At 34.3% G+C, this 57,671-nt stretch carries 47 protein-coding genes and 2 tRNA genes (1 of these 49 running past the window's edge); 27 read left to right on the top strand and 22 right to left on the bottom strand.

Features of this window, described 5'->3' with window-relative positions:
* Both fbaA and accD read left to right on the top strand, forming a co-directional pair.
* A protein-coding gene (gene fbaA / locus AB674_RS00250; protein WP_047772794.1) for a class II fructose-bisphosphate aldolase crosses the window boundary here: on the top strand, nucleotides 1–453 show its end. 615 nt of this gene lie to the left of the window's left edge; only the last 453 of its 1,068 coding nucleotides appear in the window; its start codon lies off the left edge, out of view; its stop codon occupies nucleotides 451–453.
* A gap of 76 nt (nucleotides 454–529) precedes the next feature.
* Nucleotides 530–1,384: an acetyl-CoA carboxylase, carboxyltransferase subunit beta gene (accD, locus tag AB674_RS00245; RefSeq protein WP_047772793.1), complete on the top strand. Its 855-nt coding sequence runs from the start codon at nucleotides 530–532 to the stop codon at nucleotides 1,382–1,384.
* Nucleotides 1,385–1,705: 321 nt separating this feature from the next.
* Here the strand turns inward: accD and AB674_RS00235 are convergent, their stop codons facing one another.
* Nucleotides 1,706–2,752, bottom strand: coding sequence for an NAD(P)-dependent alcohol dehydrogenase (locus AB674_RS00235; RefSeq protein WP_047772790.1), 1,047 nt, complete (start codon nucleotides 2,750–2,752; stop codon nucleotides 1,706–1,708).
* Between the two features lie 95 nt (nucleotides 2,753–2,847).
* Complete coding sequence (locus tag AB674_RS00230) at nucleotides 2,848–4,095, bottom strand: ABC transporter permease (RefSeq protein ID WP_047772788.1); 1,248 nt, start codon at nucleotides 4,093–4,095, stop codon at nucleotides 2,848–2,850.
* 165 nt (nucleotides 4,096–4,260) lie between these two features.
* Between AB674_RS00230 and purH the strand changes: the two genes are divergently transcribed.
* From purH to rodA, 6 genes are all read left to right on the top strand, one after another.
* Nucleotides 4,261–5,787, top strand: coding sequence for a bifunctional phosphoribosylaminoimidazolecarboxamide formyltransferase/IMP cyclohydrolase (gene purH / locus AB674_RS00225; RefSeq protein ID WP_047772786.1), 1,527 nt, complete (start codon nucleotides 4,261–4,263; stop codon nucleotides 5,785–5,787).
* 55 nt (nucleotides 5,788–5,842) lie between these two features.
* Complete coding sequence (locus AB674_RS00220) at nucleotides 5,843–6,871, top strand: rod shape-determining protein (protein WP_047772784.1); 1,029 nt, start codon at nucleotides 5,843–5,845, stop codon at nucleotides 6,869–6,871.
* A gap of 111 nt (nucleotides 6,872–6,982) precedes the next feature.
* Entirely contained in the window at nucleotides 6,983–7,807 is an 825-nt protein-coding gene (mreC, locus tag AB674_RS00215) for a rod shape-determining protein MreC (protein WP_047772781.1), read from the top strand.
* Nucleotides 7,800–8,306 carry a hypothetical protein gene (locus AB674_RS00210; RefSeq protein ID WP_047772779.1) on the top strand — a complete coding sequence of 169 codons (507 nt, stop codon included), beginning with the start codon at nucleotides 7,800–7,802 and terminating at the stop codon, nucleotides 8,304–8,306. The genes mreC and AB674_RS00210 overlap by 8 nt, the downstream gene beginning before the upstream one ends.
* The gene (gene mrdA / locus AB674_RS00205; RefSeq protein WP_047772777.1) at nucleotides 8,303–10,270 is read left to right on the top strand and encodes a penicillin-binding protein 2; all 1,968 of its coding nucleotides are present in this window, start codon (nucleotides 8,303–8,305) and stop codon (nucleotides 10,268–10,270) included. Before AB674_RS00210 ends, mrdA begins: the two co-directional genes overlap by 4 nt.
* A 15-nt stretch (nucleotides 10,271–10,285) precedes the next feature.
* The gene (gene rodA / locus AB674_RS00200; protein ID WP_047772775.1) at nucleotides 10,286–11,521 is read left to right on the top strand and encodes a rod shape-determining protein RodA; all 1,236 of its coding nucleotides are present in this window, start codon (nucleotides 10,286–10,288) and stop codon (nucleotides 11,519–11,521) included.
* A 467-nt stretch (nucleotides 11,522–11,988) separates the two neighbouring features.
* Here rodA and AB674_RS00195 read toward each other — a convergent pair whose 3' ends face one another.
* From AB674_RS00195 to xrtF, 6 genes are all read right to left on the bottom strand, one after another.
* Nucleotides 11,989–12,669, bottom strand: a complete 681-nt coding sequence (locus tag AB674_RS00195; RefSeq protein ID WP_047772773.1) for a DedA family protein — start codon at nucleotides 12,667–12,669, stop codon at nucleotides 11,989–11,991.
* Between the two features lie 128 nt (nucleotides 12,670–12,797).
* Complete coding sequence (locus tag AB674_RS00190) at nucleotides 12,798–13,142, bottom strand: heavy-metal-associated domain-containing protein (RefSeq protein ID WP_047772771.1); 345 nt, start codon at nucleotides 13,140–13,142, stop codon at nucleotides 12,798–12,800.
* A gap of 56 nt (nucleotides 13,143–13,198) precedes the next feature.
* Entirely contained in the window at nucleotides 13,199–15,205 is a 2,007-nt protein-coding gene (locus tag AB674_RS00185) for a TonB-dependent receptor plug domain-containing protein (RefSeq protein WP_047772769.1), read from the bottom strand.
* 113 nt (nucleotides 15,206–15,318) lie between these two features.
* Nucleotides 15,319–15,717: an HYC_CC_PP family protein gene (locus tag AB674_RS00180; RefSeq protein ID WP_047772767.1), complete on the bottom strand. Its 399-nt coding sequence runs from the start codon at nucleotides 15,715–15,717 to the stop codon at nucleotides 15,319–15,321.
* A 45-nt stretch (nucleotides 15,718–15,762) separates the two neighbouring features.
* On the bottom strand, nucleotides 15,763–16,209 hold the full coding sequence (locus tag AB674_RS00175; RefSeq protein WP_047772765.1) for an exosortase F system-associated membrane protein: 447 nt from the start codon (nucleotides 16,207–16,209) through the stop codon (nucleotides 15,763–15,765).
* Nucleotides 16,199–16,735, bottom strand: coding sequence for an exosortase family protein XrtF (gene xrtF, locus AB674_RS00170; protein ID WP_047772764.1), 537 nt, complete (start codon nucleotides 16,733–16,735; stop codon nucleotides 16,199–16,201). The genes AB674_RS00175 and xrtF overlap by 11 nt, the downstream gene beginning before the upstream one ends.
* A 71-nt stretch (nucleotides 16,736–16,806) precedes the next feature.
* Between xrtF and AB674_RS00165 the strand changes: the two genes are divergently transcribed.
* From AB674_RS00165 to rpe, 10 genes are all read left to right on the top strand, one after another.
* Entirely contained in the window at nucleotides 16,807–17,262 is a 456-nt protein-coding gene (locus AB674_RS00165) for a GAF domain-containing protein (RefSeq protein WP_047772762.1), read from the top strand.
* 166 nt (nucleotides 17,263–17,428) lie between these two features.
* Nucleotides 17,429–17,695, top strand: coding sequence for a 30S ribosomal protein S15 (rpsO, locus tag AB674_RS00160; RefSeq protein WP_047772760.1), 267 nt, complete (start codon nucleotides 17,429–17,431; stop codon nucleotides 17,693–17,695).
* Nucleotides 17,696–17,873: 178 nt separating this feature from the next.
* Nucleotides 17,874–20,009 (top strand): polyribonucleotide nucleotidyltransferase, encoded by a 2,136-nt coding sequence (locus AB674_RS00155; protein WP_047772758.1) that lies wholly within the window; start codon nucleotides 17,874–17,876, stop codon nucleotides 20,007–20,009.
* Nucleotides 20,010–21,188: 1,179 nt separating this feature from the next.
* The gene (locus AB674_RS00150; RefSeq protein WP_047773250.1) at nucleotides 21,189–21,959 is read left to right on the top strand and encodes a hypothetical protein; all 771 of its coding nucleotides are present in this window, start codon (nucleotides 21,189–21,191) and stop codon (nucleotides 21,957–21,959) included.
* Between the two features lie 4 nt (nucleotides 21,960–21,963).
* Nucleotides 21,964–24,744, top strand: a complete 2,781-nt coding sequence (locus AB674_RS00145) for a TonB-dependent receptor domain-containing protein (RefSeq protein ID WP_047773249.1) — start codon at nucleotides 21,964–21,966, stop codon at nucleotides 24,742–24,744.
* Between the two features lie 10 nt (nucleotides 24,745–24,754).
* Complete coding sequence (locus AB674_RS00140; RefSeq protein ID WP_047772756.1) at nucleotides 24,755–25,975, top strand: DUF4249 domain-containing protein; 1,221 nt, start codon at nucleotides 24,755–24,757, stop codon at nucleotides 25,973–25,975.
* 85 nt (nucleotides 25,976–26,060) lie between these two features.
* Nucleotides 26,061–27,296, top strand: coding sequence for a DUF4249 domain-containing protein (locus AB674_RS00135; protein WP_047772754.1), 1,236 nt, complete (start codon nucleotides 26,061–26,063; stop codon nucleotides 27,294–27,296).
* 20 nt (nucleotides 27,297–27,316) lie between these two features.
* Nucleotides 27,317–29,047, top strand: coding sequence for a hypothetical protein (locus tag AB674_RS00130; RefSeq protein WP_131701502.1), 1,731 nt, complete (start codon nucleotides 27,317–27,319; stop codon nucleotides 29,045–29,047).
* Between the two features lie 282 nt (nucleotides 29,048–29,329).
* Entirely contained in the window at nucleotides 29,330–30,193 is an 864-nt protein-coding gene (locus AB674_RS00125) for an RNA polymerase sigma factor RpoD/SigA (RefSeq protein WP_007804760.1), read from the top strand.
* Nucleotides 30,194–30,388: 195 nt separating this feature from the next.
* On the top strand, nucleotides 30,389–31,051 hold the full coding sequence (gene rpe, locus AB674_RS00120; RefSeq protein ID WP_047773246.1) for a ribulose-phosphate 3-epimerase: 663 nt from the start codon (nucleotides 30,389–30,391) through the stop codon (nucleotides 31,049–31,051).
* On the opposite strand, the gene AB674_RS00115 is transcribed toward rpe, so the two are convergent.
* Together AB674_RS00115 and AB674_RS00110 are read right to left on the bottom strand one after the other, a co-directional pair.
* On the bottom strand, nucleotides 31,028–31,807 hold the full coding sequence (locus AB674_RS00115; RefSeq protein WP_047772750.1) for a DNA/RNA non-specific endonuclease: 780 nt from the start codon (nucleotides 31,805–31,807) through the stop codon (nucleotides 31,028–31,030). The two genes, rpe and AB674_RS00115, sit on opposite strands and share 24 nt — an antisense overlap.
* Before the next feature lie 85 nt (nucleotides 31,808–31,892).
* Nucleotides 31,893–34,076: a carboxy terminal-processing peptidase gene (locus AB674_RS00110; RefSeq protein ID WP_047772749.1), complete on the bottom strand. Its 2,184-nt coding sequence runs from the start codon at nucleotides 34,074–34,076 to the stop codon at nucleotides 31,893–31,895.
* A 203-nt stretch (nucleotides 34,077–34,279) separates the two neighbouring features.
* Between AB674_RS00110 and surE the strand changes: the two genes are divergently transcribed.
* The 5 genes from surE (at nucleotide 34,280) to AB674_RS00085 (ending at nucleotide 39,096) form a co-directional block, all read left to right on the top strand.
* On the top strand, nucleotides 34,280–35,059 hold the full coding sequence (surE, locus tag AB674_RS00105) for a 5'/3'-nucleotidase SurE (protein ID WP_047772748.1): 780 nt from the start codon (nucleotides 34,280–34,282) through the stop codon (nucleotides 35,057–35,059).
* Complete coding sequence (locus AB674_RS00100; RefSeq protein ID WP_047772747.1) at nucleotides 35,052–35,324, top strand: hypothetical protein; 273 nt, start codon at nucleotides 35,052–35,054, stop codon at nucleotides 35,322–35,324. Before surE ends, AB674_RS00100 begins: the two co-directional genes overlap by 8 nt.
* A 68-nt stretch (nucleotides 35,325–35,392) precedes the next feature.
* On the top strand, nucleotides 35,393–36,511 hold the full coding sequence (lpxB, locus tag AB674_RS00095) for a lipid-A-disaccharide synthase (RefSeq protein WP_047772746.1): 1,119 nt from the start codon (nucleotides 35,393–35,395) through the stop codon (nucleotides 36,509–36,511).
* Between the two features lie 10 nt (nucleotides 36,512–36,521).
* Nucleotides 36,522–37,007: a C40 family peptidase gene (locus tag AB674_RS00090; RefSeq protein WP_047772745.1), complete on the top strand. Its 486-nt coding sequence runs from the start codon at nucleotides 36,522–36,524 to the stop codon at nucleotides 37,005–37,007.
* Nucleotides 37,008–37,059: 52 nt separating this feature from the next.
* Complete coding sequence (locus tag AB674_RS00085; RefSeq protein ID WP_047772744.1) at nucleotides 37,060–39,096, top strand: ComEC/Rec2 family competence protein; 2,037 nt, start codon at nucleotides 37,060–37,062, stop codon at nucleotides 39,094–39,096.
* A gap of 13 nt (nucleotides 39,097–39,109) precedes the next feature.
* Here the strand turns inward: AB674_RS00085 and AB674_RS00080 are convergent, their stop codons facing one another.
* The 6 genes from AB674_RS00080 to AB674_RS00055 form a co-directional block, all read right to left on the bottom strand.
* Complete coding sequence (locus tag AB674_RS00080; RefSeq protein WP_047772742.1) at nucleotides 39,110–39,559, bottom strand: hypothetical protein; 450 nt, start codon at nucleotides 39,557–39,559, stop codon at nucleotides 39,110–39,112.
* 272 nt (nucleotides 39,560–39,831) lie between these two features.
* Nucleotides 39,832–40,284: a hypothetical protein gene (locus AB674_RS00075; RefSeq protein WP_047772740.1), complete on the bottom strand. Its 453-nt coding sequence runs from the start codon at nucleotides 40,282–40,284 to the stop codon at nucleotides 39,832–39,834.
* Nucleotides 40,285–40,496: 212 nt separating this feature from the next.
* Nucleotides 40,497–40,964 carry a thioredoxin family protein gene (locus AB674_RS00070; RefSeq protein ID WP_047772739.1) on the bottom strand — a complete coding sequence of 156 codons (468 nt, stop codon included), beginning with the start codon at nucleotides 40,962–40,964 and terminating at the stop codon, nucleotides 40,497–40,499.
* A 50-nt stretch (nucleotides 40,965–41,014) separates the two neighbouring features.
* The gene (locus AB674_RS00065; protein ID WP_047773244.1) at nucleotides 41,015–42,499 is read right to left on the bottom strand and encodes a peptide MFS transporter; all 1,485 of its coding nucleotides are present in this window, start codon (nucleotides 42,497–42,499) and stop codon (nucleotides 41,015–41,017) included.
* A gap of 1 nt (nucleotide 42,500) precedes the next feature.
* Nucleotides 42,501–44,177: a peptide MFS transporter gene (locus AB674_RS00060; RefSeq protein ID WP_047772737.1), complete on the bottom strand. Its 1,677-nt coding sequence runs from the start codon at nucleotides 44,175–44,177 to the stop codon at nucleotides 42,501–42,503.
* A gap of 37 nt (nucleotides 44,178–44,214) precedes the next feature.
* A complete protein-coding gene (locus AB674_RS00055; protein ID WP_047772735.1) occupies nucleotides 44,215–46,386 on the bottom strand; it encodes a S9 family peptidase in 2,172 nt (723 codons plus the stop codon).
* A 185-nt stretch (nucleotides 46,387–46,571) separates the two neighbouring features.
* Here AB674_RS00055 and AB674_RS00050 point away from each other — a divergent pair, with 185 nt between their 5' ends.
* Together AB674_RS00050 and AB674_RS00045 are read left to right on the top strand one after the other, a co-directional pair.
* Nucleotides 46,572–47,885: a hydroxymethylglutaryl-CoA reductase, degradative gene (locus tag AB674_RS00050; RefSeq protein ID WP_047772733.1), complete on the top strand. Its 1,314-nt coding sequence runs from the start codon at nucleotides 46,572–46,574 to the stop codon at nucleotides 47,883–47,885.
* A gap of 92 nt (nucleotides 47,886–47,977) precedes the next feature.
* A complete protein-coding gene (locus AB674_RS00045) occupies nucleotides 47,978–48,892 on the top strand; it encodes a GYDIA family GHMP kinase (protein WP_047772731.1) in 915 nt (304 codons plus the stop codon).
* Nucleotides 48,893–49,254: 362 nt separating this feature from the next.
* On the opposite strand, the gene AB674_RS00040 is transcribed toward AB674_RS00045, so the two are convergent.
* The 6 genes from AB674_RS00040 to AB674_RS00015 all read right to left on the bottom strand — a co-directional run bounded on the left by AB674_RS00040 (nucleotide 49,255) and on the right by AB674_RS00015 (nucleotide 55,490).
* A complete protein-coding gene (locus AB674_RS00040; RefSeq protein ID WP_047772730.1) occupies nucleotides 49,255–51,354 on the bottom strand; it encodes a peptidylprolyl isomerase in 2,100 nt (699 codons plus the stop codon).
* Between the two features lie 108 nt (nucleotides 51,355–51,462).
* The gene (locus AB674_RS00035; RefSeq protein WP_047772728.1) at nucleotides 51,463–52,722 is read right to left on the bottom strand and encodes a hemolysin family protein; all 1,260 of its coding nucleotides are present in this window, start codon (nucleotides 52,720–52,722) and stop codon (nucleotides 51,463–51,465) included.
* A 3-nt stretch (nucleotides 52,723–52,725) separates the two neighbouring features.
* A complete protein-coding gene (locus AB674_RS00030; protein WP_047772726.1) occupies nucleotides 52,726–52,920 on the bottom strand; it encodes a hypothetical protein in 195 nt (64 codons plus the stop codon).
* A gap of 8 nt (nucleotides 52,921–52,928) precedes the next feature.
* Nucleotides 52,929–53,480, bottom strand: coding sequence for an LPS export ABC transporter periplasmic protein LptC (lptC, locus tag AB674_RS00025; protein ID WP_047772725.1), 552 nt, complete (start codon nucleotides 53,478–53,480; stop codon nucleotides 52,929–52,931).
* Nucleotides 53,481–53,530: 50 nt separating this feature from the next.
* Nucleotides 53,531–54,763: a membrane protein gene (locus tag AB674_RS00020; protein ID WP_047772723.1), complete on the bottom strand. Its 1,233-nt coding sequence runs from the start codon at nucleotides 54,761–54,763 to the stop codon at nucleotides 53,531–53,533.
* Nucleotides 54,756–55,490, bottom strand: coding sequence for a type III pantothenate kinase (locus AB674_RS00015; RefSeq protein ID WP_047773242.1), 735 nt, complete (start codon nucleotides 55,488–55,490; stop codon nucleotides 54,756–54,758). The genes AB674_RS00020 and AB674_RS00015 overlap by 8 nt, the downstream gene beginning before the upstream one ends.
* A gap of 99 nt (nucleotides 55,491–55,589) precedes the next feature.
* On the opposite strand from AB674_RS00015, the gene AB674_RS00010 reads away from it, so the two are divergent.
* Together AB674_RS00010 and AB674_RS00005 are read left to right on the top strand one after the other, a co-directional pair.
* Nucleotides 55,590–55,665 (top strand) — tRNA-Phe (locus AB674_RS00010).
* 1,657 nt (nucleotides 55,666–57,322) lie between these two features.
* Nucleotides 57,323–57,398: transfer RNA gene (locus tag AB674_RS00005), tRNA-Phe, on the top strand.
* Nucleotides 57,399–57,671 lie beyond the last annotated feature (273 nt).

Raw genomic sequence — 57,671 nt, 5'->3', positions numbered from 1 at the left:
TTATCTAAAGTAAGTCCTAAATTTACAATTGCAGCTGCTTTTGGTAACGTTCACGGTGTTTACAAACCAGGAAACGTAAAATTAACTCCAAAAATCTTAAAAAATTCTCAGGATTTCGTTCAAAACAAATTCAACACTGGTCACAACCCGGTAGATTTCGTTTTCCACGGAGGTTCAGGTTCTACACTTGAAGAAATCAGAGAAGCTATTGGATACGGAGTAATCAAAATGAACATCGATACAGATTTACAATTTGCTTATACAGAAGGAATCCGTGATTATATGGTTAAAAACATTGACTATTTAAAAACACAAATCGGTAACCCTGATGGTGCTGATGTTCCGAATAAAAAATACTATGACCCAAGAAAATGGGTACGTGAAAGCGAAGTGACATTCAACACAAGACTTGAACAAGCTTTTGCAGACTTGAATAACGTGAATACATTATAATAAAAAAGTTCCAAGTTTCAGGTTTCAAGTTTCACAACTTTGAACTTTAAACCTGAAACAACAAAAAACAACAGATATGGCTTGGTTTAAAAGACAGGAAAAAGGGATTACAACCGCTACAGAAGACAAGATGGACGTTCCGAAAGGATTGTGGTACAAATCTCCTACCGGAAAAATTATTGATGCTGACGAATTAGCAAGAAACTTATTTGTTAGCCCTGAAGATGATTTCCACGTTAGAATTGGAAGCGCAACCTACTTTGAGATTTTATTCGACAACAATGAATTTGTTGAATTAGACAAAAACATGACTTCTAAAGATCCTTTGCATTTTGTGGATACAAAAAAATATGCAGACCGATTAAAAGATGTAATGGAGAAAACTCACCTTAAAGACGCTGTGCGTACCGGAGTGGGAAAATCTAAAGGAAAAGACCTTGTAATCTGCTGTATGGATTTTGCCTTTATTGGTGGATCTATGGGAGCTGTTGTAGGAGAAAAAATTGCAAGAGGAATTAATCACGCAATCCAAAACAAATTACCTTTCGTGATGATTTCAAAATCAGGAGGTGCCCGTATGATGGAAGCAGCTTATTCGTTAATGCAATTAGCCAAAACATCTGTAAAATTAGCACAACTTGCTGAAGCTGGATTACCGTACATTTCTTTATGTACAGACCCAACTACAGGAGGAACTACTGCTTCTTATGCCATGTTAGGAGATATCAATATTTCTGAGCCTGGTGCTTTGATTGGTTTTGCAGGTCCTCGTGTGGTACGTGATACTACCGGAAAAGATTTACCGGAAGGTTTTCAAACTGCCGAATTTCTTTTAGAGCACGGTTTCCTTGACTTTATCACGCCTAGAAAAGAATTAAAAGACAAAATCAATTTGTATATCGATTTGATTCAAAATAATGAAATTAGATAGTTTTAAACTTCTAAAATTAAAATCCCAAGATTTGCTTCTTGGGATTTTTTTATATCTAAATATTTGATTAACCTGAAGAGGAAGAAGGCTGTTTTTATTTGGCTAAAGCCCTGCCTTTCCATCAATTTATACCTCCAGCTAAAGCTGGAGGCAATTCAAAAACAAAACCTAAACATAAAGTTTTACGAACTTAGCGCTCAAGACAAAAAAAACCTTGCGTACTTTGCGGTTAAAAAACTTAACCACAAAGTACGCAAGGGTCTATGCAAAGATCTCAAGGATTTAAAAACTTAGAATCTTAGTTCCTCAGAACCTTAGCAACTACTTCAAAGAAGCCATATCAATCACAAAACGATATTTCACATCGCTTTTGTTCATTCGATCGTAAGCCTCGTTAATATAATCCATATCGATTATTTCTACATCTGATGTGATGTTGTGTTCTGCACAATAATCCAGCATTTCCTGAGTCTCTTTTATCCCTCCGATTAAACTTCCTATGATGCTTCTTCTTTTCATGATTAACGTAAAAACAGGGATTTCTGCAGGCGCCGGAGGAGCTCCTACCACAATCATAGTTCCATTCGTTTTTAACAAATTCAAATAAGCATTATGATCGTGTTTAGCCGAAACGGTATTCAGAATAAAATCGAAACTGTTGGCTAACGAATCCATTGTCTCAGGATTTGAAGTTAAAGCAAAATGGTGTGCTCCCAACTTTTTGGCATCGGCTTCTTTAGAGGGAGAATGACTCAACATCGTCACTTCAGCACCAAAAGAAACAGCAAATTTTACCGCCATATGTCCCAAACCGCCTAAACCCAAAACACCAACTTTATGTCCTTTACCTACTTTTAAATAACGCAACGGCGAATAAGTCGTGATTCCTGCGCACAACAAAGGTGCTACTCCTTTTAAGTCTAATTTTTCGGAAACATGAAGGGTATAATTTTCATCAACAATAATACTGCTTGAATAGCCGCCACGAGTCGGAATATCTGTTCCTCTTTCTACGCTGTTGTAGGTTCCGGTCATTCCTTCATCACAAAACTGCTCCTCACCTGACTGACAACTTGGACAGGTTCTGCAGGAATCTACAAAACACCCGATCCCGGCCAGTTCTCCAACTTTAAATTTAGAAACTTCACTTCCAACAGCCACAATTCGGCCTACAATTTCGTGACCCGGAACCAATGGGTAATTTATAGGTCCCCAATCTCCTTTTACAGTATGAATATCGGAATGGCAAACACCACTATACAAGATTTCTATCTGAACCTGATGAGCACCAACTTCTTTTCTTTCAAACGTATAGGGTTTTAACGGATTTACAGCATCATATGCCGCATAAGCTTTTACTGGTATCATTTTATTAAATTTTAATTTAGCTATTAAATTTACAATAAAATTCTACACCAAAATAAATCCTGAAGTTGTAAAATCATGAAATTTCAACATCCAAATTACATTCCCGCTCTGATAGCTTCTACCGGATCTAGTTTTGATGCGGAGATCGCAGGCAAGATTCCTGAAATTAATCCGACAATGATCGACAATCCGGATCCAATTATAATATTACTAAAACTTAAGACAAATTCAAAATCCAGTAAACTAGTTAGTAAAATAGACAAAAGCCAAACAATCATAATTCCAATTATTCCGCCTATTAAACAAAGGATAATTGCTTCAAACAAAAACTGAAACAGTATAAATTTGTTTTTGGCACCTAATGATTTCTGAATCCCTATTAAATTAGTTCGTTCTTTTACAGAAACAAACATAATATTAGCCACTCCAAATCCTCCCACTAGAAAAGAAAAGAAACTTATACAAATTCCACCTACACGTAAAGTTCCTAAAATACCATCGATAAGATCGGTAAAACCGGAAAGTACATTGACGAAAAAATTATCAATTTCTCCAGCTTTCATTCCGCGAATCCCTCTTATTTTCTGGGCTACTTCTGCTTTATAGGCATCCATATCTACTCCTTTTACAGGCTTCAAAACGATTACAGGTGTCATAGAGTCACTATCGCCATACATTCGTCGTAAAAAATTTGCCGGCAAATAAACAGAAGTATCGTTGCTGTCTCCAAAAAAACCGGCTCCTTGTTTTGCTATAACGCCAATGACAGTAAAACGCTGTCCGTACAAACGGATATTTTTTCCAATTGGGTCACTTGTTCCAAAAAGGCCGTCGGCGATCTCATATCCCAGAACAATTACCGGAGTCCCCGAATTCGATTCCGATTCATTGTAAAATCTTCCTTTATCAAAACTCAATCCGTCAATATCGACCATTTCAAATGAAGAAGGAACAATATTTACATCGGCAACCGTTTTAGAATCATATTTCAGCGTTTCATGTTTTACAAAAAGCTGATAACCGACCTGATCGGTATTGGTAAGAGAATTTTTCAAAGCAACATACTCATCGTATTTCACATTCGGAAATTGTTCTCTTTTCCATTGTGGGATTTCCGATGGTCCAAAACAATATTTCATCAGATAAATGGTGTTTTTATCTAAACTGCTCAAATCCTTAGAAATTTTACGATCTAACGAATCCACAGCGGCAAGTACGGTAATAATCGAAAAGATACCAATGGTAACCCCAAGCAATGACAACAGCGTACGTAATTTATTATTCCGCAAAGCATTTATGGCAAAGCTTAAACTTTCTTTTAACAACCGTAGATAAACCAGCATATGTAAGTATTTTTCTGTAAAGTAAAATTCAAAAAATTAAAATCAAAAACCTAATAAAAGTTAACTTACTCATCAGTAGATTTATTTAGCATAATGTTACATTAATTTTCTTTAAAATAATATATAAAAAAACTACTTTTGCAGTCTGAAAATCATAACTACACAATGAGCACAACTAAAACAATACAATCGGCATTAATTTCTGTTTTTTCTAAAGACGGACTGGAACCAATCGTTAGAAAATTACACGAACAAAACGTAACTCTTTATTCAACCGGAGGAACTGAAGATTTTATTAAAAATTTAGGTATTCCTGTAGTTCCTGTTGAAGACATTACTTCTTTCCCTGAGATCCTTGGCGGAAGAGTAAAAACATTACACCCGAAAATTTTTGGAGGGATCCTGAACCGTCAGGATAATGAAAGTGATGTTAAACAAATGAAAGAATTTGACATTCCACAGATTGATTTAGTTATCGTTGATTTATACCCGTTTGAAAAAACAGTTGCATCCGGAGCTAGTGAACAAGATATTATTGAAAAAATTGATATTGGCGGAATTTCATTGATTCGTGCCGGAGCAAAAAATTTCAAAGACACTGTAATTGTAGCTTCTGTTAACGAATACAGTTTGCTTTTGGATTTGATCACAGAACAAAACGGAGCAACAACTCTTGAGAACAGAAAATTGTTTGCTACAAAAGCATTTCACGTTTCGTCTCATTATGATGGCGCTATCTTCAATTATTTCAATACAGATGAAACCATCTATAAAGAAAGTATTGATAACGGTCAGATTTTACGTTATGGCGAAAATCCACACCAAAAAGGATTCTTTTTCGGAGATTTTGACGCAATGTTCAAAAAAGTTCACGGAAAAGAGTTATCTTACAACAACTTACTTGATGTAGATGCTGCAGTAAACTTAATTAATGAGTTTAAAACTGACGGACCAACATTTGCTATTTTAAAACATAATAATGCTTGTGGTTTAGCTTCAAGAAAAACAATCAATGAAGCTTATTTAGCTGCTTTGGCTTGTGATCCGACATCTGCTTTTGGTGGTGTTTTGATTGCTAATACTAAAATTGATTTGGCTACAGCACAGGAAATCAACAAATTATTCTGTGAGGTTGTAATTGCTCCAAGTTATGATACTGAAGCTATTACTGTTTTACAAGAAAAGAAAAACAGAATCATATTGGTTCAAAATGAAGTTGAATTACCTTCAAGACAAGTGAGAACATGTCTTAATGGTTTGTTAATTCAGGACAGAAACAATATTACAGATACTAAAGAGCACTTAAAAACCGTTACTACTACAGAGCCGACTGCTCAGGAAATAGAAGACTTAATATTTGCTTCAAAAATTTGTAAAAACACAAAATCAAATACGATTGTTTTTGCGAAAAACGGAACATTAATTTCGTCAGGAACTGGTCAGACTTCAAGAGTTGATGCTTTAATGCAGGCTATTGATAAGGCTAAAGCTTTCGGATTTGATCTAACAGGAGCTTCAATGGCGAGCGACGCATTTTTCCCATTTCCGGATTGTGTAGAATTAGCCAAAAAAGCAGGAATAACAGCTGTTATTCAGCCAGGAGGATCAATAAAAGACGAATTAAGCATAAATTATTGCAACGAAAACAATCTTGCAATGGTATTTACAGGAACACGTCATTTTAAACATTAATTTGTTTAACTTTGTTCGATAATTAATTATAACATTTTAAACCCCTAAAAAACTTATGGGATTTTTTGATTTCATGACCGAGGATATCGCGATAGACCTTGGTACCGCAAACACTTTAATCATACATAATGATAAAGTTGTTATTGATAGTCCGTCAATCGTTGCACGTGATCGAATATCAGGCAAAATCATTGCTGTTGGTAAGGAAGCCAACATGATGCAAGGTAAAACACATGAAAACATCAAGACCATAAGGCCCTTGAAAGATGGTGTAATTGCAGATTTTGATGCCTCAGAAAAAATGATCAATATGTTCATTAAAAGTATTCCGGCATTGAAAAAAAGAATGTTTACTCCAGCTTTAAGAATGGTAGTATGTATTCCGTCTGGAATTACGGAGGTTGAAATGCGTGCCGTAAAAGAATCTTGTGAAAGAGTAAACGGTAAAGAAGTTTATTTGATACACGAACCAATGGCTGCGGCAATTGGTATTGGTATTGATATCATGCAACCTAAAGGAAACATGATTGTTGATATCGGTGGTGGAACAACTGAAATTGCTGTTATTGCATTAGGCGGAATTGTATGTGACAAATCTGTAAAAATTGCAGGTGACGTATTCACAAATGATATTGTTTATTACATGCGTACCCAACACAACCTTTTTGTTGGAGAGAGTACTGCAGAAAAAATAAAAATACAAATCGGAGCTGCGATCGAAGATCTTGAAAGCCCTCCTGAAGATATGTCTGTTCAAGGTAGAGATTTACTTACCGGAAAACCAAAACAGGTAGATGTTTCGTACCGTGAAATTGCTAAAGCATTAGATAAATCAATCCAACGTATTGAAGATGCTGTAATGGAAACTTTATCGCAAACTCCTCCTGAATTAGCAGCAGACATCTACAATACCGGTATTTATTTAGCAGGTGGTGGATCTATGTTGAGAGGTCTTGACAAACGTATTTCTCAAAAAACAGATTTACCGGTTTATATTGCTGAAGATCCATTAAGAGCTGTTGTTCGTGGAACAGGAATGGCACTTAAAAACATTACTAAGTTCAAAAGTATCTTAATCAAATAAGATTCAAAAAATAACAATCAATATCTTTTTATCAGAGTCAGATTGAATCATCTGACTTTGGTAAAACTTGAACCCAAAAGCATATCCTGAAACAAAATAACCGAACAAGAAATGCAGCAAATTTTTAATTTCATTATAAGAAACAGTAATCGATTGCTGTTTTTGCTGCTTTTAGGCATTTCGTTGGCCCTCACAATTCAATCTCATTCCTACCACCGAAGCAGAGTAATCAGTTCCGCCAATTTTTTAAGCGGAGGTGTTTATGAACGCATTAATCGTATCAACGAATATTTGAATTTAAAAACCGAAAACGACGAACTTGTACTTGAAAACGCAAGATTAAAAAGTCTTTTATTCAACAAAGAAGACACAACCAAAATACCTTTAAAAGATACCATTAAAGGGGTAAAACCTGCTGATATCATTGTTTCAAAAGTAATTCACAATTCCTACAGTACACACGAAAACTACATCACCCTGAACTCCGGAGCAAGCGACGGTGTTAAGCAAGATATGGGAGTTATCAATAGTTTAGGAATTATCGGTGTTGTAGACAATACCTCTAACAGATATTCTACTGTGGTAAGTATTTTGAATATGAAATCACAGATCAATGCGAAAATTAAAAAATCAAATCACTTTGGTTCTTTAACCTGGGATGGAAAAAGTACCGGTTTTGTTCAACTGGAAGACGTTCCAAGACTGGCTTCAATCAGAAAAGGAGATACCATTGTTACCGGTGGACAATCTGTAATTTTCCCGGAAGGAATCAATATTGGTACGGTAGACAAAATTTACGTGAAAAACAAAACCAGTTTTTATGTCATAAACGTAAAACTGTTTAATGATATGACCAATCTTGGACATGTTTACATCATTAAAAGCAAAGACAGAGAAGAACTTATTAATTTAGAAAAAAAGGGGAAAGATGAATAGCGCATTGTTACTCAATATTTTTCGATTTATTGTATTACTAGCCATTCAGGTTGTTATTTTCAACAATATGAATTTCCTGGGATACATAAGTCCTTTTCCGTATATTTTATTTATAATTCTCTATCCTGTAAACAGCAACAAATCAGGTCTGATTATCTCAAGTTTTTTACTTGGACTGGCCATGGATATGTTTTGTAATTCAGGAGGAATCCATGCGACTGCTTCTGTTATATTGGCTTATTACAGGCCTTATATTTTCAAATTTTCATTTGGATTGAGTTATGAATATCAAACCATAAAACTAAACGAGTCTTTAACTCCTGAGCGATTCTCCTTTATTTTATTATCGGTTGTATTACATCATATCATACTATTTACACTTGAAGCTTTTCAATTTAAATTCATCTGGGATATTTTGCTTCGAACTTTGTTCAGCTCGATATTTACCATTATCATTTCAGTCATAATAATATATCTTATTAAGCCCAATAAAAGATGAGAAAAGTTCTGCTGCCCTCTTTAATTATTATTGCAGCATCTTTGCTAGTGATCAGGATATTTTATTTGCAAATTATAGATGATTCTTTCAAATTAAAATCAGAAAATAATGCGATAAAAAAAGTGTATGACTATCCTGAAAGAGGTTACATATACGATCGATATGGCAAATTAATGGTTGCCAACCAGGCTTCTTATGACATCATGGTTATTCCACGCGAAATCAAAGAAAACATTAATGTTAATGAACTTTGTACGCTGTTGAATATCACAAAAGAAGATTACGAAAAAAAAATAGCAAAAGCCAAAGTATACAGCCCAAGATTACCTTCTGTATTTTTACCTCAATTAAACAAATCCGAATTTGCTGCTTTTCAGGAGAAAATCAGAAAATTTGAAGGTTTCTATTTCCAAAAAAGATCCCTTAGAGATTACGAAGTAGATTACGGAGCTAATATCTTTGGATTCATCACACAGGTGAATGAAAGATTAATTGCCAAAAACCCGTATTACAACAGTGGTGATTTGATTGGTAAACAAGGGGTCGAAGAAAGCTACGAAGAAATTTTACGCGGAATAAAAGGGGTAAAATACATTCAAAAAGATAAATACAACAGAGAAATCGGCTCTTATAAAGAAGGGAAATACGATACTATTGCAGTAGCCGGAGAAGATATCAATCTAACCATTGATGCCGAACTTCAGAAATACGGCGAAGAATTAATGATCAACAAAAGAGGAGGAATTGTTGCGATTGAACCAAAAACAGGTGAAATTCTTGCATTAGTTACTGCTCCTTCTTATGATCCCGGTATTTTAGTTGGAAGACAACGATCTAAAAACTATACGCTTTTGTATCATGACTCGATCGCCAAACCATTGTACGACAGAGGTCTTTTAGCAGAATACCCTCCTGGTTCGCCTTTTAAAATCTTAACCGGATTGGTTGCTTTACAGGAAGGTGTTATCAATGAGCAAACTACTTTTATGTGCCATCACGGTTTTAGTTATGGTAGAGGTCGTTTTATGAAATGTCACGGTTTTGGTCCACATCAATTACACAACGGAATTTACAATTCGTGTAATACGTATTTCGCTCAGTCGTACATGTTAACGATTAACAAATACAAAAATCCGGGACAAGCGGTTGATATCTGGAGTAATCACGTAAAAAGTTTTGGATTAGGTCAGTTTATGGGGTATGATTTACCTACGGGTAAGAGAGGAAACATTCCAACTTCTAAAACCTACAAAAAAATATATCCAAACGGTGGCTGGAGAAGTACAACAATTGTTTCGAACTCTATTGGTCAGGGAGAGGTATTAATGACACCAATTCAGCTGGCCAATATGATGGCGACAGTTGCTAACCAGGGTTATTATTACACGCCTCATATCATTAAAAAAATTGAAGGAAAAAAAATAGACGCTAAATTCACCACCAGACACGAGACTACGATAGACAAAAAATATTTTCCTCCCGTGATCAGTGGTTTGTTTGATGTATACAATAAAGGAACTGCTTATTCTTTAAGAGTAGAAGGAATTGATATTTGTGGAAAAACAGGTACAGCAGAAAACTTTGCCAAAATCAACGGAAAAAGAACGCAGCTTAAAGATCACTCTATATTTGTTGCATTTGCCCCTAAGGACAATCCGAAGATTGCAATTGCTATTATGATTGAAAATGGAGGTTTTGGAGCAACAGTAGCAGGTCCTATTGCCAGTTTGATGATAGAAAAATACTTACGCAGAAAAATCACTTCAAGAAATGATTTAGAAGTTCGTGTTTTAAACAAAAGCTTGGTAGCGGAATATGCAAAATTAGGAGGAATGAAAGAAGCAAGCGCAATAGAATCCACCCCTAAAGACTCCATCTTAAAAGCTAAGATTATTGTTCCAAAAACAGTAACCCCAAAAACAGAGATCAAAAAAACCACAGTAGACACAACAAAAGAGAATTAATAAAGATTATTTCAAATGAGAAATCAAAGTGTAAAAAATAATATTGACTGGATAAGTGTGGTCATCTATGCTATATTGGTAGTTTTAGGATGGCTGAACATTTATTCTTCTTCATTATTATCTACTGATGGCACTTATGAAAAGCAATTAATATTTATTGCCTGTACAATTCCTTTAATATTTGTTGTTCTTTTTGTAGATGGTAAATTCTACGAGAAGTACGCTACTATTATTTTTGGCGTTTCTTTATTATCATTAGCCGGATTATTTCTTTTTGGAAAAACGATCGCCGGTCAGAGGTGTTGGTATGCCATTGGAAGTTTTACCATACAACCTTCTGAGTTTGCAAAAGCAGCAACATCCTTAGCTTTAGCGAAATATCTAAGCGACAGTCAAATCAATTTAAAAGAAACCAACAGACAGATTCAGGCTTTAGCCATTGTTTTTCTGCCGGTTCTTCTGATCTTGCCGCAACCTGACCCGGGAAGCGCCTTGATATACAGTATTTTTATTGTGGTTTTATTTAGAGAAGGTCTACCTGCATGGTATGTCTGGACAGGATTTTTGGCCATACTATTATTTGTACTTACACTCGTTCTGGAACCTTACGTGGTGATATTAATTTCACTAGGTGTTTTGACCATCATCCATTTCAAAGGCCGGGTTGTAGATCGAAACCTTCTTTTAAGCGGAATCTTACTCGCTATTGTTTCCTGTTTTGTTTTATCTGTTGATTATGTTTTCGACAATGTCTTCAAGCAGCACCACAGGGATCGTTTTAATATCCTTTTAGGAAAAACGGTAGACATGAAAGGTATTGGATACAACACCAATCAATCTGAAATTGCTATTGGATCCGGTGGATGGATTGGAAAAGGTTTTCTGGAAGGAACTCAAACCAAAGGAGGTTTTGTACCCGAACAACATACGGATTACATTTTTACAACCGTTGGTGAAGAATGGGGTTTCCTAGGCTCAATGGTTGTCATCGCCCTTTTTGTTGGATTATTTCTAAGAGTCATTTACTTAGCCGAAAGACAAAAAACAAAATTCAGCCGCGTATACGGATATTGCGTTGCCGGAATTTTATTCACACACTTTTTCGTAAACATTGCCATGGTTGCCGGAATTTTCCCGACAATCGGGGTTCCTCTGCCCTTCTTTTCTTATGGAGGCTCCGGACTTTGGGGATTCACTATTTTGTTGTTTATCTTCTTAAAAATGGATGCCAATAAGGTTAATGAATGGTAGTGGGGTTAAATTCCAAATTTTTGAAATTCCAAATTCCAAATTTATGCGTTTAGGGTAAGCTTATTGCAAAGAGCTCCTTAACACTCACACTAGCGTTGCGATCTTTGCGGACTCTCTTTGTGTCCTTGCCTATACTTTGCGATTAAAATAAAGTAAAGGTTCGCAAATATTTTCTTTTGCACGCAGATTTAGCAGATTAGGCCGATCTTATTCACCTCTTAAAAAAATCTGTGCAATCTGCTAAATCTGCGTGAAAAATTTCTCAAAGCATTAAATTTTTAGTACAGCTTGTATGTGTGTGTGTGCAAAACTCCACAAAAATAAGAATCTAAATTATATATAGTAAGAGCATATTTTTCTTTACTAAAAAATGGTACAGTCAACAATAGCTTATACTACAAACTTAAAATTCATTACACCCTTAAACACAAAAAAAGCCCGAAGTAAACTCCGGGCTTTTTGATTCTTTAGATATTCTCACTTGGTCTTTTCTTTAAAATTTTAAGCAAGACCGGCAAGGTTGAAATGATAATGATTATGATGATTATATATTCAATATGTTGTTTTAAATCTATTCCTTCTTTTAAAAAGACACCGTATAAATAATGTCCAGAGAAGATCAAAATAAACGACCAAAGAAAGGAACTCAGTATGTTATAAAACATGAACTTCTTTTTATCCATAGAAACTATTCCGGCAATGATTGGAGCAAAAGTTCTAAAGATTGGAAGGAAACGAGCGTAGATAATAGCCTTACCACCATATTTCTCAAAGAAGTCTTTTGATTGCAATAAATATTTCTTTTTGAACCAGAATGAATCTTCTTTTTTAAATAGGTAATAACCGCTTTTGGCTCCAAACCAATATCCCGTCATATTACCTAAAACTCCCATTATAGCAACCAAAAGAGAAAGCAAAAATACATTGATAAAATCTCCCGGTATGTGAACAACGCTTTCAACCAAATCACGACTGTAAATCCCTGCCAAAAAAAGTAAGCTATCTCCAGGCAGAAAAAAACCTGCAAAAAGTCCTGTTTCAGCGAATACTATAAACAGAACAATATACAACCCAATTTGAACCCCTCCGACACTTAATGTAATATAAAATTCAGGGTTTATTAATTGAGTCCAGTCAAAATTATTCATATATGCGTTAGGTTATATTTATAAGTCCGTGAAAGTAGCAATAATTTACTTCAACCACAATAAAATACGGGATTTTAAAGATTAATTAACGATTCAAAAAAAGCCCGGGTAACAACCCAGGCTCTTAATTATTCCTCTCTTACATACTTGCAACAGCTATGCAAATTATCATAATCGGTTTGGGTTGCTTTTTCCTCTTTGGTATCATGTCCAACTTTAGCAATTGCCTTATTTAAATCTGCCGGAGAAGATTTCTCCTCATTTAAAATCACAGTAAGCTGATGCGAACTAATATCCCAAGAAGCAGTTTTCACTCCCGGCACACCAAAAGCCGCTTTTTCAATACGTTTTTTGCATTGCTCACAATTACCGTTTACCTCTGTCGTATATTTTAAATTCTTATTTTTCTTAGTTTGTGCCTGAGCAGAAAACCCTAAAAAAGTTACCAGTGCAATTAAAATTATTTTGTTCATTTTTTCTATTATTTATTGTTACTATTTATTGATTCTTGTAATTAAACTTAACTTCTTTATTTTATTCTAAATCGCAATCCCGCATAAAACATCTGTCCGAAAATTGGCGCGTATGCAATTGAAGCATCAAAGTTGGGACCAAAAGGATCATCGGCTCCCAGAATTGCTTTTTCCTGTTTGTAATTCCCTATATTTTCTCCGCCTATGTAAACCTCAAATACAGGAGAAAAAACACGAGTCACCTGAACATTCATAACCGCATATGCAGGCGAAAAGTCAGGAAACTGATCTGCTGCAGGATTTGATGCCGTATAAGGCAATTGTTGTTTTCCCGACCAGTTAAACGTGTAATCAAACTTCCATTGTTTACCATTGCTCAAAGCCGTTTCATATTCCAGATTTCCTAAAAAACGATGTTTTGCTTGTAATGGACGTTGAAAAGTTCCTCTTAAGTAATCGGTTTGAATGTCGTAGTATTTATAAGCCGTTCTCAGATTCAGATTGTGAATCAACTCCAAATTAAATTCCACCTGTAAACTATTGGCAAACGACTTACCTTTTAAATTATAAAACAGAACCTCCTGAGGACTTTGCATGACATCAACAACGGCCTGATTTTGAAAATCGGTTCGGTAGAAATCAAAACCTGCTTCGGCATTTTTATTAAACAGTTTAAACTTTTGAGAAAAACTCAAACCGTAGTTCCAAGCAATTTCAGGATTCAATCCATAAATTTTTCCACTATTATCTAAAATAGAAAAGGTTCTTGAACTGGCAAAAAGCTGTTGGTTTTCGGCAAAGATATTAGCCGAACGTTTCCCGCGTCCTGCCGAAAAACGAAGTACTCCATACTCCCAAGGATTATATCGCAAGTGTAAACGTGGTGTTACAAAAACACCCAGTCGGTTATGATTGTCCACTCTACCCCCTAAAATCAGACTAAAATTATCTGTATTGTCATAGGTGTATTCAAAAAATGCTCCAACCGAATTATCAATTCTGCTGTAATCATTCACATTTACAAACTCCTGGTAACGATCGTACGAAAAATTCAAACCGGTTGTAAATTTGTGCTTGGTATTATTGATAATCGAATTGAAAATTAAATTTGAATAATAACTGCTTTGTTTGATATTATATTGATTCAAACCAAAGTAAGATTCCTGATTATGACTGTTGAAAGCATTCTGAAATCCAATACTCTGATAAGGCATATCCGGAAAAACATATCCAATTTTTGACGAAACATCAAAACGTTCTGTGTTGATTTCCGAACCCCAGTAATTTGTTGTTCCTCTGTCTCTTTCTTTATCAAAATCTACCTCTCCGGTTTGTTTTTTATCATTCATATACTTGAAATTGATAAAACTTACCAAACCACTTTCAGCATCATAATACTGATACCGATTCAGAATATTGATTTGTTTTCCTAAGGGATTATCCAAAAAACCATCCTTATTCATATCATTTTTTGCAACACGGGTATTTCCATGAAGAAAAAGACTTGTTGCCCATTTATCCGATATTTTTTTATTGAAATGAGTATTCAATTCAAAACGAGAATCAGTAGATCCGTAAAAGTTCAGAAAAAACGGATCATCGTTTAAAGGTTTTAAAAGTTCTGTATTTATCTGTCCGGAGATACTTTCGTAACCGTTAATAACACTTCCGGCACCTTTGGTAATCTGCACGCTTTCAATCCAGGTACCCGGTGTAAAAGACAACCCATAGGCCTGTGAAGCCCCACGTACTGAAGGAATATTTTCTTCGGTAATCATTAAATACGGACTCGTTAAACCCAGCATTTTTATTTGCTTTGTTCCTGTTAAGGCATCCGAAAAATTTACGTCAATAGACGGATTTGTTTCAAAACTTTCAGCAAGATTACAACAAGCAGCTTTTAATAATTCTTTACTTGTAATAACACTTGTATTAGCAGTGACGGTATAGGATTTTTTAATTCCTTTTTGCTTTTTTGTGATCTTTACTTCCTGTAAATCTTCCTGTGAAAAAACAGAAACAGAAAGCAAAAACACCACAAAAAGCAGTATGTTTTTTTGCATAAAATTGACTTTAATGTGAAATAGAAAACTGTTCTTTAACACTTCTCAAAAAACGAGAAAGGATTAAATAACAAAACACAAGCTATCATTAGCTTGATTCTAAAACATTAAAATCAGGAGTAGAAAATGTACTGACTGTATAATTTGTATAAAGGGGGTGCATTCGCATCAGAATAATACGAAGTAATCTGTTTGTTTTTGAAACCTGGAAGCGAAAGAAAGGCAATTGGTTTAAAGTCTTCAATTACGGCAGGAAAAGCAATTTGAAAAAAGAACATCTTAAAGGTAGCATCGTCTGATTTTTTCTCAAAACGAACTACTTTGTCTTTACAACAAGATGATTTTTTTTCTGAAATGCCACAACATTTCTTTTCCGGAGCAACAGAACTCGCAGTATTTAAAGAAACCGAAGCAATCTTGCCTCCACAATAATGCACATCAAAAGCAAACCCGATGTTGGAAACCAACAATAGGAAAGCTAAAAATAATCCTGTGCACTTCTTTAGATTCATACTGCAAAATTATCTAAAAGACTTTTAAAAAAGCCGAATAAACTGTTATTTTTTTAAGTTTTGCATCTGATAGTAAAACGCGGGAATAAAAAGCAAGACAAATATGGGCTGAATAATAAATCTTCTCACGTAAAAAAGCAACCATCCTCCGTCGGGAAAATAGGCAAGAATTACAAAAAACATCCCAAAGAGAACTACCAGAAAACAGCTGTACAAAAACACACTGAACTTCAGCATTTCTCTGTCCCGAAATAACACATAAATAAGGATCAGTGATAAACCAGAATTTAAAAAATAGCGAAACAAAAGTCCACAAAAAAGTTTAAAAGTATCTACTTCAGGGAAAGCCGAAGTTTTGAAATCAGAACTGAAATAAACCAGGAAAGGATCATAAAACAATGTCTTTTCAAAAGCTCTTATCAAGCCAAAGCCTACTATTATAATAATCGAAAACAGAATTTTGAACTTATGATCTCTTATTTTATTTAGCATACTTCGAAAATTTATTCACCCAAAAAACCCATAAGCTAAAAACCAATCCATAGATTATTAAAGGAAAAAGAACGCCATGAAGAATATGTTCTTGCTCTGGGAAACGAAATAATAAAACCGTTAATAATGCAATTCGAATTACATTCAGAAGATAAATTAAAAAAACACCGAACAGAATAAAACCTAAAGTCGTTTTTAACTTTCCTGAAAACGCTAATACAAAAGAAACAAACAGAATCGTAACACTTACCGCATTACATCCTTCCACTATTCGGAGCGTAAATTTAGCATTGTACCAAACCTCAAAATAGGGACTTAAAGGGCTTTTAAAAATTTTACTATCACAATTAAACAATCCCATCAACCCATCTACATTATGACTAACAATAGCCGTTATCCCATCAACATCAGTTGTGTCAAAACTATCTAAATAAAATTTATAAACTAACGTAAATCCGATATAGGCAGCGAAAAAAGTGCCTATAAAAATCAGAAACGGTTTAAATTGCAGGAAATATTTTTTCAAAAGAAATTTTTAACAAATTTATGTATTTTTTAAATTCAGCATTAAATACTTTTGCATAAAAATCTTGCATTATGACATTTCAGGAATTACAACCAAAAATAAGCGCTATTGTAGCTGATACAGCTGCTGTTAGAGACGAAAAATTACTATCGATCTGTAAACTATTGAACGAAAACGTTGAATATTACAACTGGGTAGGGTTTTATTTTGCCAATCACGAAAACAAGACCCTTCATTTGGGTCCATATATAGGAGCAGAAACGGATCATACGGTGATTCCTTTTGGAAAAGGAATTTGCGGTCAGGTTGCCGAAAGCAATGCTAATTTTGTTGTACCGGATGTTGCGGCGCAAGACAATTACATCGCTTGCAGTTTTACTGTGAAATCAGAAATTGTAGTTCCATTATTTGTTAACGGACTCAATATTGGTCAAATTGACATTGACAGCCATGTTATTGATCCGTTTACAGAGGCTGACGAAAGGTTTTTAGAATTTGTGAATCAAGAAGTTGCAAAATTATTCTAAAAAATAAAGGGATCAAACCATTATCAAATGGTGCTTTTTCGATTAAAATATTTAATATTTAAATTTTTCAATCTTTAAATTTATTTTTTCGAAAAAAAAATGTAATTTTGCACCCGTCTTACAAGAGATGTATGACATACATAAAAATCATTAAATAAATATTGGAATGTATTTAACTAAGGAAAAAAAAGAAGAAATCTTCGCACAACACGGTGATGCTAAAAACACTGGAAAAGCAGAAGGTCAGATTGCATTGTTCACTTACAGAATTTCACACTTAACTGAACACTTGAAAAAAAATCGTCACGATTATAACACTGAGCGTTCTCTTGTACTATTAGTAGGTAAAAGAAGAGCTTTGTTGGACTACTTGAAAAAGACAGAGATCAACAGATATCGTGAGATTATCAAAGTATTGAATATCAGAAAATAATCAATATAGAAAAGAGGTGCGAAAGTGCCTCTTTTTGTTTTTTACGGAATTTATTTATTACAAGCATTTTATAAGAAAAAAAGTTTGGTTTTTCATTGGGTTTTAGAAACAACAACTACACACAACAACAACTACAACACAACTAAAACCCATTGTATAACCAATAAGGAAAAAATTTATGATTCCACAATTATTTGTAGAAAAAATCGATTTAGGTGATGGCAGAAGCATCACAATCGAGACAGGACGTTTGGCTAAACAAGCGGATGGTTCTGTAGTAGTAAGAATGGGCGACACGATGTTACTTGCGACAGCAGTTTCAGCACGTACCGCTAACCCTAATGTTGATTTTTTACCTTTAACGGTAGATTATCGCGAAAAATTTGCTGCAGCTGGTCGTTTCCCTGGAGGTTTCTTCAAAAGAGAAGCAAGACCAAGCGACAATGAAGTATTAACAATGAGATTAGTAGACCGTGTTTTACGTCCACTTTTCCCAGACGATTACCATGCAGAAACTCAGGTTATGATTCAATTAATGTCTCATGACGAAGAAGTTATGCCAGATGCATTAGCTGGTTTAGCTGCCTCTGCGGCTTTAGCTGTTTCTGACATTCCATTTTACAACTTAATTTCAGAAGTTCGTGTTGCACGTATCGACGGAAAATTTGTAATCAACCCAAGTAGAGAAGATTTAGCAAAATCAGACATCGACATGATGATTGGTGCTTCTTTAGATTCTGTTGCTATGGTTGAAGGTGAGATGAAAGAAATTTCAGAAGCTGAAATGGTAGAAGCAATTAAATTTGCTCACGAAGCTATTAAAGTTCAGATTAACGCACAATTACGCTTACAAGCTGCTTTTGGTAAAAAAGAAATTCGTACTTACGAAGGTGAGAAAGAAAACGAAGAAATTTACAAAAAAGTAAAAGCTGCTGCATACGATAAAATTTACGCTATTGCGAAAGTTGGATCTGCTAAACACGAAAGAAGTGCTGCATTTGCTGAAGTAAAAGAAGAAGTAAAAACTTTATTTACAGAAGAAGAATTAGCTGCTGATGGAGATTTAGTTTCTAAATACTTCTACAAAACAAACAAAGAAGCAGTTCGTAATGTAGTATTAGAATTAGGTGTTCGTTTAGATGGTAGAAAAACAACTGACATCAGACCAATTTGGTGTGAAACTGATTATTTACCAAGAGTTCACGGTTCTGCATTGTTTACACGTGGAGAAACTCAAGCTTTGGCTACAGTAACTTTAGGAACTTCAAGAGAAGCAAACCAAATCGATTCTCCTTCTGAGCAAGGTGAAGAGAAATTCTACCTGCACTATAACTTCCCTCCTTTCTCTACTGGTGAAGCAAAACCACTAAGAGGAACTTCAAGAAGAGAAGTTGGTCACGGTAACTTGGCTCAAAGAGCTTTAAAAAACATGATCCCTGTTGATTGTCCATATACAATTCGTATTGTTTCTGAAGTTTTAGAATCTAACGGTTCTTCTTCTATGGCAACAGTTTGTGCCGGAACTATGGCGCTTATGGATGCGGGAGTTCAAATGGTAAAACCAGTTTCTGGAATTGCTATGGGATTAATTACTGACGGTGAGAAGTTTGCTGTATTGTCTGATATTTTAGGTGATGAAGATCACTTAGGTGATATGGACTTTAAAGTAACCGGTACTGCTGATGGTATCACTGCTTGTCAAATGGACATCAAAATTGATGGTTTACGTTATGACATTATGGAGCAGGCTTTAAATCAAGCTCGTGACGGTCGTTTGCATATTTTAGGTAAATTAACTGAAACTATTGCTACTCCAAGAGGTGATGTAAAAGCATACGCACCAAAAATCATTACCAGAACTATTCCTGGAAACTTTATTGGCGCTTTAATTGGACCTGGTGGAAAAGTAATTCAAGAATTACAAAAAGCTACCGGAACAACTATCGTGATTAACGAAGTTGATGAGCAAGGTGTTATTGAAATTTTAGGTACAGATCCTGCGGGAATTGAAGCAGTATTGGCAAAAATCCAATCGATTACTTTCAAACCACAATTAGGAGAAGCTTACGATGTAAAAGTGATCAAAATGCTTGATTTTGGAGCTGTAGTAGAATATCTTGCTGCACCTGGAAACGAAGTATTACTTCACGTATCTGAATTAGCTTGGGAACGTACTGAAAACGTTGCTGATGTAGTTAAAATGGGAGATGTTTTCCAAGTAAAATACTTAGGAGTTGACCCTAAAACTAAAAAAGAAAAAGTGTCTAAAAAAGCGCTTGTTCCAAGACCTCCACGTGAGGAGAAAAAAGAGTAATCAGATCTTAGTTTACTAAAGGTTTATTTATAGAAAACCCCAATTCATGTATATGAGTTGGGGTTTTTACATATTGAGAAGAACCTAAATCGACAATTCTTCTGCAAGCAGGCATTTTGGATCAAGTCTAAAAGTTGAACACGAATTACACGAATTTTCACTAATTACTATGTGAACCTTAGAATAGATTAAATCATTTTAATCCTTTAATCAGTGGCAAAACTTCCGTACTAAGAGTCTCAACAATTAATTCGTGAAAATTCATGTAATTCGTGGCTAACTTTTACTTGTATTGTCGTTACTCTAAAGCAGAATACTTTTTTCACCACAGATTTCAAGAAAGTGCGCTTGAGACTTTGTCAAAGAATTACCAACCCGAGACACACCTGTGTGCAAAAAAAAAGCCACAGATTAAAAGATTAAAAGGATTTCAAAAATCTGTGAAAATCTTTTTAATCTGTGGCTAAAAAATTAACTCGTGCCAATTAGTGTAATTCGCGGCCAAGTTTTACTTTTATAATCCTCACTTTAAGCTAGAATACTTTTTTTACCACAGATTTCAAGAAAGTGCGATTGAGACTTTGTCAAAGAATTACCAACCCGGGACACACCTGTGTGCAAAAAAAGCCACAGATTAAAGGATTAAAAGGATTTCAAAAATCTGTGCAAATCTTTTTAATCTGTGGCAAAAAAAATAATTCGTAAAAATTCGTTAATTCGTGGCAAAACTTTCCAACCAAGAATCTCAAGATTAATCCGTGAAAATTAGTGTAATTCGTGTTCAACTTTTAGATTCGATCCAAACATTTTCTATTTCATGTAAATACTTAAAATCTAAATGCCTCCTTTTCCAGCCAGAAAATCGCAAAATCAAAACCTATAGGATAATCCGCAACTAAAGAACAGAATACATTCCTCCATAATGCCTTTCGAAAACCAGAATATGGTGTAAATAACACAACTATTCAGGTTAATTTATAATTTTACAAATACTACACCTTAGCCCGCTAAATCACTGGGGTTTTATTCAATCAAACCCTCGGATTTCTAAGATTTTTTAAAGGTTTTATTCTAAATACAGCTACTATTCCTTACATTTTAACACATTTGTGTGTAATACGTAACATTTTTTTGATACATTTGAGATCATCAAATCAAATCATCAAAACCATACAATCTTTGAAAAATTATCAAAATAAGTCAATTTTCCTTATTTTATTTGGATTATTCTTACAAATTTACACCGTACGCAGCCAATCAAGCAATACTACTTCCTTAAACAGCTGGTTTGACAAAACCATTGGCAAAAGCAACTTAGATCTCTATAATGGGCCACGTTATGTGAACCTTTACAGGACTCTTGACAAAAGTCATAGTTTCTACCTGACCAATGACTATAGCAAGGGAGACCTTAATTATCAAAACCAAAATTATCATAATCTTGACCTCAAATACGATGTCAATAATGATATTTTAGTTTTGAAAGCCAATGGCGAATACGACTATTTAGGCATCAGCCTAATCAAAGAAAAAACAGCTTACTTTACGCTTAACAACAAAAGGTTTGTTAATATAAATTTCAACAACCCAACCTGCCCCATCTTCATGAACGGTTATTATGAAGAACTTACTTTCTCTAAGACCAACACGCTTTACATCAAACATCATAAGACCAAGACAAAAGTTATAGACACTAAAAGAATATCAGACGGAACCAACCTGGCCAGTTCTGATGAGTTTAGAGACAAAAACGAGTATATCTTAAAATACAAAGACGTCTACTACAAGATCAGCTCAAAAAGCGATATTATTAAAATTTTTCCTGAGCACAAAAGTGACATAAGAAAGTACTACAACTCTAACTCTCAATTAGAAGAATCCGATAAGAACGTTTTTCTTGAAAATCTAATCAAAAGAATCAACAACCTTATCCCTAATGAAGCCAATTAAAAAAATGAGAAAAATTATACTTACCCTATTTTTATTCGCTTTTCATACATTAACATTTAGTCAGGAAAAAAAGAATAACATCTCCATTGAATTTAAAAATGCTGATCTAAAAACAGCTATTGAAAGCCTCGAAAAAAACAGCGGCTACAAGTTTTATTTTGATGAGAACTGGATAAAATCCAATGCTTTTTTGATAAACAAAACCTATACAGACACTTCACTGGACGAAGTACTTGCTGGCGTTTTTGAAAACACGAATCTAAATTACTTCATCACAGATAAAAAAATAATACTGACGAAAAACAGTATCATCCACAGTACATTACCCGATAATTACTTCGAACCTGTAATTGCTACTTCAGCAGTTATTGCGGCAAACAAGACCGTAACAAAACCGCTGTTCCATCAACAACTAGATACAAAAAAACGAAATACTACTGTTAATGGGATCGTATACATAGGGAAAGAGAAAAAGGGAGAAGAATTAAAATCATTCACCTTATCCGGTATTATAAAAAATGAAAAAAATAAAAAACCTCTTTCTAACGTAACCATCAAAGTACGCGATAAAGAGATCAGTACAACAACAAATGAGCAGGGGTTTTACAAAATCGAACTGCCTTTTGGTCTTAACTATATCCAAATAGAGTCCATCAATCATAGAAAAGATACACAACCTGTTATGATTTATGACAATGGTAGTTTAGACGTATCCCTTCACGAAAGTATTAATGAACTGGACGAGGTTGTTATCAACAAAAATGCCAATAGAAATGTAAAAACAGCTGTAGCCGGAGTTTCTACTATAGACGTGGAAGGAATAAAAAATGTCCCTCTGGTTCTTGGAGAACGTGATATCTTTAGAGTTGCCACTACTTTACCGGGAATAAAAACTACAGGTGAAGGATCTGCAGGCTTCAACGTACGTGGAGGAAAAGACGATCAGAATTTAATTCTTTTAGACAATGCTGTTTTATACAATACTTCACATTTTCTTGGTTTTTTCTCTGCTGTAAACCCGTATACAACCAGTAAAGTTGATATTTACAAAGGAAGTATCCCTTCCCGATTTGGAGGAAGACTATCTTCTGTTTTTGATATTACCACAAAAAACGGTAATCCCGAAAAACTTACAGGTGAAGCGGGACTTGGAGCTGTGACCAGTAATCTTTCGATAAGTACTCCTGTTATAAAAGACAAGTCAAGTTTGATTGTAGGGATAAGAGGTACGTACTCTGAATGGATTCTAAAGAAATTGGAAGACGAATCGCTAAAAAACAGTCAGGCTAATTTTTTTGATGCAATCGTAAAATACAATCACAAAATAACAGCCAATAACACTATTGAGTCTACCTTATACTATAGCAAAGACCGTTTTAGCATCTCTTCGGATTCTGTGTACAAATACAGTAATGCTTTAGTTTCTTTAAAATGGAATCACTCCTTCAACGCTAAAAGCAAAGCCGATTTAATATTTACAAATAGTGAATACAAGTTTAACATTGACTATAACAACGGAGGAATAAATTCGTTTGATTATGGTTATAAATTAAATGAAAGTCAGCTTATTTTAAATGGGAATTACAACCTAAACAAAAAACATGCTTTCAACTATGGTATCTCAAGTAAGCTTTATAACGTTGACCCGGGTTACCTTAATCCGAAAAAACCGGATGAGGCAACCCTAATTCCGGTAAACATAGACGACGAAAAAGCAATAGAATCTGCGGTTTATTTTTCAGACAATTTCAATGTAACTGAAAAATTGTTAATCACTTTAGGTTTGCGATATTCAAGATATTCTGCACTGGGCCCAGCAACAGAAAGAATCTATCAAAGTAATTCTCCCATCAATGACGATACCGTCATAGGAACCCAAGATTACAAGAAAAACGAAGTAATTAAAACTTATGGCGGATTCGAACCCCGAATTGCCGCTCGTTACTTAATAACCGACGATTTCTCTGTAAAAGCGAGCTATGATAAAACGTATCAATACATCCATTTATTAACCAGCAACACCACGCAATCTCCTACAGATGCCTGGAAGTTATCAGATGCACATATTGCACCTCAAAATGCACAGCAATTTTCATTAGGTTTCTACAAAAACTTAGACGATGATAAATTAGAACTTAGCTTGGAAGGATATTATAAAAAATCAGACAATCTGTTAGATTATAAAGTTGGAGCTGAATTGTTATTAAACAAAAACCCGGAAACACAGCTGCTTCAAGGAGAAGGAAAAGCATACGGAGTTGAGTTACTACTTAAAAAAAATGCAGGAAAACTTAATGGTTGGCTGGGGTATACTTATGCCCGTACTTTTATCAAATCTGACAGTCAGTTTATTGATGAGAAAGTAAACAATGGTCATTATTACCCAACAAATTTTGATAAACCACATGAAGTAAGTGCGGTATTAAACTATAAATTCACAAAAAGATATAGTTTATCTACCAATTTTGTGTATCAATCCGGAAGACCCATCACCTATCCAATTGGAAGTTACGAATACAACGGACTTAAATACACACTATACAGCGACAGAAATAAGTTTAGAATTCCGGACTATTACCGTTTAGATGTAGGTTTTAACATTGAGGGCAATCACAAAATTAAAAAGTTATCACATAGCTTTTGGAACATTTCTATATATAACGTCTTAGGAAGAAACAATCCTTATTCTATCTTTTTTGTGACTACTAATGGTCAGATAAAGGCCTACAAAACGTCTATATTTTCGGTGCCAATTCCAACTATAACTTACAATATCAAATTTTAGTAATTTATAGATGAAATATACCATTCGACATATTAATTTGCTGTACAAAACAATTGTTTTGTCTCTTTTTTGTCTTTTCATTAGCAGTTGTACGGAGCAATATGTTTTTAAAACTAATACGTTTGAAAGCATTCTTGTCGTTCAGGCAAACATTACAAATGAATTAAAAAAACAAGAAATTAAAATTACCCGATCCTATCGTCTTGAGGAAAATGGACCAACTCCTGAAGATGGTGCAACTGTTTATGTAACAGATAGTGATAAAAATACTTACGAATTTGAATTTGAAAAATCCTCAGGGTTTTATGTTTCAAATACTCCATTTCAGGCTATTACCGGAAAATTATACCAACTAAACATTACATCCAAGGACGGAAAATCCTATTCGTCTGAAGTTGAAACTTTAACTACTGTAAATGAAATTAAGGTCGAGCCAATAATCGAAACAATCGATGGAGAAAAAGGTGTACAAATAAGGGTAACCAGTAATGATCCAACCTCAAAGTCACAATTTTACAGATTTGAATTCGAAGAAACCTACAAAGTAGTAGCTCCCGATTGGAATCCTAATACAATTATAGTAGACCCGAGTAATCCCGGTCCTTATTTTACTTATCTGGTAGTTCCCCACAAAAAAGAAGCAAGAGTCTGTTACACTACCAAAAAATCTGATGACATCATTTTAATAAGCAACGTTGGCCTTAGTGAAGATCGCATCGATTTACCGATCCGTTTTATAGGTGTTAAGGATCCTATTATTCTTCAGCGTTACAGTATTATTGTACGGGAGTATGTTCAGAATTTAGCCTCATACACCTATTATAAAACATTAAAAAGTCTTTCTACTTCTGCAAGTCTCTTGTCACAAGTGCAACCAGGCTTTAATTATGGTAATTTAAAATCAAATGACGATGCAGACCAGAAAATAGTCGGTTATTTTGAGGTCTCATCCGTTTCATCAAAAAGAATTTTCTTTAATTTTAGAGACATTTTTATACAAGATCAGTATCCGCCATTTTTTACCCCTTGTTATGTCAAAGAATATGCTAATTGTTGGGGTGAGGTCGGTTGTAGTGGCCCAAAAATACATTCGTTAGTTGCCGGATCGGGATTTGAAGAGGTATATTATGCACAGCGAAACAAGATGGCAACCCTGTTATTTGTTACTGCAGGATGTGGCGATTGTTCTAAAATTTCTTCTAACATCAGACCTTTATTTTGGGTCGATTAAAGAAGCACAGTACAACTAATAATAAAAAAATTAGCTGACACAAAATAGTTCGTTAATCAAAATGAAATCACAAATTTATCTCTTTATGAAATCTATAGTTCAACATAGTAACCTTTTATACAAGACAGTTGCCCTGATGCTCTTCTGCCTTTCTATAGGTAGTTGCACTGAGCAATATGTTTTTCAAACCAATACCTTTGAAAGTATACCGGTTGTTCAGGCCAACATTACAAATGAGTTAAAAAAACAGGAAATAAAAATTACCAGATCTTATCGTCTGGAGGAGTATGGTCCAACTCCCGAAAAAGGAGCAAGTGTTTATGTAACCGACAGTGATAGCAATACCTATGAATTTGAATTTGAAGATTTCTCCGGTCTTTATGTTTCAAAAAATCCTTTCCAGGCGATTACAGGGAAGTCATACCAATTAAATATCACAACAAACGACGGCAAATCATACTCGTCTGCAACGGAGACTCTGACTCCTGTTAACCAAATTAACGTAGAACCAAAAATAGAAACAATAGACGGAGAAAAAGGAGTACAAATAGTGGTGACCAGTCAGGATCCAAGTTCAAAATCACAATTTTACAGATTCGAATACGCTGAAACCTATAAAATAATATCTCCGGATTGGAAACCAAATAAGTTGACCCCCGATCCAAGTAACCCTGGACCAAACTATACTTATTTGACTGTTCCAAGAGGTAATAGTGAATCAAGAGTATGTTATACCACAAGAAAATCAGACGATATAATATTAGTAAGTAATGTAGGTCTTAGCGAAGACAAAATCAATCTGCCCATACGTTTTATAGATATTAAAGATCCTATTCTTTATGAACGATATAGCATTGTTGTACGCGAGTATGTTCAGAATTTAACCTCATACACTTATTATAAAACACTAAAAAGTCTTTCGACTTCCGCAAGTCTTTTATCACAAATCCAACCGGGGTTTAATTATGGTAATTTAAAATCAAATGGTAATCCCGACGAGAAAATAATTGGCTATTTTGAAGTATCATCCGTTTCCACAAAAAGAATCTTTTTTAATTTCAGAGATATCTTTATAGATGACCCTTATCCCTCGTTTATCGCAGATTGTAGTCAAAAAATAGAATTACCTAATTGCTTTACAGAAAAATTCTGCCGTGGCCCACAAATATATTCTATCGTTACCGGGTCCGGAAGAGAGTACGTCTATTTTGCAACTCTTAGTGGTGGTGGTGACTATGCAAACTATGTTTTTACTCCTGCCCCTTGTGGCGACTGTACTAAAATTTCATCTAACATTAAACCTTTATTTTGGATAGATTAAAAAAAATAACCGGCACAATTATGCTACTAGCAATAAATACTTTTGCTATGGCACAAAATAGTTCGTTGAGCAAAAGTGAACCGATTAGTATCGCTACTAACGAAACCCTATTTGTTCATTTAAACAACACAACCTTAATTGCAGGAGAAACACTGCATTGTAAATTGTATTGTACCAATCCGACCAATAACACCTGGAGTGAAATTAGTAAAATAGCCTATGTTGACCTTGTTAATAGTGACAGCCAAGTTATTTTTAGTAATAAAATCTATTTGGATAACGGAAAAGGACAAGGGGATTTTTTCATTCCAACAACCATTGAAACAGGCAACTACAAACTTATCGCCTATACCAAATGGATGTTGAACAAAAAGGATTTAAAAACAGCAAAAACGGACCTTTTGCTAATAAATCCGTATTTGGTAAGCAACAAAACGAATTCGGCAAGCAAAGAAACCAAAACAACAGGAAACGAATCTGTTACCGAAAATTCAATCAAAGACAAAACGTTTGCCATACAACTGGATAAAACTACCTTTCAGGAAAGAGAACAAGTCGCATTAAAAATAAAATCATTAACCGCTGAAACAAACAAAGGAAGTTACTCTCTCTCTGTAAAAAAAATCGACAATTTACCTTCTAAAAGACAAATGAATGCTGCTGAATTTGTAAAATTCAACAGCAATAATGAGCTGACAAACCGTATGAATGATTCGATCCGTTTTCTTCCGGAACTTAGAGGCGAGATTATTTCAGGCAGCATTACAAACACTAAAAATCCTGGCGAGATAAATCATAAAACCGTGGCTTTATCAATACCCGGTAAAGAATATGCTTTTAAAATAACACAGACAAACCCATCCGGAAAGTTTAATTTTATTCTGGATAAAGACCCTAATTATTCTAATGCTGTTGTTCAAATAATAGGCAATGATAAAAATGACTATAAAATAGACGTTGACAAAAATAAAGGATACAACTTATCTGATCTAAAAAATACAGAGGAAACATTCTTAACTTCTGATTACAAAAGCACTATCGAACAACGATCGATCGCTAATCAGATCGAAAATGCCTATTATTCACTAAAAAAAGACAGTATTACCAACGGTTCCAGTGTTTATCCGTTCTATAATCCTTTACAAAAAGAATACATTCTTGGCGACTACACCAAGTTTCCTACTTTAAAAGAAACCATTACAGAAGTTATAAAAGAAATGTACTATCGTGAAAAAGACAATAATTACTCTTTAAATCTTAGAGATATAAATTATGATCTGGAATACTTTTCTGAACCCGCTTTGGTATTAGTTGACGGGCTTCTGATTCAGAACGTAAATGAGTTATTCACCTATAAAACAGAAAACATATATAAAGTAAGTATCGTTCCCGGCGTTTATTTTTATGGTCCAAAAGCTTTTAACGGTGTTATAAATTTCACAACTAAAAACAATGATTATGTGACTTCAGCGCACGGTAATTTTATTTTAAATACTGAAATTCAAAGACCTCAAAATAAAATCATCGCGTTTAAACAAAATTATAACGACCAAAACAAAGAGAATAGAATTCCGGATTACAGATACCAATTACTTTGGGAACCTCAATTAACTTTAGAAAACAAAGAAAATACCGTTTCGTTTTTCACTTCTGATGTACCAGGAAAATACGAAATAAGTCTCGAAGGTTTTACTGAAAACGGGCTTCCTGTTTCTGCAAAAGAAATCATAGAAGTAAATACTTCTAATTAAATTCACTACCATTAACGAATAAAACTCCTTTCTTTAAGATTTGAAGAAAGGAGTTTTTCGTTCTTCAAATTCATTATATTTGAAAACGTATTAGAAACCACTACAATTTTCATTATAAACGAGACAGAAAGCACCTTGATAACTATAAGATTTACAACAAACTAAGCCAACTTCAGAAACTCGATACAATATTTTTAAAATTATTTTCACTTCGTTGTAACTTTTTCTATACTTCCCACGTATAACTATTTGTACACTTTAAAAAAATAGGGAGACAACAACATGAGACAACTTAAAATCACCAAGCAGGTAACCAATCGTGAAACTGCATCGTTAGATAAATATCTACAAGAAATCGGAAAAGTTGACCTAATTACCGCAGATGAAGAGGTAGAATTAGCACAAAGAATAAAGGCTGGTGATCAAAGAGCTTTAGAAAAATTGACAAAAGCCAACCTACGTTTCGTAGTTTCTGTGGCAAAACAATATCAAAATCAAGGATTAACACTTCCTGATTTAATTAACGAAGGAAACTTAGGTCTAATTAAAGCGGCTCAACGTTTTGATGAAACTCGTGGTTTCAAATTTATCTCTTACGCAGTTTGGTGGATTCGTCAATCGATCCTTCAGGCTTTGGCAGAACAATCACGTATTGTACGTTTACCATTAAACAAAATTGGTTCTATCAATAAAATCAACAAAATGTATGCCTTATTAGAGCAATCTAACGAGCGCCCACCTTCTGCTGAAGAAATTGCAAAAGAACTGGATATGACTGTAAATGATGTAAAAGAGTCTATGAAAAACTCTGGTCGTCACTTATCTATGGATGCACCTCTTGTTGAAGGAGAAGATTCTAACCTTTATGACGTTTTACGTTCAGGAGAATCTCCAAACCCAGACAGAGAATTAATTCATGAATCCTTACGTACTGAAATCGAACGTTCTTTAGAAACATTAACGCCAAGAGAGGCAGATGTTGTTCGTTTGTATTTTGGTCTTGGTGATCAACACCCAATGACTCTTGAGGAAATTGGAGAAACTTTCGACTTAACTCGTGAGCGTGTACGTCAGATTAAAGAAAAAGCAATCCGCAGATTAAAACATACTTCAAGAAGTAAAATTCTTAAAACGTATTTAGGATAAAAATATTTGTTTCAGGTTTAAAGTTTCGAGTTGTTTTAGTAACTTGATACTTTAAACTTGAAACCTTTTTAACGCAAACAACAGTTTGATTGACTGTTCGTTTTTTGATTGATGATTGAAACTCCGGCTGATTACCGGAGTTTTTTATTTTTTATAAGTACATTTGCAAAAAACAACACAACACACCACTACACAATGAAGAATACACTTATAGCTCCTTCTGTTTTAGCAGCCGATTTTGCCAATTTACAACGTGATATCGAAATGATTAATAACAGTGAGGCAGATTGGTTTCATATTGATATTATGGACGGCGTTTTTGTCCCGAATATCTCTTTTGGAATGCCTGTTTTAGAAGCCATTTCAAGACATGCAAAAAAAACAATTGATGTCCATTTAATGATTGTGGATCCGGACAGATACATAAAAACCTTCGCTGATTTAGGCGCAAATATACTAAGCGTACATTACGAAGCGTGTACCCATCTACACCGAACGCTGCAAGCAATCAAAGCCGAAGGAATGAAAGCCGGAGTAGCCATCAACCCTCATACCAATATTGATTTATTAGAAGACGTTATCAATGACATTGATCTGGTTTGTATCATGAGCGTTAATCCTGGTTTTGGAGGACAATCTTTTATTGAAAATACTTATGCAAAAGTAAAAAAGCTAAAAGAGCTGATTACCCGAAAAAATGCAGCAACACTTATCGAAATTGACGGTGGTGTAACCAATAAAAATGCAAAACAACTAGTAGAGGCCGGAGCCGATGTTTTGGTAGCTGGAAGCTTTGTTTTTAAAGCCGAAAACCCAACAGCAACTATTGCGGACCTAAAAGTCCTGACTGCTTTTTAAATTTTTCAAATTCGGAAAGAAATCAATTCCGGTCATTTTTTCGATCGTTTCAATCGGAACGACAAAATCGTAAAGTGATCGATCGCTATTTTCATTTGGAACTAAAAATGCAATGGCCTTGTGCTGAGTCCCTGATTTAGCCAGAATGATTTTATAAAAATATTTAGGAACAGCAACTTCTTCTGTTCCTATTTTTTTATCCGAATCTTTCAAAACACCCCCGGTAACCACATAAATATCGTTGTATTTTCCTGCCCAGTAGCGTGTTTTCTGTTCTATTCTGTTCCAAATTCCACTATTAAAATCATGTTTTTGAGGCGAAATATTAGAGGTATAAAAAGTATCGTTATAGGCATTTTTATCAAACTCCATATCACCGGCAGGACAAAGATGTCCTTTATCATAACCTGATTTTTTATAATTCCTCCAGTCGGCTGAACCTGTTGTTACTTTGGGATCTTCAATAAAATAGGGACGTTTATAATCTCCATTTTTCAAATATTCTTTTTTAAGTTCATACGCCACCCACTCTGCCTGTTCGAACTTTTCATTATAAGACAGCGTATAGTATTCATGTTTTACAATTTGTTTCGTTGTAGATGTGGGCAAATAAGCAACAGTATACAACGAATCTGTACTGTTTTGATTGGAAACAAAAAGAGCTTTTTCTTCCTTTAATTCCTCTTTTACTACTGTTTCTTTTTTACACGAAAAAAACACCATACTTACCAAACTCAAAACAAGAAATCCTCTCATATCATTATACTTTTAATCCATAAAAAAACGCTCCGTAAATATAAACTTTCGGAGCGTTTTAATAACAAATTATTTTTCTTAAAAACTAAGACTTCACTAATTTATCTTTCTTCATTTTTGAAGAATTACTTTTCACCATATTACTTTTAGTCTGTAAATCATCTAAAACATTTAGTGCTTCTTCTACATAAACGTCTTTAGATAATGCTTGGTGCCAAGCTTCTCTTTTCTCTTTTAAAGTAGCATCACTTTTAATCTCAAGCTCTTCATAAGGCAAAGATTTAAAAACCAGATTGTTTTTATAATCTGAAATTGGTTTGTACTTTTTACCTTCGTTTTCAACCTGTTCCTGAGTCGCTTTAAAGTTTGTAATGTTCAAGCTGTACGTATTCTCTTTGCTCTTCACATCAATCCATTTTGCGTTGTCTTCAATTAAGTTGAATTGCGGATTTTGAGCAATTCTGTTTTTACTGTTCGCAATTGCTCTGGTAAAATTTTCGTTTGAAGTCCAGGTAACATAATCAGCCTGATCTATTTTATCCCAAGGCATTGCATTGTCAATATCACGCTCTCCCATTTTCAGATAAGCATAACGATCCGGCATCACCACATCACTATGAACCCCTTCTAATTGAGTTGAACCTCCGTTAATTCTATAGAATTTTTGTCCTGTAATTTTCAAAGCACCTAAGTCGCCATAATTTGCATTACGAACAAACTGATTCAAATCAAGTACATTTTGCACGGTTCCTTTTCCGTAAGTTTGCTTACTTCCAATGATAACACCACGTTTGTAATCCTGAATTGCCGCAGCTAATATTTCTGATGCAGAAGCCGAGAAACTGTTAACCATAATTACTAATGGTCCATCCCACTCGATTTTTTTATCTTTATCGTATAAAACTTCTTTCTTTTTACCTGCAGATTTTACCTGAACAATTGGTCCTTCTTCAATAAATAAACCGGCAATATCAACTACTGTAGATAAAGATCCACCACCATCATCACGAACATCCAATACAATTCCGTTGACATCTTCTTTTTTCAGTCTTTCTACTTCAAGAGCAATATCTTTTCCGGCATCGCGACCGTCTTTGTTTTCAAAATCGATATAAAATTTAGGTAAATAAATTACACCATATTTCAATCCGTTCTTTTCAACAATACTGGATTTTGCATACGTTTCTTCAATTTCTACTACATCTCTGATTATCGAAATAACTTTGATGCTTCCATCTACTTTTTTAACGGTAAGCTTAACTTCAGTTCCTTTGTGTCCTTTAATTTTTTTCACAACATCATCCAAACGCATTCCTACAACATCTACAGGCTCTTCGTTTCCTTGTGCTACTTTCAAAATTAAATCCCCGGCTTCAAGTTGTTTTCCTTTCCAGGCAGGTCCACCTGAAATTAACTCGTCTATTTGAGTAAAATCATTTTTCTTGGTTAATCTTGCTCCAATACCTTCCAGTTTTCCACTGATATTAACATCAAAACGGTCTTTGTCTTCCGGAGCAAAATAACTTGTGTGCGGATCAAAACGTGCCATAATAGAATTTACGTACACAGAAAACCAATCTTCTTTATTTAAATCTTTAATCAGACTGAAATTATCATCTAATGACTTTAAAGAGCTGTCACGGGTTTCTTTTTCTAAAGCTTCGAAAGATTTTGCTTTGTAAGCAGGATCTGTTTTCTTTTTGTCTTCTTCTATTTTCTGTTTGGCAACAAGTGAAGAAAGGGTAGAAAGTTTAATTTGCTTTCTCCATCTTTCATTGATTTCAGTTGTGTTTTTTGCATAAGGCAAATGCTCGTAATCAGAATTAAAAGTTTCATCAACACTATAGTTGAATGGCTGCGCTAAGATAGTCTTATATCTCTTTTTGCTTTCCTCCATACGTTTCATCAATCTGGTATAAGTCAGGTTAAAAAAAGTAAGGTCTTTATTTAAAAACTGATCATCCAACATTAGCTCATATTGCTTAAATTCTTCAATATCAGATTGCAGGAAGAATCTTTTTGAAGGATCCAGCGCCTCAATATAATCCTTAAAAATTCCCTTAGAGAACTCATCATTAATTTCTGCCGGACTATAATGTCCTTTTTCTATAACAAAAGCTAATAATTCTAAAAGTGTTTTATCTCTATTTGGGTCCGGATCAACTTTATTATCTGCATTTATTTTGAAAGCAAACAAGGTTACCGACAAACATAATACGGCTATAAGTATTTTATAATTTCTTTTCATAAATTTAATAATAGCATTCATCAATTTTTTAATCTAAGTTACGGTAAAAACTATGCCACTAAAGCCAAGTTCACTATAATTTTTTGTTAAAGGTATAAAAATGTTTGACTTGCCAAAGCCAACTTTTATTTAGTTGATAAATTTTATTTTATTTGTAACTATTCTACAAAAATCTGTCACTACATTTGCTTTTATAATCCTATTAATTACCTAATATTTCTAAAATGAAACACGAAAAACCACTTATATTAGTTACCAATGATGATGGAATTCTGGCACCGGGAATCAGAGCTTTGATAAGTGTTATGGAAACAATCGGAGACGTACTTGTTGTCGCTCCCGACAAACCTCAAAGTGCCATGGGACATGCCATTACGATTAACAACACGCTATATTTGGATAAAATATCTAAAGAAAATGTGAAAACAATCGAATACAGCTGTTCCGGAACTCCTGTCGATTGTGTAAAACTGGCCGTAAATGAAATCTTAAAAAGAAAACCCGATTTATGCGTTTCTGGCATTAATCACGGATCAAATTCTTCTATAAATGTAATTTATTCCGGAACTATGAGTGCCGCTGTTGAAGCTGGAATTGAAGGAATTCCGGCGATTGGTTTTTCTTTGTTGGATTATGACTGGAATGCCGATTTTGAACCTATAAAATCTTTCATAAAAAAAATAACCTTAGAAACGCTTGCCAATAAATTACCGGAAGGTGTTGTTCTGAATGTTAATTTTCCAAAGTTAAAAGAGAACGAAATTAAAGGAATAAAAGTTTGTCGTCAGGCGAAAGCGCTTTGGGTTGAAAAATTTGATAAACGACAAACTCCATTTGGCAAAGATTATTACTGGCTTTCGGGGAAATTTGTGAATGAAGACAAAGGAGAAGATACAGACGAATGGGCACTTGAAAATGGATACATCTCAATAGTTCCCGTACAATTTGATTTGACAGCACACCATTCTATACAGCAACTTAACACCTGGGATTTAAATGAATAAAAAAGAGATACTGGCAGGTTTTATTGTGGGGATTTTCACTTCTCTTTTAGGAAGTTACTTATTCATTACCTTTTTTACGCCATTTGACTTCTCAACAGGGATTCAAACTATTAAAGAATATGGTTATTTAGGGAAAATTATCACTTTGGGAACCCTCTTAGATCTTGCTGTTTTTGCTTTTTTCTTAAAACGAAACAAAGAATTTATGGCACGGGGCGTAATCCTGGCGGTGATTGTTTTGGCAATTTCTACTGTATTTATTTAAATCTTATCTTTGCCTTGCAAAAAAAATAGTTGTGTTGAAAAACAGAGCACCTCTTCAAAAAAACGAATATGAAATATTACATAATAGCTGGTGAAGCCTCCGGAGACCTACATGGTTCTAATTTAATGAAAGCCTTATACGAGGAAGATCCTCAGGCCGAAATCAGATTCTGGGGTGGTGACTTAATGCAAAAAGTGGGCGGAACTTTGGTAAAACACTATCGCGAATTGGCTTTTATGGGTTTTGTGGAAGTTATTTTCAATCTAAAAACCATTTTAACCAATATTACTATTTGCAAAAAAGACATTGCTGCTTTTCAACCGGATGTTATTATTTTTATTGATTATCCGGGGTTTAATATGCGTATTGCAAAATGGGCTAAAGCTTTAAATTACAAAACACACTATTATATTTCGCCACAAATCTGGGCATGGAAAGAAAGCAGAATCAAAGCAATCAAACATGATATTGATAAAATGTTTGTCATTTTGCCTTTTGAAAAAAGCTTTTATGAAGACAAACATCATTTTCCTGTAGCTTTTGTAGGGCATCCGCTGATTGATGCAATTCAGAATCAGCCAGCCTTTGATGAAGCTGTTTTCAGAAAAGAAAATCAATTAAGCGATCGACCAATTATTGCTGTTTTACCGGGAAGTCGTCAGCAGGAAATCACCAAAATGCTAAGTGTAATGCTGAGTGTCGTAGACGATTTTCAAGACTATGAATTTGTTATCGCCGGTGCCCCAAGTCAGGATTTTGGGTTTTACCAGCAATTTATCACCAATAAAAACATCAAATTTATCTCGAATAAAACCTATGCCCTGCTTCGATCATCAACTGCGGCTTTGGTTACCTCGGGTACCGCAACTTTAGAAACAGCTTTATTTAAAGTTCCTGAAGTCGTTTGTTATAAAGGAAGCAACATTTCGTATCAGATTGCAAAACGCATTATTACACTAAAATACATTTCTCTGGTCAATTTAATTATGGATCAGGAGGTCGTGACTGAGTTAATTCAGAGTGACTGCAATACGAAACGCATAAAAGAAGAGTTATATAAAATACTGGAACCTGCTTACCGTCAAAAATTGTTGCTAAACTATGATATTTTAGAGCAAAAATTAGGAGGTGTCGGAGCCAGTAAAAAAACAGCAAAACTTATTGTTGCTGATTTAAAACCGCTTTAAAAATTTTATTTTGAAAAAATTACTCGTTTTACTCTTTTCCGCTCTGCTTTTTGCTTCTTGTAAATCAAGCTCCACTGTAGTAGATAAAAAGGAATCAAAGCGGGAGAACAAATATGCAGTAAAACATTTAGTCGATGTAGCAACGGATAATCTTGGCGTGCGATACAAAGCGGGAGGCACGACTAAAAGTGGTTTTGACTGCTCTGGATTGGTTTATACTGCCTTTCAAACCGAGAATATCTCAATGCCAAGAAGTTCTTATGAGCAATCTAAAATCGGGAAAGTTATCCAATTTAAGGATGCTCAAAAAGGAGATTTAATTTTCTTTAAAACCAATAGAAGCAAACAAATCAATCATGTTGGGCTAATTACGGAGGCTAATTCAAACGAAATAAAATTTGTACATTCTTCTACTTCAAAAGGCGTAATAATCTCCTCCACCAAAGAAGCTTATTATCAAAATTCTTTTGCCCAAATCAACAGGGTTCTCGAATAATCTTTTGTGAAAAAATAACTTTTTTCTTACAAATTTTTAATACTTTTAAAACATGAAAGTATTAGATTTTCCGTTGACTAAAATTACGATTGCCTTTATAATTGGCCTATTGGTTTCTTACTATTGGCTATCTGGTTTTTTAGTAACAGCTGTCTCTATTGTAAGCATTACAATTCTTTTTTCAATCTTCTATTTTACATCAAAAAAGAATAAAAAACACCTTATTTTTTTTGGAATAAGCACCTACTTACTTTCCTTTTGGCTGGGTATCATCAGCTTACTACTGCACACAAACACACTTCAGCAATCCCATTACAGTCATTACCAACAAGGATTCGAAAAGCCACATTCTATGTCTTTTACTTTAATTGAAAAGCTAAAGAGCAATGTTTACAATGATCGTTATGTTGCGCTTTTAAACCCTATTAAAAACAGCTTTTATCAAGGAAAAATTATTGTAAATATCGAGAAAGACAGTACTTCAAATAGGTTAATTATTGGAAATACAATTCAAACAAAAGCTACTTTACAGCACCTGGGAACAATAAAAAATCCCTATCAATTTGATTGTGGAACTTATCTGGCCAACAAACAAATATATGCCCAGGTTTTTATTTCTAAATCCGAAATCCGAATTAACAAAAAAGTCAACAGAACTATTTGGTTTTATGCCGCAAAGCTACACTCAAGGATCATTTACAACCTTACTAAAGCGGGTTTAAACAAAACCGAAATGAATGTAGCAATGGCCTTAATTTTAGGTCAGCAACAAGAAATTTCACCCGAAACCCTTAAAGATTATCAATATTCGGGGGCAACACATGTTTTGTCTGTTTCAGGACTGCACGTAGGTTACATTATGTTATTTATTCTTTTTCTTCTGAAACCGATCCCCAATACACGTAAGGGCTCTTTTATAAAGCTAATTACCATTTTGGTGGCGCTAGGTCTTTTTGGTATTATCTCTGGCTTATCACCTCCTGTTTTGCGTTCTGTGGTCATGTTTTCCTTTCTGGCTATCGGGAATCATCTTAGAAGAGGCAGTAACATTTATCACACCTTACTGGTTTCTGTATTGTTAATTTTGTTATTTGAGCCTTATTTTTTATTTGATGCGGGATTTCAATTGAGTTATATTGCCTTATTCTCGATTCTTTGGATACAACCATTATTAAAAGAGATCTGGAAACCCACTACCAAAATCCTGACTTATCTCTGGGAAGCTTTAACGGTTTCCTTTGCCGCCCAAATTGGAACATTCCCAATTTGTTTGTATTACTTCCATCAATTTCCTTTTTTATTTTTCGTAACCAACATTCTTATTCTTCCGGTTTTATCTTTTACAATGATTGCCGGAATTGTTGTACTGCTCATTTCTGTCTTTACCGGCTGTCCGATAATCTTCATTCAGATTTTTGAAAAAAGCATATATCTGTTAAATACAATCATACACTATATCGCCTCTTTTGAGTTTTTTGTTATTCGCGACATTCGCTTTAATTTTTATTATTTACTTACTTATTATCTACTGATCATCACGACCGTTATTTGGTTCAAAAAACCAACTTACAGTAAATTAATCGCCACTATGGTTTCTATAGTTATTGTTCAGCTGGCCTATATTAGCACCAAAAAAGAGGCCGAAAACAAATCGGAACTAATTGTATATCATATCAAGAAAAAAACCATTATCACTGAGCGAACTGGCCAAAATATTACACTCTTTGCAAATGATACTCTTTTAGGAAAAGACTCCCTTCAAAAAAGTATAAATTCCTATCTGGTGGGGAGTTTTGGAATACTAAAGTCGACCCGTACAATTAAAAACATCTTCTTTTTTAATTCTAAAAAAATCTTCCTGATTGACAGTAGCGGAGTCTATAAAAAAACTATTTCCCCTGACGTTCTCCTTCTAATACAATCTCCCAAAATAAATCTGGACCGTGTTTTACTTGACTTAAACCCAAAAATAGTAGTCTCGGATGGATCCAACTCTTATTCGATTCAAAAACGTTGGCAAATAAGCTGCTACAAAAGAAAAATCCCTTTTCACTCTACCGGTGAAAAGGGATTCTATAAATTAAACTAGCCACTACCCTCTTTCATTCAGACGGATTCAAAATCGAATCACATTCTGATATCCAGCTTCTGGCACCGCCGTTTCTATAAGATACTTTTCCGAGCATATCAAACGTTGTTTTGCCATTCCTAATTGCTCCATTGACAATACATACTTGTGGTAACTCAATAATTTCGAAAGCATTTTTTAACCTTACATTTTGCTCTTTGATCAAACTAGAGGAAAAATCAGATAAATCGAGCTTTACTAATATCACATTCTTACGAGACCACTTTTCAAATTCAGGGGTTCCAAACACTTCCTCCTGCAGGTTATCGGATGCGCTCGCGGCCGTAAACAAAATTAACATCGGCCTTCTTTGTTCAGCGCTCAAAGCAATTGCATCGGTCACGTTTGTTGTCCAACCAGCATTTTGAGCGTTCATCAAAAATGTAACTAAAAAAAACAGCAATAAAAGTAGTTTTCTATTCATAAAATTGCATAAATTAAGTTAACAAAAAACCAATTTAGCAAAATTTATCTTAAAAAACAAAAATATAATCACTAGAACCAATTCAAAAGTGATATAAAATATATTTTACTATCGAAGCTATAAGGAATACACGCCCTCACATAAAAACAGTAATTTAAACGACACAAAACAATCCTTAAAGAATAAACCTATTTAAAAAAAAACATCCCTTTTTGCACGTTGGCAAAAAGGGACTCTACAAATTAAATTAAGTAACTTAATTTAAATTTTAGTTATTCACTTGGGTGCAAAATAGAATTCGATTCCGAAATCCAAGATTTTGCTCCTCCCGGTTTATAGGAAATTTTTCCCAGGGCACTAAAAGTTGTTTTATTCTTTCTGATAGAAGCACTAGCGTAGCATACTTGCGGAAAATCATTAACGCCGAAGGCATCTTTCAACTTCATGTTTTGCTCTTTATCAGTATCAGATACATTAACATCTGATAAATCCAATTTTACAAGAATAACATTGTCTCTTGACCACACAGCAAAGTCCGGAGTTCTAAAGATTTCATTTTGCAAATTATTCGGCGCATCGGCTGTCGTGAATAAAATTAACATTGGTTTTTTTTGTTCGTTACTTAATGCAATCGCATCCGTCATATTAGTTTTCCAAACTAAGTTTTGGGATTGCATCGAAAATGAACCTAAAAAAACAAGTAGGATAAGTAATTTTTTAGTCATATCAATAGGCTTGGTTAGATTAGATTGACGAAATTAACATAATATTTTAATTTTCCAATTTTATTAGCACAAAAAACAAACTATTTATTTTTCGCTTCTAAAATAAGTGTCATTTTAATAATTAAACACCCGTTAATACGCCTATTCTAAACAAAAAAAACTCCTTACAACGTACTGTAAGGAGTCTTTAGAAAGCTATTTTTAAAATATCTTTATGATTTTTTCGGATGAACAATTCCTTCGGCTACGGCCAACCAGGCAGTCGGACCTCCGGCAACATATCCGGTATGACCAAGGCCTTTAAAATTAACTTTACCGTCTTTAGATTCAGCGCTGGTAAAATAAATGGTTGGAAAACCTTGTATCCCAAATGCTTGTTGCAATTCGTTATTCTGATTTTTTAATTCGGGTGTCTGTGGTGTTCTTCTAGGATAATCTAATTCAACTAAAACAACATTCTGACTTGCCCACTTTGAAAATTCAGCCGTTTTTAAAACTTCATTTTGCAGTCGGATACACCATCCACACCAATCGCTTCCTGTAAAAAACAGTAACATTGGTTTGTTTTCTTTATTACTTATTGCAATGGCTTCTTTTACATCTGTATGCCATTTCAACTCTTGAGCCTGGGCAACAAATGCTCCAACCAAAAAGAAAGCTATTAAAAATATTTTTTTCATGTTGTTTATTTTTAACAAATTTAAACAAAATTTGCAATGCAAAATGTCATCTACTTTACTTCTTGCATTAATTTCTTAATTAATGGTGTCGTAACGATTAAAACGATACCGGCAATTAAGGAATAGATTGCCAATTGATAATATCCGTCTGTATAAGCAATAAGTTTTGACATCAATGTCGTTCCTGTATTGGCATTTGACATTTCTGACCCCAGCTTTCCTGCAGCAAATTGACCAAATGCACTTGATAAAAACCATAAACCCATCATCATACCAAACAATCTTTTTGGTGACAATTTGGTAATTACCGACATTCCGATTGGTCCGATACACAATTCTCCTAGTGTATATACCAGATATCCTAAGGCAAATACGTCTAAAGAACTTAATCCATTTACATCTACAAAAAATCTTGCGCTATAAAAAACGAAGAATCCGGCAGCTAAAAGGATAAAGGAAAGTCCGAATTTAACAACTGTATTTGGTTCTATTTTTCTTTTGTAAAGAAAGATCCATAACAATCCCACTAAAGGACTAAAAATAATTACATATAATGAATTAATACTATTGTTAACCACATTGGGGTCAATAGTAAAAAACAACAATTTATTGGTCAAATTATCTTTTGCAAATAAAGACAAAGATCCTCCGGATTGTTCAGAAATAGCCATGAACATAAAATATCCGAAGATAAAAACAAACGCAGCCAATAATTTATACTGTTGCTTTCTGTCTTTAATTCTTAGTAATTCGAATAAAAAATACGACAATGCCACCACACCAATAGTGTACATAAAGTATTCTGTAAAATCAGAGTTAATTACCATTATATAAACCAATGGTATCACTAGTAATGAACCTACATATACTGCGATCTCATAAAGATTACGTTTTTTAGGTTCGTGATTTTCAAGAGGTGAATTTCCAATTGGCGCCAAATGTTTTTTGGTCAAAAGAAAAGTAATAACTCCAATAATCATTACAATAGCAGCAGACAGGAAACACAAACTCCAAGAGTAATTTTTTCCTAAGTAAATCGGAATAGCTCCCCCTAACATTCCACCAATATTGATTCCGGCATAGAACATTCCGTATCCGGCGTCTCTTCTACCATCATTTTCATGATACAATTCTCCTACCATCGACGATACGTTTGGTTTAAAAAAACCGGTTCCGATAATCGAAAGTGTTATCCCATAATAGAAAAAATCATGGGGTGAGGCTGCAATAAGTAAATTACCTAAAATCATTACTATTCCTCCGAACAGTAATGATTTTTTAAATCCTAAAATTTTGTCGGCGAAAATTCCTCCGATGAAAGTGAAAGCATAAACAAAAGCCTGAATCGCTCCGTATTGCAGATTCGCTTTTCCTTCCAGTAAACCTAATTGGTCTACCATAAAGAATGCTAGAACTCCTCTCATTCCGTAGAAGCAGAAACGTTCCCACATTTCAACCAAAAACAAATACCATAATTGCTTTGGATACTTGCCTTTAAAATTCTGTATTTCTTCTAAAGTGATATTTTTTTCCATTTTATCTAACACCATGCATCATTTTTTTCAAAAATGGAGTCAGTGCAAACAATACAATTGCAGCGATACCTGTTAGCACAACAAATACCATGAAAAACTCGTATAAATTATGAATTTCAAATCCTGCAAAAAAGTGATTTGCTGCACTAATTTGATGTTTTTCTAAAAGGACTATTTGTTCTGCTGTAGGTGTTATCGTTTTATCTAAAACAGCCTGAAGATCTATACCTAATTCTTTTGCTTTGGCAAACTTATCACCCGTTGCAGGCAAAATAGAGCCTAAAGTTCCTCCTAAAGCGTAACCTGATGCATTAGACAAGAAAAACACACCATACAATAAAGAAGCAAATCGTTTTGGAGCCAATTTACCTACTAAAGATAAACCGATCGGAGACAAACATAATTCGGCACATGTATTTAAGAAATACAATAAGATCAACCATTTAACCAATAATAATCCTGAAGTTCCAATATAAGAAACCTGTGTCGCGATCATAAAGAAACTAATCGATATTATCACTAAACCTACCGCTAATTTTACAGGAGAGATTGGCTCTTTACTATTGGCTCTTAATGTATCCCATAATATACTGAACGGTACCGCCAATAAAACTACAAACATTCCGTTAAAAATCTGAACCATTGACGGAGGCATCTGCCAGCCAAAGAAATTTCTGTCGGTTTGATTATCTGCAATAAAAGTCAATGATGAACCCGCTTGTTCAAAAGCTGCCCAGAAGAAAATAATAAAAAAGGAAACAATATAAATTACAAATATCCTGTCTCTTTCAATCTTAGTTAAAGAAGTATCCGAAATAATTAATCCTGCCAATGATAAACCACTCGAGTAAATCAAAGTATAAATCAGATTCTGACCTACCACATAGTGAAAAAAGAATCCTAAAGCAACAAAAGCAACTCCTGCAGTAGCAAGGGCTTTGTTAGAGAAATTAGCTTTTTGCGCTTCTCCTTCTTCAAAATCAGAAGCATCATTTTTAGAAGGTAAACCTCCTAGTGGCTTTCCTTCAGGAGAAACCACATATTTATTTTTTAAAAAGTAAAAAACTATAGTACCGATAAACATGGCTGCAGAAGCTGCCAGGAAACCCCATCTGAAAGCATGAATATCTCTAATACCTCCAGCGTCTTTTACATCTCCTAATAAAGGACAAATAGACTGACCTAAAAAGGCTCCGATATTAATACCCATGTAGAAAATAGTAAAAGCACTATCTAATTTTGTTTTTTCCTGTTTTGGATACAAACTCCCCACCATACTTGAGATATTTGGTTTGAAGAATCCATTACCAAACACAATAACTCCTAATGCAGAGTACATAACTATTTTTGCAAGATCAATATGCTCCCCAAAAATACTTCCGCTGGTAAACAACAATAATTGTCCGATTGCCATTAATAATCCTCCTAACAGGATACAGTTTCTGTTCCCTAAAAAACGATCGGCAACGAAACCTCCCAACATTGGAGTTAAATAACAAAGTCCAAGAAAACCACCATAAATCAACGAGGCTTCTTCTTCCTTCATTAATAAAGAGTTAACAAGAAATAAAGTTAATAAAGCTCGCATTCCATAAAAATTGAACCGCTCCCACATCTCCGTTCCAAACAATACCCAAAGTCCTTTTGGATGCGCCGATTTTACTTGTTTCTCTCCCATATTATTTATTATTTTTTTTTAAGGTTATAAAGTTATTCTATAAATTTTCTTTGATAAAGTTAGTCATTTTAGTATAAAGATGAATTCTCGTTTCTGTACCCAGAATATGATGGTCTTTGTCCGGATAAATCTCAGAATCAAATTGTTTATTGGCCTGAATTAATGCTTCCATCATTTGCATTGAATTTTGCAGATGCACATTATCATCACCTGATCCGTGTATCAACAGAAACTTCCCTTTTAATTTATCCACATAATTTATTGGAGAATTCTGATCATAACCACTTTCATTTTCCTGAGGAGTCTGCAGGTATCTTTCTGTATAAACACTATCGTAAAAACGCCAGTTGGTTACCGGAGCAACAGCAATTGCCATTTTGAAAACATCATTCCCCTGAAAAATACAATTTGAAGCCATAAATCCACCATAACTCCACCCGAACATTCCGATTCTTGAAGCATCAACATACGGATACGTTCCAAGTACTTTCGCAGCATCGATCTGATCTTCTACTTCGTATTTTCCTAGTTCTTTTTGTGTTACTTTTTTGAAATCAGCACCTTTAAAACCAGTTCCTCTACCATCAACACAAACTACAATATAACCTTGTTGGGTAAGGGATATAAACCAATAATCATCTTTATTGTTCCAATCATTGTTTACTTGTTGAGAACCCGGACCAGAATACTGGTACATAAAAACAGGATATTTTTTGGAAGGATCAAAATCTTTTGGCTTTAATATCCAGGTATTTAATTCAATTCCTTTTGCAGTTTTCAAAACAAAGAATTCTTTAACCGGCAAATTATAAGCTACCAATTTATCAGAAAGCGCTTTATTGTTCTCAATCACCTGAATTTCTTTACCCGTTTTTGCTTCGTTTAAAGTATACGTAGTTGGCTGAGCAGCACTAGAGAATGTATTGATAAAGTATTGGAAATTTGGGCTAAAAGTCGCTGCGTTTGTTCCTGTAGTTTTAGCCAGCGCAATTTTGTTTTTTCCGTCTAATGAGATGCGGTAAATTGCTCTGTTAATAGAACCATTTTCAGTAGATTGGTAGAAAATAGTTTTTGTTTTTTCATCGAAACCGTAGTATGAAGTTACTTCCCAGTTTCCTTTTGTAACCTGATTTTTTAATTTTCCGGTTTTGTCATATAAATAGATATGATTGAATCCGTCTTTTTCGCTTGTCCAGATAAAGCTGTTGTCTTTTAAAAAAGTCAAATTATCTGTAATGTCAACGTATGCTTTGTCTTTTTCATTCAAAATCACTTTTGCAGCGGCGGTTGTCCCATCAACAAATAACAAATCCAGATTGTCCTGATGACGGTTTAAGACCTGTGCAGAGAGTACATTACTATCATTGGTCCATTTTAACCTTGGAATATAAAAATCATTGTAATTTCCAAGATCTACTTTTTTGGTTGCATTTGCGGCAGCATCATAAATATGTAAGGAAACTGCTGAATTCTTCTCTCCTGCTTTCGGATATTTGAAGGTTTCAATTTTCGGATACAGGTCTTTATGATACATTGCCATTGAGAACTCAGGAACCGCACTTTCATCAAAGCGAATGTATGCTAGTTTTTTGCTGTCTTGACTCCAGTCGAATGCTCTTACAAAAGCAAATTCTTCTTCGTAAACCCAGTCCGTAATACCATTGATAACGGCATTCTTCTTACCATCTGTCGTTACTGCTGTTATTTTTTTTGAAGTAACATCGTACACATATAAATTATTTTCCTTGGCATAGGCAATTTTAGTTCCATCAGGAGAGAACGTTGGTTCCTGAACCTGAAAATCGAAAAGCTTTGTTAAGGATTTTGAAGTAATATCGTACAAAAAATAATCTGCGATAAAGGAGTGTCGGAAAATCTGTTTGGAGTTGCACGCAATCAAAATCTTTTTTTCAGAAGAATCGAAAGTGTAACTGTCTATTTTACCAGCTAGCGCTGCGTGATTTTTTGTGTCAATTAAATTGGATACTTTTTTAAGCGTAGCAAAATCATATAAATCGATCTCCATGCTCCCACTTGCCTCATCAGCATTCAATACGGTATACTGGTTTGTGTTTTTCAAGGATTGTAATTTGTCCATTCCTTTGGCCTGAAAAACGCCATGATAAATATTTTCAACAGTGACTTTTTGCTGACCAAAAACAGTCGTAACCAGTAACAATAGTATGACCGTAATTCTACTTGTATTCATTCGTATTATTTTAAAATATAAAAAAGAGCCCAATTTTAGTAAAAAAAATAAACATAATGCCCATTATAAGTGTTAAATGTTAAAAAAAATAACGATTGCGTACTTTCGGATTTTCATTTATAGATTGCAAACAAACCTCTTAAATTGGTATATTTGCCGCAATATTACTATTTAATCTACTGAGAATGAACAACGCCGTTGCCGGATTTTCAAAATTATCCAAAAATGAAAAAATAAACTGGATTGCAAACACCTATTTTTCGACTCCTGAGGAGGCTCTTAAAATAATAAGAAATTACTGGAATTCAGACCACAAGCTCCAACAACTGCACGATGAATTCATAGAAAACACCATCACTAATTTATATATTCCGCTTGGAGTTGCTCCTAACTTTTTAATCAACGGGACGTACAAAACAATCCCAATGGCTATTGAAGAAAGTTCTGTAGTAGCCGCCGCTTCAAAAGCTGCCAAATTCTGGGCCACTCGTGGTGGATTTAAGGCAACCGTAATGAATACTGAAAAAATTGGACAGGTTCATTTTACATTCAACGGAGAGGCTGAAAAACTACAGTTGTTCTTCGATCAAATCAAACCTAAATTTTTCTCAGACACGCAAAGCATTACCAAAAATATGCAACAGCGCGGAGGAGGAATTCTCGATATTCAATTAAGAGACAAAAGAAATTTACTTGACAATTATTTCCAACTGCATGCTACTTTTGAAACCAAAGACAGCATGGGCGCCAATTTTATTAATTCTTGTCTGGAACAATTTGCGACAACTTTAAAAGAAGAAGCTCAAAATTCAGATTTATTTGCCCAAAATGAAACTCTTCAGGTTGTCATGAGTATTTTATCTAATTATGTCCCAAACTGTGTTGTCAGAGCCGAGGTTTCTTGCCCGGTTGAAGACTTAACTGAAAAACACATTACAAATCCGCAGGAATTTGCAGAACGTTTTGTACAAGCCGTTCAAATTGCAGAAGTGGAGCCATTTAGAGCCGTAACCCATAATAAAGGTATTATGAATGGTGTTGATGCGGTAATTCTAGCGACAGGAAATGACTTTAGAGCAGTAGAAGCCGGCATTCATGCTTATGCTTCCAGAAATGGACAATATTCAAGTTTATCACATGCCAAAATCGAAAATGGAATATTTACTTTTTGGCTTGAAATTCCACTTGCACTAGGCACTGTTGGCGGACTAACCTCCTTGCATCCTTTAGTAAAATTATGCTTAGAGGTGCTTCAAAAACCTTCTGCAAGAGAACTAATGGAAGTAGTTGCCGTTGCCGGTCTGGCTCAAAATTTTGCCGCATTGCGCTCGTTAACGACAAACGGAATTCAGGCAGGCCATATGAAAATGCACCTAAATAATATTATCAACCAATTTGAAGCCACCGAAGAAGAACGCCATTTGATTAAAACGCACTTTAAGACCAATGCAATCTCTCACAGTGCTGTGGTTGAATTTATAGAAAATTTACGAAAATAATCCGAAGTTACTCTCGTGTTTGTTGTCCTTTTCTACTCCTCAAAATTTTTGAGGAATATAAAAAAACATTGCACGGAGTCAAAAGAGACAGAATGAAAACAACCTTTTACAGTAATGGAAAACTCTTAATTACGGGTGAATATCTGGTTTTAGACGGAGCCAAAGCTTTTGCGTTGCCAACAAAATTTGGACAAAATTTAGTCGTAGAAGAAGGAACAAACAAGGAAATTAAATGGAAAAGCTACGATTTTGACCATCAGATTTGGTTTGAAGATTGTATCTCTTTTTCGGATATTATAAACAATCCAACTGCACAAATTGAGACTGTAAAAACGACCTTAATTACGATTTTGCACGAGACTTACCTCTTAAATCCTGATTTTATTAATCAAGCTCAGGGTTATCTTGTCACTACGGAACTTACATTTCCTAAAAACTGGGGATTAGGCACTTCTTCTACCTTATTGAACAATATCGCTCAATGGGCCAAAATAGATGCTTTTACGCTACTTAAAAACAGTTTTGGAGGTAGTGGTTACGATATTGCCTGCGCACAACACAATACTCCGATTATTTATCGTCTGGAACAAAATGCACCTGTAGTAGAGCCTGTAATTTTTAATCCGGATTTTACTCAAAATTTATTCTTTGTTTACCTTAATAAAAAACAAAGTAGTAAAACGGCCATAAATGCTTATTACAATAATAAAAATCAAAATTTAGCCAACAGCATTACCGAAAATAACAAAATCACGGAGGCGGCCTTAAAGGCAAAAACCTTAACCGAATTTGCTTACGCCTTAGAAAAACATGAAACACACTTAAGTAATATCTTAGAATTGGAAACGATAAAAGAAATTGCTTTTCCTGATTTTAATGGTGTCGTAAAAAGCCTTGGTGCATGGGGTGGCGATTTTGTATTAGTGATTTCAAAAGAAAACCCAAAAGAGTATTTTGTTTCAAAAGGATATGAAACCATTCTTACTTATGCGGAAATGATATTGTAAAACGACACAGTATTACGCAACAATTTAAAAATCATTTGATTATAACATACCAAAAGGAAGCAATCTCGCTGTTTGAGATTACTTCCTTTTTATTTGCAAACACTTTTAAAAGGTTAAATTCAGAAGTACCTTCTTTACAGCAACTTCCTAATTGATTCAGCGAGTTTATATCGAAATCTTCGCTCCCCTTTGCAATTTCTTACTTAAAAAATGTGTTTTTCTTCGAAATGGAAATACTTGCATTAGTTAAGCATCAATCCTTATTTCTTGCAATTCTGTCCTCACGACTAAGGAAAATAATAAGCAAAAAAAAGCCATCTCTAATTTTAGCAGAGATGGCTTTTTTAATTATTTTGATAGACCTAGTAGTTAAACTGTAATCTGTTGTCTTCGATTTTAGCATTGTTTTTTAACGCTGGTAAAATTCTGCTTGCATCAGATGCGCTTTGTGCTTTTACCTTTTCGATGTAAGGAGCATGACTTGCAATCGCCGGAGCTTTCACAGTACTAACATTCTTCACTACATAAACTCCTGTATTTCCTTCAATTGGAGCAGAAATTTTATTTGCAGCTAAAGCAAATGCATTACCAACAACTTTTGGCTCTTGTCCAACTCCACCAGGTAAAACCGGATTATCCATAGTTACATTAGCAGCTTGTTGAACAGCAACACCAGCACTTTTAGCAACTGCTTCAAGACTAGATCCTGTCATTTTAGCTTTTAGCATTTCTGCTTTTTTCTTGTTTTTCAAGATTGGCTCTACATAAGGTCTTGCAGCAACTACAGATACCAAACCTGATTTGTTTTCGCTTTTATATTGAGCAATTACGTGACCAATATTAGCGATTTCAAAACGCTTAACATCATTTTTATCTGTTTCTTTATCAAATGCCCATCTTATAATGTTACGTTGATTTCCTAATGAACCAAATGCTTCGTCCATTGCTTTTGCAGTTACAGGAGGAGCTACTTTTAATCCTAATTCTTTTGCTGTTGCATTAAAATCATTCTTAGCAGCATCCATTTCAAATTTAGTTGCCAAAGTAAATACTTTATCAGAAGTTACCTCAGAAGGCTCGATTTTTTGAGCTATTGTAGCTAAACGAATTCCGTCTTGTTTGTCTGTGATTTTGATAATATGAAATCCAAAAGGAGTTTCTACTAAACCAACTTTTCCAATTCCGTTACTGAATACAAAATCATTGAAAGGTTTTACCATTTGGTTTGGACCAAAATATCCTAAATCACCACCTTGTTGTGCAGATGAATCATCAGAACTTGTAAAAGCTAACATCATGAAACTATCCGGATTAGCCTGAACCTGAGCTAGAATTTCTTCAGCTTTAGCTTTTGCTTCTTCTTTCGTTCTTTTCTCTTTTGTATTTGGCGTTTGAGAACCAGTATATCCAATTAAAATATGGCTTGCTTTTGCATTAACTCCAGCTTTAAATCCAAGAGATTTAGAAATACAGTAGTATTTACCAAAAACGTAAGGTCCGTAGATTTGACCCGGAGCTAAAGAAAACAATTTATCTGCATCAACTGCAGGCAAGTTATTTTTAGCAACATAAGTAGAATCGTAAGGAACATCAGAATTTGAATTCACAAATTCAGCAATGTTAGTTGCATTTCTGAAACCTGGCAAAGTATCGTTTTTACCTGTTTTTGCATTGTAAACAACACTTCCTGATAACAACGCAGTAATCTTAGCTTTAATTTCAGCTTCGTCTTCTTTTGAAGCTTTATCTTCAACTAAAACATATTGAATTTCACGAGTATCATCCGCTTTGAATTTTTTCTCGTTTTTCTTCATGTAGTCCACAATTTCTGAATCAGAAATTTTCACTTCACTATCTTTAATAGAAGAATACAATCCGGCAACATAAGCAAAATTTACTTTGTTCGCTTCCATTTCGTATTTCAACTTTCCTTCACTAGCAGTTGTGTAAAGTCCTGATTTTACTAATGTATTGTAGATTTGAAATTTTGCATTTAATGTAGCATCTTTCTCTTTATCTGCAATATATTGTTTTGCTTCAGGATTAGATTTAAAGTACTCTTTGAATTTAACGATATCAAACATACCAGCTGCATTTAAGAACATTGGATTTTTACCAATATTCGGATCAGCTTTCAGAACTTCAATTAAGTGTTTTTCACCTACTCTCAATCCTAATTTTTCAAACTGAGTTGATAATAATGCGATTGAAACCTCTTGGTCCCAAACTCTGTTAGCAGCTTCGGTAGAAGAAATTCCCTGACCACTTTTTTCAACATTACTAACTTTAACTCTAAAGTCTTCAAATGAAATGTCTTTTCCATCGATACTTCCTACATCTTTCGAACTTTGACCGAAAGTCCCTCTGGTGAATAGATCTTGTATTATAAATGCAAATAATGCAAGTGCAATAACTCCTATTAATAAAGCGGAACGCTGTCTAATTTTTGCTAAAACTGCCATTTTTATTATCGTTAATTTTATATTCAGTTTGCGAAAATACAATTATCTAGTTAATAACAATACAACTAGGGTTTTATTTTACACATTTTTTTTCAATTACTAAAAAAATCACTCTTTTATAGTCATTTTTACTAATTCGATTTTCTTATTTGTTGCCTCTTCTATCACGAAATGATAGTTATCAATCACTATTTCTTCTCCTTTTTGAGGAATTTCTTTTGTTGAATTTACTATAAAACCTCCTAAAGTACCATATGAATCCTCTTCAGGAATACCCAATTTGTAGGTTTCATTCAAATACTCCACATCTAAACGAGTCGAAAACAAATACTTACCCTGACCCAGCTCCTGCTCTATCAATTCCTCATCCAGATCATGCTCGTCTTCGATCTCACCAAAAAGCTCTTCTACAATATCTTCTATAGTAATTATCCCTGCTGTCCCTCCATGTTCATCTAAAACAACGGCGACATTCTTTCTTTTTTTGATCAACAGATTTAACGCGTCTTTTATCGAAATAGTTTCCGGAACAAACTCCACTGTCATCAAAACAGATTTGATTGTTTTTGGCTTCTTAAACAGATCAAAAGAATGCACATAACCCACGATATCATCTAATGAGTTTTGACTCACTACAATTTTAGAATAGCCGGTTTCTATAAAAACTTCTTTAAGCTCTTCAACACTGTCAAATAAATCCACCGCAACAATTTCTGTACGTGGTGTCATAATATCGCGCGCTTTTACACCTGAAAATTCTAAAGCATTTTGAAAAATCTGAATTTCTGAATCGACTTCTTCATTATCCTCAACAGAACTCATTTGTTCGTTAATATAATTTCCGAGCTCTACTTTACTAAAATACAGCTGTACCTGATCTCCCTCTGTTTTAAAAAATTTCTTTAAAACAAAATCTGAAATCCAGATAAAGAAAGTCGAAACATAGTAAAATAGCCTATAAAACAGATAGGCCGGAATTGCAAAAAATTTAATTAAGGAATTGGCATAAATCTGAAAGAAAACCTTAGGAAGAAACTCAGCTGTAATCAAAACTATAAAAGTAGAAATCACAGTCTGAATCAACAAACCAGCAACCTCAGAGAACCGATAGCCCAATTGAGTTAGCTGCATCAAGATCAGATCACCCATAAAAAAACCATAAACCACCAACGCCACATTGTTACCAATAAGCATTGCAGCAATAAATTTAGAGGGATTACCGGTAAGCTTGGTAAGAATTTGAGAGAGAAAATTATCCTGTTTTTTTTCTATTTCAAGATAAATTTTATTCGAGGAAATAAAAGCAATTTCCATTCCTGAAAAAAAGGCTGACAGTATTAAACATAGTATTATAATACCAATCTCCATTTTTTATTGTTTTTTGTTACGATCGTCAAATTTCCTGGCAAATTTTCTCCTGAAGAAAAACATAAAAACAGCTAAACCGGCAATTATAAAACTCATCGTAGAGCCCTCAATTCCTTCGTTTAGCTTTACAGCGCCATCATAAATAAAGAAAACTGCAAATAATATGTAAACGTACTGTGTATATTTTAAATAACCCATAATATAATTTATTCTTCGGCTTCTAATTCGCCTGTTATTCGTTGTGAATTTATCACTTTAAAATCCTTACTAAAATCAATTCCCTGTCCGTAAGAAACCCCTTTTGCATCTGTAAGCTTAAATTTTCTTTCGGTATAAAACCATTCGTTCTTCTGATCAAAATACAACTGCTCTGTCTCCAGCATCTGACCGGTTTCTGATGTGATTTTCACTTTTCCCTGCAAATCAATAATTCCGGTTGGCTTATAGGAAATAGCGTAATTTGATCTTATAAAGGTACGCTTTAGATTTTTATCATATAAAGTAACATCAATTCCCTTTGGAAACTCTGTAAACGGAAAATCGAGATTCGAATAATCCAACATTTTAGAACTAACCAAAACTCCGGTTATACGTCCTGAATCCGTATATTTTATATTTACGGTATCGGCATCACTTCCCGGAACAAACTCTGAAAAGTTACTTTTCTGAACTTCTTTAAAATTACTTTCGCATCCAAAAAACATTGTCACAGCAAGAACTGTGACAATTGTTAGTATATATTTCTTTGGTAAATTCATTTGCCAAATGTAGTAAATTGTACTGAGCTTAAAAAAACATAAAGTTATGTTTAGTTGAATCTGCTTTTCACAAACCATCTATCGTTAAAAGAGAAACTCATGCTAAAATTCATGTAATTTTCTTTAACTAAACCTGATGAAGTAGTTCCCTTTTTACCAAATTCAATTCCAAAATTTACATTTGAAAAAGTCCCTGTAATTGGAAAACCGGCACCCAATGTCATACCAACATCATTAATTGATTCATTATTGATAATCAAACCTACTTTTTCATATTTAAGACCTGCTCTATAGGTAACTCTGCTTAAATAACTTGAGAAAGAAGTATAGTTAGGAATGTAATAACCCCCAACAGCATATTTTGAAGATTTTTCGTAACGTACATTACTAGCTGTATTGTAATAATTAGCAAGTGAACCTGCATCACCTTGAAAAGCCATTGTAGTACCTACTAACCATTTTCTCGCTTCTCCAATACCTGCACCAAATGTAAATTTACCAGGAATCTTTAACTTAACCGAATTTTCAGGATAGGTAAACGTGTTCGGATCTCCGTCAACTTCAGTAATTCTGCCATTGTCTGAATTTAAATTACCCGAGAAGGTATAACTCAAACTCGTATACAAGTTCAATTTTTTATCAATCTTCGTCTGATACATTGTACCAATATTAAAGTTCACCCCTGATAACTCAGAAGTATTTGTTTCTCTGGTAGCATTTTGAACATCTGTTTTCATCTCTACGCTTGTAGTCGTGATTTTACCAAAATTATATTGTACATCAGCACCAATATTCCACTCAGGTGTAATTTTATAACCAAGTCCAAAAAACACTTTATTAACTCCACCCTTTCCTTCTAACTGACTGCTTATTGCGTCCGGAATAGTGGTTTTGTCATTTGAAATTCTATACCCAACTGAAGTTAAAGGAACCAAACCAATAGCAGCACCAAACTTACCCATCGGAATACCTAAAGCTAAATAATCAAAAGTTGATCTTTGTGCTTTTGAAGTCTCTTTATCCGTTTTAATTTTAGTTGTTCCAAAAGTACCTCCAACACTAAAAGTGGTTTGCCCCAAACTGGCATAACTTGCGGGATTTTCAATATTCAAATGTATCGAATCCTGCTCTACTGCAACTCCCCCCATAGACCTGTATTCAAGAGTTCCTTTGAATCTTGCATCACCAATTCCGTAAAAAGAATAAGGCGATGAAGTACCTTGCTGTGCAAATGAAACGAACGATATAAGTAAACATGTACTTATTATAATTTTTTTAATCATTGTCGATTTTATATTGAAATGTTTGGTTCAAACTTTCTAAAAGGAAATTTGAATTGGCAAATATGGTATTTTTTAATCGTTTAGCCAAAAAATCTGCATCGCCACCCGTTAAAATTATTATAAAATTTAAAAAATTTGCCCGATACTCCTCGATAAAACCATCAACCTCATAGACAAACCCGTTGACAACACCAGAATGAATGGCCTCTTTTGTAGAATCACCTATATAGTGTTCCGGTACTTCTAAAGTTAGCAAAGGCAACTTGGCCGTAAAATTATGCAGCGCTTCATAACGCAATCTGAGTCCGGGAGAGATTGCACCACCTAAATACTGATCTTTTTCGTCTATAAAATCATAAGTAATGCAAGTTCCGGCATCTATAACCAATCTATTTTGTTTTGGAAACTGCAAAGTGGCTCCGGCTGCCAAAACCATCCGGTCAATTCCTAACGTTTTTGGAGTTGCATATTTGTTTATAAAAGGAAAAACGTCTTCATGTGTCAAAAAATGAATCGTAAGCTGCTTTTCGAAAGTCAAAAAAGCTTGTTTTTCGATATTTCCGACCGACGCAACGATCAAATCAGTACAATTTTGAAATTTTTTTAAAATATTTTCAATTTTATTCTCGAACTCACTTTTCTCAAAAACGAAGCTCTCCAAAATACTACCTCCCTCAAAGACAGCCGCTTTAATTCTAGTATTCCCAACGTCAACTGTTAAAACCATATTTGTTTTTTTACCTGTGCGAAGATACGAATTGATTTTTTTAAACAAATGTTTTGGATAAACCAAAAATGGTTCTATCTTTGCACCCGCAATCAGCACGGTGCCTTAGCTCAGATGGTAGAGCAATGGACTGAAAATCCATGTGTCCCTGGTTCGATCCCTGGAGGCACCACCAAAACCCGAATAGCAATATTCGGGTTTTTTGTTTTTATACCTTTTCTAAAAAATAAAAACTACTTATTCTTGATCCCAGATCTGACGTTTATTAAATTCCAAATTTTCAAATTCCAAATTCCAATCTCTAAGAAGCGAAACGGGTGCAGAAATTGTCTTTCTTGTTTTTAAATTAAAGCTAGCAGGTTTTAAAAACCTGTTAGGTTTAGTTTTTGAGGTATTTTTTCACGCAGATTCTAGCAAATTTTTTTAGCATCGCTTCTGCCGAAATCTGCTAAATCTGCGTGAAACTTTATTTTGCCCCCAACTTATTCTTGATCCCAGATCTGATGTTTATTAAATTCCAAATTTTGAAATTCCAAATTCCAATCTCGAAGAAGCGGAACGGGTGTAGAAATTGTCTTTCTTGTTTTTAAATTAAACCTAACAGGTTTCAAAAACCTGTTAGGTTTGGTTTTTGAGGTATTTTTTCACGCAGATTTTGCAGATTCTAGCAGATTTTTTTAGCATTACTTCTGCTGAAATCTGCTAAATCTGCGTGCTATTTTATTTTGTCTCCAACTTATTCTTGATCCCAGATCTCATGTTTATTAAATTCCAAATTTTGAAATTCCAAATTCCAATCTCGAAGAAGCGAAACGGGTGCAGAAATTGTCTTTCTTGTTTTTAAATTAAACCTAACAGGTTTTTGAAACCTGTTAGGTTTGGTTTTTGAGGTATTTTTTCACGCAGATTTTGCAGATTCCAGCAGATTTTTTTAGCATTGCTTCTGCTGAAATCTGCTAAATCTGCGTAAAACTTTATTTTGTCCCCAACTTATTCTTGATCCCAGATCTCATGTTTATTAAATTCAAATTTTGAAATTCCAAATTCCAATCTCGACGAAGCGGAACGGGTGTAGAAATTGTCTTTCTTGTTTTTAAATTAAACCTAACAGGTTTCAAAAACCTGTTAGGTTTGGTTTTTGAGGTATTTTTTTCACACAGATTTTGCAGATTCTAGCAGATTTTTTTAGCATTGCTTCTGCTGAAATCTGCTAAATCTGCGTGAAACTTTATTTTGTCCCCAACTTATTCTTGATCCCAGATCTCATGTTTATTAAATCCCAAATTTTGAAATTCCAAATTCCAATCTCGAAGAAGCGGAACGGATGCAGAGATTGTCTTTCTTGTTTTTAAATTAAACCTAACAGGTTTCAAAAACCTGTTAGGTTTGGTTTTTGAGGTGTTTTTTCACGCAGATTTAGCAGATTCTAGCAGATTTTCTTAGCATTGCTTCTGCCGAAATCTGCTAAATCTGTGTGAAACTTTATTTTGTCCCCAAAACTCACATGTCATTCTACAAAAATCAACAGCTCTTTGTTAAAGTACCAAGCGCATTTTCTTACAATATAAAGTAAGACCAAAATAAACCTCAAATTAAACCGGTTTGTTATTTTTACTCCCCAATCTTCTCACTCCCTACAAATAAAACTTAGGAGTTTACTCAAAATGAGCACACTAGTTTTCTAGGAAACCTTTCATTTTTTGAAGCTGATTCCTGAAAAACTGCTACAAAATTTCAAACTTTAAAACCTTAGATTTAAATTTTTAAAACAATCGTGTAAAATGTTTTGGATAAACCAAAAATCCTCCTATATTTGCACCCGCAATAAGCATGGTGCCTTAGCTCAGATGGTAGAGCAATGGACTGAAAATCCATGTGTCCCTGGTTCGATCCCTGGAGGCACCACCAAAACCCGAATAGCAATATTCGGGTTTTTTGTTTTTATACTTTATCCTTATTATGGACCAAGTCCAAAAGTTATGGATTCTTACTAGAATCCTTCTTCTGAGTCCGAGAATCTCTCTCGCAAAGTCGCAGAGTCGCTAAGTTTTTTTGGATCAAGACATATTGTTGTGGAGGAACAAATATCTTGTAGTTCTGTAATTTCGAATCAAGTTAAAAAGTTGTGAAATAATTTTTAGAAATTTCTTTTGTTAGAAGTAGCAGATCATATACTTTTTG

Origin of the sequence: Flavobacterium sp. ABG, from assembly GCF_001027725.1 — a bacterium.
GTDB classification, from domain to species: Bacteria; Bacteroidota; Bacteroidia; order Flavobacteriales; family Flavobacteriaceae; genus Flavobacterium; species Flavobacterium cupriresistens.
This window is presented reverse-complemented; position numbering and strand designations above follow the sequence as displayed.

Excerpts from the sequence above, each read along its gene's own strand:
- AB674_RS00140 (WP_047772756.1), top strand. The coding sequence starts at position 24,755 with ATGAAATATACCATTCGACATATTAATTTGCTGTACAAAACAATTGTT.
- lpxB (WP_047772746.1), top strand. The coding sequence starts at position 35,393 with ATGAAATATTACATAATAGCTGGTGAAGCCTCCGGAGACCTACATGGT.
- surE (WP_047772748.1), top strand. The coding sequence starts at position 34,280 with ATGAAACACGAAAAACCACTTATATTAGTTACCAATGATGATGGAATT.
- AB674_RS00135 (WP_047772754.1), top strand. The coding sequence starts at position 26,061 with ATGAAATCTATAGTTCAACATAGTAACCTTTTATACAAGACAGTTGCC.
- AB674_RS00130 (WP_131701502.1), top strand. The coding sequence starts at position 27,317 with ATGCTACTAGCAATAAATACTTTTGCTATGGCACAAAATAGTTCGTTG.
- lptC (WP_047772725.1), bottom strand. The coding sequence starts at position 53,480 with ATGAATTTACCAAAGAAATATATACTAACAATTGTCACAGTTCTTGCT.
- AB674_RS00175 (WP_047772765.1), bottom strand. The coding sequence starts at position 16,209 with ATGCTAAATAAAATAAGAGATCATAAGTTCAAAATTCTGTTTTCGATT.
- AB674_RS00055 (WP_047772735.1), bottom strand. The coding sequence starts at position 46,386 with ATGAATACAAGTAGAATTACGGTCATACTATTGTTACTGGTTACGACT.
- AB674_RS00075 (WP_047772740.1), bottom strand. The coding sequence starts at position 40,284 with ATGACTAAAAAATTACTTATCCTACTTGTTTTTTTAGGTTCATTTTCG.
- rpe (WP_047773246.1), top strand. The coding sequence starts at position 30,389 with ATGAAGAATACACTTATAGCTCCTTCTGTTTTAGCAGCCGATTTTGCC.
- mreC (WP_047772781.1), top strand. The coding sequence starts at position 6,983 with ATGCAGCAAATTTTTAATTTCATTATAAGAAACAGTAATCGATTGCTG.
- AB674_RS00030 (WP_047772726.1), bottom strand. The coding sequence starts at position 52,920 with ATGGGTTATTTAAAATATACACAGTACGTTTACATATTATTTGCAGTT.
- AB674_RS00165 (WP_047772762.1), top strand. The coding sequence starts at position 16,807 with ATGACATTTCAGGAATTACAACCAAAAATAAGCGCTATTGTAGCTGAT.
- AB674_RS00045 (WP_047772731.1), top strand. The coding sequence starts at position 47,978 with ATGAAAACAACCTTTTACAGTAATGGAAAACTCTTAATTACGGGTGAA.
- accD (WP_047772793.1), top strand. The coding sequence starts at position 530 with ATGGCTTGGTTTAAAAGACAGGAAAAAGGGATTACAACCGCTACAGAA.
- AB674_RS00035 (WP_047772728.1), bottom strand. The coding sequence starts at position 52,722 with ATGGAGATTGGTATTATAATACTATGTTTAATACTGTCAGCCTTTTTT.
- AB674_RS00235 (WP_047772790.1), bottom strand. The coding sequence starts at position 2,752 with ATGATACCAGTAAAAGCTTATGCGGCATATGATGCTGTAAATCCGTTA.
- AB674_RS00220 (WP_047772784.1), top strand. The coding sequence starts at position 5,843 with ATGGGATTTTTTGATTTCATGACCGAGGATATCGCGATAGACCTTGGT.
- AB674_RS00065 (WP_047773244.1), bottom strand. The coding sequence starts at position 42,499 with ATGGAAAAAAATATCACTTTAGAAGAAATACAGAATTTTAAAGGCAAG.
- rpsO (WP_047772760.1), top strand. The coding sequence starts at position 17,429 with ATGTATTTAACTAAGGAAAAAAAAGAAGAAATCTTCGCACAACACGGT.
- AB674_RS00080 (WP_047772742.1), bottom strand. The coding sequence starts at position 39,559 with ATGAATAGAAAACTACTTTTATTGCTGTTTTTTTTAGTTACATTTTTG.
- AB674_RS00110 (WP_047772749.1), bottom strand. The coding sequence starts at position 34,076 with ATGAATGCTATTATTAAATTTATGAAAAGAAATTATAAAATACTTATA.
- AB674_RS00050 (WP_047772733.1), top strand. The coding sequence starts at position 46,572 with ATGAACAACGCCGTTGCCGGATTTTCAAAATTATCCAAAAATGAAAAA.
- rodA (WP_047772775.1), top strand. The coding sequence starts at position 10,286 with ATGAGAAATCAAAGTGTAAAAAATAATATTGACTGGATAAGTGTGGTC.
- mrdA (WP_047772777.1), top strand. The coding sequence starts at position 8,303 with ATGAGAAAAGTTCTGCTGCCCTCTTTAATTATTATTGCAGCATCTTTG.
- AB674_RS00040 (WP_047772730.1), bottom strand. The coding sequence starts at position 51,354 with ATGGCAGTTTTAGCAAAAATTAGACAGCGTTCCGCTTTATTAATAGGA.
- AB674_RS00185 (WP_047772769.1), bottom strand. The coding sequence starts at position 15,205 with ATGCAAAAAAACATACTGCTTTTTGTGGTGTTTTTGCTTTCTGTTTCT.
- AB674_RS00125 (WP_007804760.1), top strand. The coding sequence starts at position 29,330 with ATGAGACAACTTAAAATCACCAAGCAGGTAACCAATCGTGAAACTGCA.
- AB674_RS00060 (WP_047772737.1), bottom strand. The coding sequence starts at position 44,177 with ATGGGAGAGAAACAAGTAAAATCGGCGCATCCAAAAGGACTTTGGGTA.
- AB674_RS00210 (WP_047772779.1), top strand. The coding sequence starts at position 7,800 with ATGAATAGCGCATTGTTACTCAATATTTTTCGATTTATTGTATTACTA.
- AB674_RS00085 (WP_047772744.1), top strand. The coding sequence starts at position 37,060 with ATGAAAGTATTAGATTTTCCGTTGACTAAAATTACGATTGCCTTTATA.
- purH (WP_047772786.1), top strand. The coding sequence starts at position 4,261 with ATGAGCACAACTAAAACAATACAATCGGCATTAATTTCTGTTTTTTCT.
- AB674_RS00155 (WP_047772758.1), top strand. The coding sequence starts at position 17,874 with ATGATTCCACAATTATTTGTAGAAAAAATCGATTTAGGTGATGGCAGA.
- AB674_RS00180 (WP_047772767.1), bottom strand. The coding sequence starts at position 15,717 with ATGAATCTAAAGAAGTGCACAGGATTATTTTTAGCTTTCCTATTGTTG.
- AB674_RS00015 (WP_047773242.1), bottom strand. The coding sequence starts at position 55,490 with ATGGTTTTAACAGTTGACGTTGGGAATACTAGAATTAAAGCGGCTGTC.
- AB674_RS00020 (WP_047772723.1), bottom strand. The coding sequence starts at position 54,763 with ATGATTAAAAAAATTATAATAAGTACATGTTTACTTATATCGTTCGTT.
- AB674_RS00190 (WP_047772771.1), bottom strand. The coding sequence starts at position 13,142 with ATGAACAAAATAATTTTAATTGCACTGGTAACTTTTTTAGGGTTTTCT.
- AB674_RS00230 (WP_047772788.1), bottom strand. The coding sequence starts at position 4,095 with ATGCTGGTTTATCTACGGTTGTTAAAAGAAAGTTTAAGCTTTGCCATA.
- AB674_RS00115 (WP_047772750.1), bottom strand. The coding sequence starts at position 31,807 with ATGAGAGGATTTCTTGTTTTGAGTTTGGTAAGTATGGTGTTTTTTTCG.
- AB674_RS00195 (WP_047772773.1), bottom strand. The coding sequence starts at position 12,669 with ATGAATAATTTTGACTGGACTCAATTAATAAACCCTGAATTTTATATT.
- AB674_RS00100 (WP_047772747.1), top strand. The coding sequence starts at position 35,052 with ATGAATAAAAAAGAGATACTGGCAGGTTTTATTGTGGGGATTTTCACT.
- AB674_RS00070 (WP_047772739.1), bottom strand. The coding sequence starts at position 40,964 with ATGAAAAAAATATTTTTAATAGCTTTCTTTTTGGTTGGAGCATTTGTT.
- AB674_RS00145 (WP_047773249.1), top strand. The coding sequence starts at position 21,964 with ATGAGAAAAATTATACTTACCCTATTTTTATTCGCTTTTCATACATTA.